We start from the raw sequence: 57,671 nt of genomic DNA, 5'->3' as shown, positions 1-57,671 counted from the left end.
GTGCGTTCCAGCACGCCTTGTGCCAGTGGCGGCGGTCGTCCACGCCCATGTGCTGCTGCCAGGCGACCACATGCGCCACCCCGGGCGGAATCTCCTGGTCGCAGCCCGGGCAGCGGTAGTGCTTGGCGGCGGCCCCGCCGCCGACCTGCCGGACCACCCACTCCTCCCCCTGCCAGGTCTCCACGCGGTCGAGGCCATAACGGCCCGTACTCTCATGGCCGACGGGCTTTTCGCCGCCTCGCTGGCGGTTTCGGCGTGGAGACACGGGCACCTCGACAGAACTGGGAGCTAACGGACTGTGACCAGCGTACGCGCTACGGTCACCCTCCGGGAAAGTCGTTGTCCACATCCGCTCTCCGATCATCATGAAAACTTCATGCCAGGCCGTGCCCTTGGCACGTGTCAGGCGTTATTGCCTTTGAGGGGGGATGCCCGCGCCGGCACCTCAGCCGCGACAAGGAGGCAGTTTCACGATGGATGTGGGGGCTTTCATCCTGGCCGCTCAATTCCCAGGCCAGGGGCAGGGGGAGGCGCTGCACCGCGCGGTGCGGTCGGCCGAACTCTGCGAGGAGACCGGGCTGGACGCGGTCTGGGTCGCCGAGCACCACTTCGTTCCGTATGGCGTCTGCCCGTCCGCGGTCACCCTCGCCGCCCTGCTGCTGGGACGTACCCGCCGGATCGGCGTCGGTACGGCGGTGAGCGTACTGCCGACCGCGCATCCCGTCGCGCTGGGTGAGCAGGCGGCACTGCTCCATCTCCTCTCCGGTGGCCGGTTCACGCTGGGTGTGGGCCGTGGCGGGCCGTGGGTGGACCTCGAGGTCTTCGGCTCGGGTCTGGGGGCGTACGAGCGGGGCTTCCCCGAATCGCTCGATCTGCTGCTGCGCTGGCTGCGCGAGCCCCGGGTGGGGGCGGACGGCGAGCGGTTCGCCTTCCGCGAGGTGGCGGTGGTGCCGCGCGCCGACGACGCCCTCGCCGGGCGGGCGGCGGACACCCCGCCGGTGGTCGTCGCCTGCACCTCGCCCAGCAGTGTGCGGCTGGCCGCCGAGCGCGGGCTGCCCATGCTGCTCGGCATGCACTGCGGGGACGAGGAGAAGGCCGAGGTGGTCGGCCTGTGGCGGAAGTCCGCGCTGGCGGCGGGCCGTTCGCCGGAGCACGTCGAGGCGGCGGCGGCGCGGCATGTCTCGGCCGGGGTGGTGCAGATCGGGGACACCCGCCCCGCGGCGGCCGAGGTCCTGACCAAGGCGATGCCAGGCTGGCTGCGGCAGGGTCTGGAGGCCCATGTGACGGTCGACGGCCGGGAGCGCCGGATGCGCGACCCGGTGGGCTACGCGGAGCTGTTGTGCGGGCTGCATCCGGTGGGCTCGCCGCGGCTGTGCGCCGACCGGCTGGCGGCGACCGCGGAGCGCACCGGGATCCACCGGTTCGCGCTGCTGGTCGAGGGGTCGGGCGATCTGGCGGCCACCGAGGAGAACGTACGACGGCTCGGTGGCGAGGTGCTGCCGCTCCTGCGCTGATACACCTCCCCCTGGTGGAGCGGCAGCGGATGTCCCGTCAGCAGTCGCGGAGTTCGGGTGACTGGTTGAGCAACTGCCCCCGGACCGAGGTGAAGCGGGCAAGGCGCTCGTCCACCGACGCGTCCATCGGGAAGACCGCCACCCGGTGACAGTTCTGGAAGGCCAGCCGCACCCCGAAGTGGCGCTGCAGCGCGCCGCGTATCGCATCACTGGCGAGTGCGCGGAGCAGTTGACCGCGGGCCTGCTCATCGGGTGGCGGCGTCTGGTTGTCGGCGAACTCCCCGCCGTCCACCTTCAGCTGGGCCACCAGCGAGCTGATCATCTCCCATGCGTACGGTAGGGAGTTCCGGACGCAGTCGACGAAGTCCGCTTCGTCGACCTCGCCTCGCTCGGCCTGTTCGAGCAGGGCCGGTGAGACGTCGAGCGACATGGGTTCTCCTCTCGCGACCCCGCGAGCGGGGTCTCAGGGATGGGAAGGGCGAACGGCGACGCAGCGTACCCGTCCGACGACCGCCCGCTTCAACGGTAATTCGGCCACTGCGCCCGCACCAGGAGAATGGGCACACAACCAGCCATTGCCGAACGGGTCCATCGGCGGACGAATCGCGTGCGGCGGTGGTGGTCGAGTAGCGTTGCCGACCATGCGTCTCGTCATCGCCCGGTGCTCGGTGGACTACGCCGGCCGCCTCACCGCCCACCTTCCCTCGGCACCCCGTCTGATCCTGGTCAAGGCCGACGGCAGTGTGTCCATCCACGCGGACGACAGGGCTTATAAACCCCTCAACTGGATGTCTCCGCCGTGCACGCTGAAGGAAGGCGACGACGATGTGTGGACGGTCGTGAACAAGGCGGGCGAGAAGCTCATCATCACCATGGAGGAGGTCCTTCATGACTCCTCGCATGAACTCGGCGTGGACCCCGGCCTGATCAAGGACGGTGTGGAGGCCCATCTGCAGGAGCTGCTCGCCGATCGTATCGAGACACTTGGCGATGGCTGGACGCTTATTCGGCGTGAATACCCCACCGCCATTGGCCCCGTGGACATTCTCTGCCGCGACGCGGACGGGGCGACGGTCGCCGTGGAGATCAAACGCCGTGGTGAGATCGACGGTGTCGAACAGCTCACCCGCTACCTCGAACTCCTCAACCGGGACCCCCACCTCGCCCCGGTGAAGGGGGTCTTCGCCGCCCAGGAGATCAAACCTCAGGCCCGCGTCCTCGCGACGGACCGGGGGATCGGGTGTGCGGTGCTGGACTATGACGCGCTCCGAGGCATCGAGGACGACAAACTCCGCCTCTTCTAACACCGCCTCTCTTCTAACACCGCCTCGCGCCCGGAGACGCGGCGGAGCCGCAAACCGGTGTCTTTCCCCTCCCCGCCCCTTCCCGTTAACCAGGGGCTCCGCCCCTGGACCTTGGGGGCGCAGCCCTGGTGCGGAGTCTGGGGCGCGGGTTCCTTCGGGGACTGGGGCGGGGCCCAGTTTCGGGAAGGGGCGGGGAGGGGAACAGGCCGCCGCAGGCGCAAGATCCGGTGGGTCGGCTGGATCACGCCATGGGTGCGGGGCGGACCCTGGCGTGATCCGGCGCCTCCGCGGGGCCCTCCCGGACCGCTCGGCTACACGACCGGGGTGGCCGTACTGGACGGCGTGGGGGTCGCGGGGGCGCTCGCGGTGGTGGAGGTGCCCCCGGTGGGGGTCGTGGTCGGGGACGACGTCGTGGGCGTCGGCTCACTGGGCTCGTCGGTCGGCGTCGGCGGCTTGCTCGTCGGCGGCTTGGTGGTCGGCCGCGGATGCGAGGGCGTGGGGTGCGAGGACGGCGGCGAGGGCGGCCTCTCGGTGTCCGAGGGCGGGTTGCTGGTGGACGACGGCCCGCTGGGCTCCGTGGAGCCGCTGGGCGAGCCGCTGTCGCTCGGCTCGGTCGGGGACGCGGACGTCTTCGACGACCCGCTGGGGCCCGGCTCAGGGGCCTGGCTGGTGCTGCTCGTGGGCTCGTCCGCGGTCAGGCCCTTGTCGTCGTCCTGCTGGCTGGCCGAGCGGTCCGGCTTGACCTTGTCGCCCGGGCCGCCCGAGTCGTCGCCCGAGGTGACGCCCAGGGTCACCACGGTGCCGAGCGCGCCCACCAGCAGTACGCCCGAGGCCGCCGCGACCACATTGCGCCGGGCCCCGTGCAGCGCCAGCCGCCGCAGACCGCCCGGCTTGCCGCCCGAGGGCCCGGCAGGGGCGGAGTCGGCCGTCGGGGCCGTGGAGGTGGCGGGGGCCGCCACCGAGGTCCGGGAGGCGGACGGGAGCGCCGCCGTGGCCGCGGTCGTGGCCGCCGTGCTGCCCATGGCGGCCATCGGCGTCGTGGTCGCCGCCTTCGGGGTGACGATCGTGGCCGCGGTGTCGTCCGGCGCTCCGCCCGCGGCCGGGCGGCCCGTGTCGCCCTTACGGTTCCCACCGCTCGGCCCACCGCCGGTCCCGAACGCCCCGGCCATCGCCGAGCCGGTCGAGCGGTCGGCGACCAGCGCCAGCGCGCGCCGCCCCGCGACCGTGCCCTGCTTGTCCGCGAGCACGCCCCGCAGCCCGATGGAGGCCTCCAGCTCGGCGCGGGCCCGGTCAAGATGGCCCGTACACAGCGCGAGGACGCCCAGCTCATGGTGGAAGTAGGCCTCGTCCGCGACCTGCCCCGCCAGCCGCGCGGCCTCCTGGCCGTGCCGCACCGCGCGCTCCCAGGCGCCCCAGTGCAGCGCCGCGGCGAGGGCGGGCGCGGCGGCGCGGGCCAGGAGCACGGCGGCGTCGGCGTGGCCCGCCTCGCGGCTGCCGATGAGCGCGGCCATCGCCGCGAGGATCGCGTCGGCCTCGGCGGCGACGCGTTCGGGGGCGACCGAGGGGTGTCCGGCCCACCAGGCGTAGTGCTGGGCGACGGTGTGCGCGCGCCCGGCGCCCTCGTCGGCGTAACCCGCCTCCTCCAGTTGGGCGGTGACGCGCGCCGCCAGCCGGTAGTGCGATCCGGCCGGGGTGACCAGGCCACAGCCAAGCAGCTCGCCGAGGGCGGTGTCCGCGTGGGCGTCCCCGGACAGCGCGGGCAGATGGGCCTGGTGGGGGCATTCGCCGCCGAGCGCGACCGCGAACCGCAGGGCGTCACGGGCCGCCTCACCGAGACGGGCGGCGAGCAGCGCGGCGGGGGACGCCGCCTCCGCGATCGAGGGCAGCGGAATCCGGTCCTCCGGCGCGGAGGGGTCGTCGTGCCGGGCATCCCGCTGCCGCAGCAGCGCGCCCGCCTGGACGAAGCGCAGCGGCAGCCCCTCGGACTCGAACCACAGGTCAGCCGCCCAGCTCGCCTCCTCCTCCGCCAGGGGCCGCCGTGCGGCCCGCTCGAGGAGTTCGAGTCCGGCCGTACGGCTGAGTCCGGAGAGGAAGACCTCCTCCAGGTGGGAGTCGGGGGACGGCGCCGGGACCTCGGGGGTGGCGGAGAGCAGGAACGCGCATTCGGGGGTCGCGTCAAGGAACTCGTCCAGCGCGGCACCGCCGAACTCGATGTCGTCCAGGACGACGACCGCGCCGATCTCCCTGACCGCCGCCAGCAGTTCCGCGCGGTCCGGCCGGTGGAGCGGGGCGCTGAGGACGGCGGCGTAGAGGTCGTGGAGGAGGTCGGTGGGGGTGCGGTGGTAGCCGGAGAGGCGTACGACACCGTCGGGCGCGAGCCGTTCGCAGTCGGAGGCGACGGCCTCCAGCAGGGTGCTGCGCCCGGCGCCGGACGGCCCGGTGACCCGCACCGAGCGGCCGCGGGCGAGCAGCCGGGCCAGCCGTTCCCGCTCCTCGTCGCGCTCCAGCATCGGCAGTTCGGGCAGGACGGTGCCGGACGGGCGGGGCGCGGCGGCGGCGCGGCGCAGTTCGGCCCGCTCATCGGGGCCGTGGCGCTCGGGCCGGGCACGGCGCTCACCGGGCGGGCAGGGTTCTATCTCGCTGCCGTCGACGGGGTTGACCGTCAGCAGATACTCACCGGCGACTATGCGCGCGGTGCGGGCCGGGGAGGTGGAAGCGAGCGCGGAGGATGCAGCAGAGGCGGCGGAAGCGGAGGAGGGCGGTGACGCGGACGCGCCGGGCACCGGAGCACCCAGCGGCGGCGTCGGTACGTCCCCCGTCGGCCCCGGCAGCCCCGACGCCCCCGTCTGCGCGGGCGGGCGCGGCGACGAGCCGTCGCCCGGGCCGCCCGCCGCGTGCGGCGCACCGGAAGCCCCGCCGGGCGCTCCCTCGTCGTGGCCGTGCTCCTGCGATCCGCGGTTCTTCGGGTCCACTGTCCTTGCCCCCCAGATGCGTGGCGTGCTCCAAGGCTCCCCGGCCTGCCTTCGCTTCTGGTCCGGTGCCGCCGTAGGGAATGTGTCCGGCGCTCGCCGGACCCCGGGCCGTATCAGACGGCCTGGATCTGCTCACAGTATCCACCGCCCCGTGGGAGGCCCACGCCGCCCCGGGAAACCCGCCGCCCCGTCAGGGGGCCCACACCGCCCCGGGAAAGCCCGCCGCCCCGGGCAGGGTCCCCGCCGCTCAGACGCGCGGCAGGGACTCCGCCTCCAGTCCGCCCTCGATCGCGAGGATGCGGTGCAGCCGGGTGGCCACCAGCAGCCGCTGCATCTGGGGCGGCACCCCGCGCAGCACCAGCCGTCTGCCCACCCGGCCGGCCCTGCGGTGCGCGCCCATGATCACCCCGAGCCCGGTGGCGTCCCAGGAGTCCAGTGCGGTCAGGTCGAGGACGAGATCCCCGCCGCCCGCGTCGACGGCAGTGTGCAGGGCCGTACGGGCGTCCGCCGCGCTCCGGACGTCCAGTCGGCCCCCGACGACCAGCTCGGCGTGGTCGCCCTTGATGTGCATATGCGCTCCCCAATACGGTGCGTCGTGTCGTCAATGCGCCATTTCTGTCTACAGAACTGACTGCCTCTCATACGAGGAAGTTGCCGTCTGTAAGCGAACCGATACCGAATTCACCCGGGCGGGTGAGTCCCGGGCCTGGCGCCGCACCAAGGCCCTCAGTAGCGGTAGAAGCCCTCGCCGCTCTTCCGGCCGATGTCCCCGGCATCGACCATCCGGCGCATGCTCTCCGGCGGTGCGAACTTCTCGTCCTGCGACTCGGTGTAGATGTTGTCGGTGGCGTGCAGCAGGATGTCCACGCCGGTGAGGTCGGCCGTCGCGAGGGGTCCCATCGCATGGCCGAAGCCGAGCTTGCAGGCGGTGTCGATGTCCTCGGCCGTGGCGACCCCCGACTCGTACAGCTTCGCCGCTTCCACGACGAGGGCGGAGATCAGCCGGGTGGTGACGAAACCCGCGACATCGCGGTTGACGACGATACAGGTCTTGCCGACGCCCTCCGCGAACTCCCGTGCGGCGGCCAGGGTTTCATCGCTCGTCTTGTGACCGCGCACCAGCTCGCACAGCCCCATCATCGGCACCGGCGAGAAGAAGTGGGTGCCGACGACCCGCTCCGGGCGCCGGGTGGCCGCGGCGATCTTGGTGATCGGGATGGCCGAGGTGTTCGAGGCCAGGACCGTGTCGTCCTTGACCAGCTCATCGAGGGTGGCGAAGATCTCCCGCTTGACCTCGATCTTCTCGAAGACCGCCTCCACCACGACATCCGCGTCGGCGGCGGCGTCGAGGTCGGTGGTGGTGATGATCCGGCCCAGCGCCCGCTCGGCCTCGTCCGCCGCCAGCTTGCCCTTGGAGACGAACTTGTCGTACGAGGCCCGGATTCCGTCCGTGCCGCGCCGCAGCGCCTCGTCGGTCACATCGCGCAGCACCACGTCCCAGCCGGCCTGGGCCGAGACCTGCGCGATACCGGACCCCATGAGTCCGGCTCCGATGACCGCGAGCTTCTTGGCCACGACACACACCTCTCTATTTCGGTAGCTTCCGTCCGCGCCGCCGACGATCCGTCTGATCTGTCGACAGTCCGATGTGCCGGACCTTAACGTCCGTTCACCCCTGCGGGCAGCCCCTCGTAACGCGCGTCACGGTGTGTTCTTCGCCGCATAGTTGAGGACCGTGTCGCTCAGCAGCGACTCCATGACGTCGACCTTACGGAGGGCATCGTCGGCGACGGCGTCCACACCGCCGCCCTCCGCGAGCCCGCGGATGATCGAGCGCAGCACCGCGTTCTGCAACCCGACGAGCTGGTGGGCGATGAACTCGGGCCTGGGGTCGTCGGGGTCGGCCCCTGCCTCCTCGCGCAGGGTGATCCCGAGCTGGTTGACCGCCTTCCCCTGGATGGCGAAGAGCCTGGCCATCAGCGTCGGCGACTCGACGATGACCTGCCGGAACCGGTCATAGCCCTCGCTCAGCCCGACATAGGGGTGCCGTTCGCGGATGTCCTGGCGCAGCTGGTCCATCAGCGCCCGCGCCGCCGACTGTCCGGCCGCACGCTCCCGTACGAGCCGGGAGGGGCGGTCGATGATCTCCTCCTCGCGGTCGACGAACAGGTCCTCCTTGGCCGGGAAGTAGTTGTAGACCGTGTTGACGGAGACCTCGGCCGCCTCGGCGATCTCCGCGATCGTGACCGCCTCGAAGCCGCGCTCCATGAACAGCCCGGTCGCGACGTCCGAGATGTGCTGTCTGGTCTGCCGCTTCTTCCGCTCCCTGAGTCCTTCCGCCATGGCCTCATCCTAGCTTCGCTGGGGCTCCTTTATTTTTGGGGTGATTGCAAAATTGGTGCGTCTCTGTTTTTCTGGATCCCATGGCAGTCATCACGACGAACGGCCTCACCCACACCTTCCGGACCAAGCGCGGCCCCGTGGCAGCCGTGCGCGGAATCGACCTGACCGTCGAGCGCGGTGAGATCCTCGGCTTCCTCGGACCCAACGGAGCGGGCAAGACCACCACGCTGCGCATGCTCACCACGCTGCTCCCGCCCACCGGCGGCAGCGCCACCGTCGCCGGGCACGACCTCGCCCGCGATCCGGCCGGGGTGCGCCGGCGGATCGGCTATGTGGCCCAGTCCGGCGGCGTCGACCCGACCGTCTCCGTACGGGAGGAGCTGGTCACCCAGGGGCGGCTCTACCGGATGGGCAAGGCCGAGGCCACCGCCCGCGCCGGGGAGCTGGCCGGGGACCTGGGCCTGGCCGAGCTGCTTGACCGCCCCTGCGCCGCGCTCTCCGGCGGCCAGCGGCGGCGGCTGGACATCGCCCTCGGCCTGGTCCACCGGCCCGAGATCCTCTTCCTGGACGAGCCGACCACCGGGCTCGACCCCGGCAGCCGCGCCGATCTGTGGCAGTTGATCCGCCGGCTGCGCGCCGAGCACGGCATGACGGTCTTCCTGACCACCCACTACCTGGACGAGGCGGAGGCGCTGGCCGACCGGCTGGTCATCGTCGACCAGGGCCTGGTGGCCGCCGAGGGGACGGCGAAGCGGCTCAGGACCGAGCACGGCGGCGCACCGGACGCCACCCTCCAGGACGCCTTCATCGCCATCACCGGGCGCGGCACCGCCCCGCAGAACCCCGCCCCGCTCGCCGTCTGACAGAACACCCACCGCAAGTCCCGGAAGAAGGCCCCATGCCCCATCTCGTCTCCGACACGGCCCTGATCTTCGGCCGCTACGCCCGTCAGACGCTGCGCTCCAAACCCGCCCTGATCTTCGGAATGGTCCAGCCGCTACTCTTCCTCGTCTTCTTCGGCCCGCTGCTCACCGATCTGCCGCTCGGCGGCCGGGCCAGCTCCTGGCAGACCATCGTCCCCGGGATCCTCGTCCAACTCGGCCTGTTCAGCGCATCGTTCACCGGGATCGGGCTGATCCTCGAGCGCCGTATGGGCGTCATCGAGCGGATGCGGGTGACCCCGGTCAGCCGGCTGGCCCTGCTGATGGGCCGGGTGCTCAAGGACGTCGTCCAGCTGCTCTGGCAGTCCCTGGTGCTGGTGTGCGTCGCGGTGGCGCTCGGGCTGCGTGCCCCGGTGCTGGGCGTGGTGATCGGCTTCGCCTTCGTCGGCGTGCTGACCGTCTCGCTCGCCTCGCTCTCCTACGCGCTGGCGATGCGGGTGGTCTCGCCGCAGGGGTTCGCGCCGGTCATCAACTCCATCACCATGCCCGCGATGCTGCTGTCCGGGATCCTGCTGCCGATGTCGCTCGGGCCCCGCTGGCTCGACGTCGCCTCGCACTTCGTGCCGTTCCGCTATCTCGTGGACGGGGTGCGGGCCGCCTTCGCCGGGGAGTACGGGGACGGGAAGATCGCGCTGGCCGCAGTGGTCGCCACGGGGCTCGCGGCGGTGGCCGTCACCCTCGGGGCACGGCTCTTCCAGCAGGCCGGGGCGTAGGAGGGCGCGCCCTCCGAGCCGCCGCGTAGGCTCGGGGCCATGGTCAACCTCACCCGCATCTACACGCGCACCGGCGACTCGGGCTCCACCGCCCTCGGCGATATGAGCCGCACCGCCAAGACCGATTCGCGGATCGGCGCGTACGCCGACGCCAACGAGGCGAACGCCGCGATCGGGGTGGCCATCTCCCTGGGCCAACTGCCCTCCGAGATCGTCAAGGTGCTGGTCCGCGTCCAGAACGACCTGTTCGACGTGGGCGCGGACCTGTGCACACCCGTGGTGGCGGACCCCGCCCATCCGCCGCTGCGCGTGGAGCAGAGCTATATCGACAAGCTGGAGGCGGACTGCGACCGCTTCCTGGAGGGGCTGCAGAAGCTGCGCAGCTTCATCCTCCCGGGCGGCTCACCGGGCGCGGCGCTGCTGCACCAGGCGTGCACGGTGGCGCGCCGCGCCGAGCGCTCCACCTGGGCCGCGCTCGGCGAGCACCGGGACTCGATGAACCCGCTCACCGCCACCTATCTCAACCGGCTCTCGGACCTGCTGTTCATCCTGGCCCGCTCGGCCAACAAGGAGGTCGGCGACGTCCTGTGGGTCCCGGGCGAGAACCGCTGAAATGCCACGGGCCCCGCCGGCCCGGCCGCGCGTGGCGCGTCGCCGGGGCCGACGGGGCGGGGCGGGGCCCGGCGTCGTCTGCCCGTTACGGGGGTTAGCTGGCAGACGACGCGGAGCGCTCCCGCTTGGGAAAGAGCGTGTAGCTGAGCGCGATGGCCACATTGATGCCGATCAGGAACAGCATCTTCAGCTGCCAGTCGCGGAGCGAGCCGATCTCACCGTCGTCGCCGACGTACCAGATCCCGCCCTGGAGCAGTGCCATGGCGATGACCGCGGCCAGCACCCAGCGCCCGGCGGTCTTCCACTCGTGCAGCGTGCGCGCCACACCGTACTTCGCGGGCTTGACCGGCGGCGGACCGCCGAAGAAGCGGTGCGCCACCCGGGCGTCGACCCATTTGACCGTCGAATGGCCGAGCGCCGCCGAGTAGCCGATGTAGACCGCGGCGAGACCGTGCTTCCAGTCCGGTTCCGCGCCGTTCCTCAGGTCGATCACGGTCGTCACGAACAGCACCACCTCCAGCACCGGTTCGCACAACAGCACCACGGTGCTCGCCTTCGGCATCTTCGCCACGTAGCGCAGCAGAATGCCGATGCCCAGCAGCACCCAGAAGCCGACCTCACAGGCGATGATCAGCGCGACAACCACGATGTTTCCTCTCTCGGTCTGCCCTTGGCCCCAACCCTCCCGCGCCGGACGGGCCGCCCGCGTCGTCGGCGGCGATGAATCCCGACTGCATCCTTCGATGTACGCCGCCGGGGGGCGGGCCCGGCCCCAAGAGGGAGGTCCGCCCCGCGCGCCCCGTGGTGTGATGGGTGCCATGCCGTCCCGTCCCCACCTCCCGCGCCCCCACCGGCATGACGTCCTCATCGCCCTGAGCGGACTGCTCGGCGGGGCCCTGATGTGGGCGGTGGGGGTGCACAACAACCAGTCGTTCTTCCACACGCCCCGCTGGCTGGGGCTGCTCGCGCTGGCCGTGATCTCCGCGTCCGAGCTGCTGCGGCGCTCCCGGCCCCTCGTCGGCCTGGGCGTGGGGACCGCCGCGATCTCCGCCGACGTGCTCAGCGGGGGTCTCGCCGTGACGTTCCTGATGTACACCGACCTGGTGTACGCGGCCGTCATGTACTCGGGCCCCGGCGCCGCCCGGCGCATCCCCCGGCTCTGCGGGCTCCTCACGGTGCTGGCGACCGTGGTGCCGCTGGCCGTCTACCACGATCCCCTGGCGCTGCTGGTCGGCACGTTCGTCGGGCTGCTCACCCTCACCCCGGCGTGGACCGGGGCGGTGGTCCGCAACCACCGCGAGGAGGCCGCCGCGGCCCGTCTGGAGGCCGAACGCGTCGCGCTGCTGGCCGAGTTGGACCGCCGGGAGGCGGTGGCCTCGGAGCGCTCCCGGATGGCGCGCGAACTCCACGACATGGTGGCGAACCACCTCTCGGCCATCGCCATCCACTCCAGCGCCGCGCTGTCGCTGAAGGACCCCGCCGCGACCGACGAGGCGCTAGGCGTCATCCGGGAGAACAGCGTGCGCGGACTGGCCGAGATGCGCCGGCTGATCGGGCTGCTGCGGGACCCCGGGGAGACCTCGGCACCGGCCGCCACCTCCACGCTCGACGCGCTCGACACCCTGCTGGAGCAGGCCCGCACCAACGCCCGCCCCGGCGGCCAGGACATCGTCCTGTGCGACGAGCGGCCGGAGGGCGCCACCCCGCTGCCCGCGCCGGTCGAACTCGCCGCGTACCGCATCGTCCAGGAATCGCTCACCAACGCCCTCAAGCACGCCGCGCCCGGCCGGGTGGACGTGACGCTGGCGCACCGCGCGGACGGCCCGCTCGAGGTCAGCGTCATCAGCCCGTACGGCGACCGCGAGGGGCCCCGGGCGCCCGGCTCCGGCACCGGGCTGATCGGGATGCGCGAGCGGGTGTCCCTGCTCGGCGGCACCCTCGACGCCGGTCCGGTCGCCGGGCCCGGGGGCACGGTGTGGCAGGTGCGGGCCGCGCTGCCGCTGGGCGACGAGAGCGCTCAGAGCATGAGCGCCCAGCGTGTGCCATGACATGACCCACGCCATGAGCCCACGCCATGCCCCTTCGAGGACCAGGAGCCGCCGTGACCCCGACCGCCCCGCCCGCCCGTTCCGCGTCCCGGCCGATCCGGGTGCTGGTCGCCGAGGACCAGGGCTCGGTCCGCTCCGGGCTGGTGCTGATCCTGCGGTCCGCCCCCGATGTGGAGGTGGTCGGCGAGGCGGTGGACGGCCTCCAGGCGGTGGAGATGGCCCGTGCGCTGCGCCCCGACGTGGTGCTCATGGACGTCCAGATGCCCCGGCTGGACGGGGTGTCGGCCACCCGCCAGGTGGTCGCCGAGCAGTTGGCGGACGTACTGGTGCTGACCACCTTCGACCTGGACGAGTATGTCTTCGGGGCGCTGCGCGCGGGCGCCGCCGGGTTTCTGCTCAAGGACAGCGAGGCGGCCGATCTGATCGAGGCGGTCCGTACGGTGGGGCGCGGCGAGGGCATGATCGCCACGGCGGTCACCCGGCGTCTGATCGCGGAGTTCGCCCGGCCCCGGGCCGCCCCCTCCCCCACCGCGCCGGGACCCGAGGTGCTTGCCACGCTCACCCCGCGGGAGCGGGAGGTGCTGGCCTGTCTGGGGCAGGGGCTGTCCAACGCGCAGATCGCGGAACGGCTCACCATGGCGGAGGCGACGGTGAAGACGCATGTCAGCCGGCTGCTGAACAAGCTGGAGCTGCGCAGCCGGGTGCAGGCCGCGGTGCTGGCCCAAGAGCTGGGCGTGCGTTAAGCGCTTCGCTGGAAGTGCCGCGACGGGTTGTCGGCCGACCGCGGCATCGTCGTGGCTGGTCGCGCCCACGCGGCGGAGCCGCACATCGACACGGCCCCGCGCCCCTCGGGGCGCTGCCCGACGACCATAGCCGACTTCCCCCGACCGGTGACTCAGGCCACGTTGACCCGCTGCCCGGGAGGAGCGGCCTCCAGCCAGGCCAGAAAGCCGGTCAGGGCGTCATCGGTCATGGCCAGTTCCAGCTGGGTGCCGCCGTGCCTGCAGGCGAGCACCACGGCGTCGGAGAGCAGCGCCAGTTCCTCCTCGCCCTTGGGGGTGCGCCGCTCCAGCACCTCGATGGAGGCGCGCTCCAGGATCCGCCGGGGCCTCGGTGCGTAGGAGAAGACCCGGAACCACTCGACGCGGTCACCGTTGTAGCGGGCGACGCCGTACACCCAGCCCCTGCCGCTGGGCTCGGATTCGCTTGGCGGTGGATCCCAGCGCAGGGAACAGTCGAAGGTTCCGCCGGACCGCTGGATCAGCCGCCGCCGGAGACCGAAGACGAAGAGTCCCACCACCACCAGCGCGACGACCACGCCGCCCACAAGCAGAGCGAGGACCATCTTCACCGACCTCCTCGCGTCATCCGGAAAAACCGCACCTGCATCGCCTCAGCCGCGGACCGCTGAAGGGGAGCTCCAGCGAGGTCCGCGGCTGAGGTTTTCCGACCGTACGTGACAGGCTCAGTGCGCTCCCGCCACCGCGCGCAGCCGGACGTCGGCGCGCCGCTCGGCGGCGGCGTCCGCCTCCGACTTGGCACGCTCCAGCGCCCGCTCCGCGCGCTTCACATCGATTTCGTCGGACAGCTCCGCGACTTCGGCCAGCAGTGAGAGCTTGTCGTCCGAGAACGAGATGAACCCACCGTGCACCGCGGTCACGACCGTCCCGCCGTCGACCGAACGGATGGTCACCGGGCCGGACTCCAGCACACCGAGCAGCGGCTGGTGGCCGGGCATGACGCCGATGTCACCCGATGTGGTGCGCGCGATGACCAAGGTGGCCGCACCGGACCAGACACTACGGTCCGCCGCGACCAGCTCGACATGCAGCTCAGCAGCCAACGTGGCTCCTCGGGTCTCTCCCTGCCGGGTCGGGCAGGGCTTTCGTCAAAGAATAACGGGCGTACGGAGAGGGGCGGGACCGGGCCCACCCCTCTCGTGGAGCTACCGGGCTCAGGAGACGCCCAGCTCCTTGGCCTTGGCCTTGAGGTCGTCCAGGCCACCGCACATGAAGAACGCCTGCTCGGGGAAGTGGTCGAACTCACCGTCGGCGATCGCGTTGAACGCGGCGATGGACTCGTCCAGCGGCACGTCGGAGCCGTCCAGACCGGTGAACTGCTTCGCCGCGTGGGTGTTCTGCGACAGGAAGCGCTCGATGCGGCGGGCGCGGAAGACGGTGAGCTTGTCCTCCTCGCCGAGCTCGTCGATGCCCAGGATGTTGATGATGTCCTGGAGGTCCTTGTACTTCTGCAGGATCGACTTCACGCGCGAGGCGCAGTCGTAGTGGTCCTGCGAGATGTAGCGCGGGTCCAGGATCCGGGACGTCGAGTCCAGCGGGTCCACCGCCGGGTAGATGCCCTTCTCCGAGATCGGCCGGGAGAGCACCGTGGTCGCGTCGAGGTGCGCGAAGGTGGTCGCCGGGGCCGGGTCGGTCAGGTCGTCCGCGGGGACGTAGATCGCCTGCATCGAGGTGATCGAGTGACCGCGGGTCGAGGTGATGCGCTCCTGGAGGATGCCCATCTCGTCGGCCAGGTTCGGCTGGTAGCCCACCGCGGAGGGCATCCGGCCGAGCAGGGTCGAGACCTCGGAACCGGCCTGGGTGAAGCGGAAGATGTTGTCGATGAAGAACAGCACGTCCTGCTTCTGCACATCGCGGAAGTACTCCGCCATGGTCAGACCGGCCAGGGCGACCCGGAGCCGGGTGCCCGGGGGCTCGTCCATCTGGCCGAAGACCAGCGCGGTCTGCGGGAGCACGCCGGACTCGGCCATCTCCTCGATCAGGTCGTTGCCCTCACGGGTGCGCTCGCCGACCCCGGCGAACACCGAAACGCCCTCGTGCAGCTTGGCCACACGCATGATCATTTCCTGGATGAGGACGGTCTTGCCGACGCCCGCGCCGCCGAACAGGCCGATCTTGCCGCCCTTGACGTACGGGGTCAGTAGGTCGACGACCTTCAGACCGGTCTCGAACATCTCGGTCTTGGACTCGAGCTGGTCGAACGCCGGGGCCTTGCGGTGGATGGACCAGCGCTCGGTGACCTCGGACTCGGCCTCGGGCTCGTTGAGGATCTTGCCCAGGGTGTTGAACACCCGGCCCTTGGTGACATCGCCGACCGGCACCGTGATGCCGTCGCCGGTGTCGGTCACCGCGGCCTGGCGGACCAGACCGTCGGTGGGCTCCATGGAGATGGCGCGGACCAGACCCTCGCCCAGGTGCTGGGCGACTTCGAGGGTCAGGACCTTCTTCGCGCCCTCCTGTGCCGGGTCGGCGACCTCGACGGTCAGCGCGTTGTAGATGTCCGGCATCGCGTCGACGGGGAACTCCACGTCGACGACCGGGCCGATGACCCGCGCGACGCGGCCGGCGGCCACAGCGGTTGGCTCAACAGTGGTGGTCATAGTGTCAGTCACTCCCCGCGGAGGCGTCGGCCAGAGCGCTCGCGCCACCGACGATCTCGCTGATTTCCTGGGTGATGTCGGCCTGGCGGGCCGCGTTGGCAAGCCGCGTGAGCGACTTGATGAGCTCTTCGGCGTTGTCGGTCGCCGACTTCATCGCCCGCCGGGTGGCCGCGTGCTTGGAGGCGGCGGCCTGGAGCAGGGCGTTGTAGATACGGGCCTCGACATACCGGGGCAGCAGGGCGTCCAGGACGTCCTCGGACGACGGCTCGAAGTCGAAGAGCGGAAGGATCTCGCCCTTCCTCTCCTGCTTCTCGGCCGTCTCCTCGAGGCTGAGCGGCAGCAGCCGGTCCTTGACCGGGGTCTGCGTCAGCATCGAGACGAACTCGGTGAAGACGATGTGCAGCTCGTCCACGCCGCCCTCGGCCGTGTCCTTGAGGACGGCCTCGATCAGCGGGCCCGCGATCTTCTTGGCGTCCGCGTAGGTGGGGTTGTCGGTGAAGCCGCCCCACGACTCCGTGACCTTGCGCTCACGGAAGGCGTAGTACGCCACGCCCTTGCGGCCGACGATGTACGCGTCGACCTCCTTGCCCTCACGGGTGAGCCGCCCGGTCAGCTCCTCGGCCGCCTTGATCACGTTGGAGGAGTAGCCGCCCGCGAGACCCCGGTCGCTCGTGATGAGCAGCACCGCGGCCCGGGTCGGGTTGTCGCTCTCCGTGGTCAGCGCGTGCTGGGTGGTGGAGCCCTTGGCGACCGCGCCCACCGCCCGGGTGAGCTCGGTGGCGTACGGAGTCGACGCGGCCACCTGGCGCTGCGCCTTGACGACGCGCGAGGCGGCGATCATCTCCATCGCCCTGGTGATCTTCTTGGTCGCGGAGACGGACTTGATCCGCCTCTTGTAGACCCTCAGCTGGGCACCCATGCGCTCAGTCCTCGCCCAGCAGCTTGCCGCCCGAGGTCTCGAACTGCCGCTTGAAGGAGTCCACGGCCTCGCCCAGCGCCTTGATCGTGTCGTCGGACATCTTGCCGCCCTCGACGATGCTGGTCAGCAGCGACTTGTGCTCACGGTGGAGGTAGTCGAGCAGCTCCCGCTCGAAGCGGCGGATGTCCTCCACGGGCACATCGTCCATCTTGCCGGTGGTGCCGGACCAGATGGAGACGATCTCGTCCTCGGTGGAGAACGGGGCGTACTGCCCCTGCTTCAGCAGCTCGACCATGCGCGCACCGCGCTCCAGCGACGCCTTGGAGGCCGCGTCCAGGTCCGAGCCGAAGGCGGCGAACGCCTCGAGCTCGCGGTACTGGGCGAGGTCCACCCGGAGGCGACCGGAGACCTGGCGCATCGCCTTGTGCTGGGCGGAGCCACCGACGCGGGAGACCGAGATACCGACGTTGAGCGCCGGGCGCTGTCCGGCGTTGAACAGGTCGGACTCCAGGAAGCACTGGCCGTCGGTGATGGAGATGACGTTGGTCGGAATGAACGCCGACACGTCGTTCGCCTTGGTCTCGACGATCGGCAGACCGGTCATCGAACCGGCACCCATGTCCTCGGAGAGCTTGGCGCAGCGCTCCAGCAGCCGGGAGTGGAGGTAGAAGACGTCGCCCGGGTAGGCCTCACGACCCGGCGGGCGGCGCAGCAGCAGCGACACCGCGCGGTAGGCGTCGGCCTGCTTGGACAGGTCGTCGAAGACGATCAGGACGTGCTTGCCCTCGTACATCCAGTGCTGACCGATGGCCGAGCCGGTGTAGGGGGCCAGGTACTTGAAGCCCGCCGGGTCGGACGCCGGGGCGGCGACGATCGTCGTGTACTCCAGGGCGCCGGCCTCCTCCAGCGCACCGCGCACGGACGCGATGGTGGAGCCCTTCTGGCCGACGGCGACGTAGATGCAGCGGACCTGCTTCTTCGGGTCGCCGGAGCGCCAGTTGTCGCGCTGGTTGATGATCGTGTCGACGCACAGCGCGGTCTTGCCGGTCTGCCGGTCGCCGATGACCAGCTGACGCTGGCCACGGCCGATCGGGGTCATCGCGTCGACGGCCTTGTAGCCGGTCTCCATCGGCTCGTGCACCGACTTGCGCTGCATGACCGTGGGGGCCTGCAGCTCGAGGGCGCGGCGGCCTTCGGTCTCGATCTCGCCGAGGCCGTCGATCGGGGCACCCAGCGGGTCGACCACGCGGCCGAGGTAGCCCTCGCCGACGGCGACCGAAAGGACCTCGCCGGTGCGGTGCACCTGCTGGCCCTCCTCGATGCCGCTGAACTCACCGAGGACGACCGCACCGATCTCGCGCTCCTCGAGGTTGAGGGCGAGGCCGAGGGTGCCGTCCTCGAACTTCAGCAGTTCGTTCGCCATGGTCGAGGGAAGACCCTCGACCTTCGCGATGCCGTCGCCGGCAACGCTGACCGTCCCGACCTCCTCGCGCGAGGCCGCGTCCGGCTTGTACGCCTGGACAAAGTTCTCCAGTGCGTCCCGGATCTCCTCCGGCCGGATCGTGAGCTCCGCCATCTGGGTTCCCTGCTCTCCTTGTTGGGCCCGAAGTGTTTGACTACGGCCCAACTCGGGCCGCTTACATGCTTGTTGAGTTGGTGGCTGGATCAGCCGGCCATCCGCCGGGCCGCCCCTTCGAGGCGGTCCGCGATGGTCCCGTTGATGACCTCGTCGCCGATGCGCACCGAGATCCCGCCGAGGACCTCGGGGTCCACATCGAGGTTCAGGTGCATCTTCCGTCCGTACAGCTTCCCGAGTGCGTCACCGAGCCGCTGCTTCTGCCGGTCGCTGAGCGGCACCGCGGAGGTGACGACCGCGACCACACGGTCCCGGCGCGCCGCCGCCAGCTTGGACAGCCCGTCGAGGCCCGCCTCCAGGCTACGACCCCGCGGATGGGTCACCATGCGGATCACCAGCCGCTCGGTCCGCTGGTCGGCACGGCCGCCGAGCAGCTCGCGGACCAGCCCGGACTTGGCGGAGACGGTCGCGCGCCGATCGGTGAGCGCACCGCGCAGCTCGGACGAGGAGGAGACGATCCGGCCGAACCGGAACAGCTCGTCCTCCACATCGTCGAGGGTGCCGGCCCGCTCGGCAGCCACCAGGTCGGCGGCGCTGGCCAGCTCCTCGAGCGAGTCCACCAGGTCGCGCGAGCGCGACCAGCGGGACCGGACCAGGCCGGAGACCAGGTCGATGGTCTCGCCGCCGACCTGCCCGTCCAGCACCCGCGCGGCAAGCGTGGCCTTGGCCTCGCCGGGCTGCGCCGGGTCGGTGAGGACCCGGCGCAGCGAGACCTCGCGGTCGAGCAGCGCGGTGACGGCGGCCAGCTCATCGGCGAGCTTCGTCGCGTCGACGGCGGTGTTGTCCGTCAGGGCGTCGAAGCGCTCACGCGCGGCTGCCAGTGCCTCCCGGCTCGCTCCGTTCATCGGCCGGCCTCGGCCTTCGAGCCATCGGTGGCCTTCGCCTCGAGCTCGTCCAGGAACCGGTCGATGGTGCGGCTCTGCCGGGCCACGTCCTCGAGCGACTCACCGACGATCCGGCCGGCCAGGTCGGTGGCGAGCCTGCCCACGTCCTGGCGCAGGGTCTGGGCGGCCTGCTTGCGATCTGCCTCGATCTGCGAGTGACCGGCGGCGATGATCTCCTCACGCTGCCGCTGGCCCTCCGCGCGCATCTCGGCGATGAGCGCGGCGCCCTGCTCCTGCGCCTCCTGGCGCAGTCGCGCGGCCTCGTGACGGGCGTCGGCGAGCTGGGCCCGGTAGTCCTCGAGGACCTGCTGGGCCTCGGCCTGAGTGGCCTCGGCCTTCTCCATGCCGCCCTCGATCGCCTCGCGGCGCTCCTCCAGAACCCGGTTGATGTTCGGGAGGAGCTTCTTGGCGAGGAAGATGAAGACGATGGCAAAGGCGATCAGGCCGATGACCAGCTCCGGGATCGGCGGGATGAGAGGGTTCTCACTCTCCTCGGCCGCCATCTGTACCAGGGCGTTCACATCAGTGCCTTTCGTCGGATCCGGCTGTTACGCCACGTTCAGCTGGTCGGGTAGACGAACGGCATGACCAGACCGATCAGGGCGAGCGCCTCACAGAAGGCGAAGCCGAGGATCTGGTTGGCGCGGATCAGACCGGCCGCCTCGGGCTGGCGGGCCAGCGCCTGGGTGCCGTTGCCGAAGATGATGCCAACGCCGACGCCGGGGCCGATGGCCGCGAGGCCGTAGCCGATCGAGCCGAGGTTGCCCTTGATCTCGACGCCAGCGGCGAGGGTCTGGAGAGCAGCAGACATGCCGGTTCTTCCTTCTCTTTCACGGACCGGTGGGGGTTGGCCACCGGACGTCTGTATGGACTGGGAGCGGGTGCTCAGTGGTGCTCGGCCAGAGCGCCCTGAACGTAGGAGCAGGCCAGGAGCACGAAGACATATGCCTGGACGGCCTGGATGAAGAGCTCGAAGGCGGTCATGATGATGACCATCACGAAGGAGACACCCGCGTAGGCGATGCCGACCCCGTTCAGCAAGTACCAACTGGCGATGGTGAACAGCAGCAGCAGGGTGTGGCCCGCGAACATGTTGGCGAAGAGCCGCACCGCGTGGGTGAAGGGCCGCACCAGCACGTTCGAGAAGAACTCGATCGTCATGGACAGCGGAAGCACCGCACCCAGCGACTTGTCATAGCCGGTGAGGTTCTTGAAACCTCCGACGAAGCCGTGCTTCCGGAACGTCAGGCTCATCCACAGGACGTAGACGATCGCGGCGAGCGCGGCCGGATAGGCGATGATCGACGTCACCGGGAACTGGGCGACCGGGATGACCGACCAGAGGTTCATGATCCAGACGAAGAAGAAGATCGAGACCATGAGCGGGACGTACTTCTCACCGTCCCTCTTCCCCAGCGCCTCGTAGACGATCCCACGGCGGATGAAGTCATAACCCGCCTCGCCGACCATCTGGAGCTTGCCCGGGACCACCTTGGCCCGGCCGAAGGCCGCCCAGAAGAACCAGACGATGGTCACCGTGCCCAGCAGGGCCAGCAGCATCGGCTTGTTGAAATCGATACCGCCGACGGTGAAGAGCGGCTCGAACTTGAACGAATGAAGTCCGGGTGCCGGGAAGCCGCACCCGTCGAAGATGTGGCAGTTCGTCTCGAAGGCGAGCGTCTGGTCAGCACTCACCGCGAGCTCCTTCAGCGTGGCGCATGGGTACGGCAACCTCGTTGTGTCGGCGCGGCACACGGCCACGGAACGGCACTGGACTGGTCTTACGAATGTGGGGGCGGCTGATCGGCGCGTGGCCGAGTGGTATGTCGGGCATCAGCTGCATGGGCCGCCGATTCCGTCCCGTGGAATCCGGGGGTTCAGCTACCTGCGCCCGCTGTGCCTCAGATGGCACCGGACGATAGCAGGTGAGCGCACATGCTCTTATCCCGGCCCTACTTCTCACGATGGAGACCCGGCGGGAGCGGACTTCTTCGCCCCCTCGGGCTTGCGTTCGTCCTCGGCTTCCGGCTCCACGTAAAGGATCTTCGCCTTCATATGCGCACGGGTCTGCGCGCCGATCCACACCAGGGTCGCGGCGAGCAACGCGAAGGCGAACGCCTTGGTGCTGAACAGCGTGGTGTCCTTGAACACCGCGAGCACGACCGCCACCAGCAGGAACTGGGTCACGTAGAGCACCAGGCCCATCGCCTGGAAGAGATGCGGGAGGTACTTCGCGGTGCGCTGCAGCACGATCAGGCCCATCGCCATGACCCCGGCGGCGACCACCGCTCCGAAACCCGCACCGATCGCGCCCTTGCCTCCGGCGAGCACAGAACCGACGGCGACGGCGACCACCCCGGTGACGGCGGTGGGCACGGCGCAACTCAGGAGCGTTCTGGCGTCGTTGGACTGCATGAAGGGTTTCTCCGGCAAGTGTCGGAAGCAACGGTTCGTCGTGGACGAGCGTATCCCCGGGGACGGAGGGGACCTCACGAGGAAGAGCCGTCGCCCTACGGCCCCTCGGGTCTAAGCACCGGGTTTAGTGAACGGTATCACAAACTATTTGATGAGGTCTTTACCTGCCGAGTGTGCTGCACGTCACACGCGAGAGTTATGAGGTGTGTACCGTGCTGACGCCGTCCTGTGATCTTCGCCGACCCCGCCGACCCCGATTCCCGCGGGAATACCAGGGAGATTACTGGGGTGTTCCGATCCTCCGGCGGTGGTTGAAGCGTGACCGGTCGCCGATCGCGGTGGCGCCGTTCACACCGTTCGCCCCGTTGTCCGCCCCATCGTTCGCGCCGCCGTTCATCCCGGAGCCCACCGGCTCGGGCCTGACCGGCTCGGGCTCGGGCTCCGGCCGCGACGAGGCGGCTGATCCGGCACCGGCCGTGGCCGCCACGGGCTCGGCGGGCACCTCGGCGCCCCGCTCCGCCCTGGCGAGCCGGTTGGCGCGCCGGTAGCGCGGTGGAACGAACGCCTCGGCCCAACTCGGAACGCGCGGGGTGAACCGCGGCAGCAGCAACAGCACCAGACCCACCCCGCTCAGCGCCACGATCGCGAGCACGAACCACACACCGGCCGAGTTCACCGAGTACGCCACGGCGCCGAAGGCGATCAGCGCCGACCAGAAGTACATGATCAGGACGGCCCGGCTGTGCGAGTGGCCGATCTCCAGCAGCCGGTGGTGCAGATGGCCGCGGTCGGCGGCGAACGGCGACTGGCCCCGCCAGGTGCGCCGGACGATCGCCAGCACCAGGTCGGCGAAGGGCACCGCGATGACGGTCAGCGGCAGCAGCAGCGGGATGTAGACCGGGACGGTGGCGTGCACCGCGGCCTGCTCGGACCCCTCGAAAAGCTTCATCGCGTCCGGGTCCACCTGGCCGGTGATGGAGATGGCACCCGCCGCCAGCACCAGTCCGATCAGCATGGAGCCCGAGTCGCCCATGAAGATCCGCGCGGGGTGGGCGTTGTGCGGCAGGAAGCCCAGGCACATGCCCATGAGGACGGCGGCGAACAGGGTGGCGGGCGCGGCCGCCTCCAGGCCGTACCCGTACCAGATGCGGTACGCGTACATGAAGAACGCCGCGGCGGCGATGCACACCATCCCGGACGCCAAACCATCAAGCCCGTCAACGAAGTTGACCGCGTTGATGGTGATGACCACCAGCGCGACGGTGAGCAGCGTGCCCTGCCAGGGCGTGAGCGAGACCGGTCCCACACCGGGCACCGGAAGCCACAGGATGGTCAGGCCCTGGAGCACCATCACACCGGCGGCGATCATCTGGCCGCCCAGTTTGATCAGCGCGTCCACGCCCCACTTGTCGTCCAGCACCCCGAGCAGCCAGATCAGCCCGGCCCCTGACAGCAGCGCCCGTGGCTCGTTGGAGACCTCGAAGACGTCCTTGAGGTTGGTCAGGTGGGCGGCGACCAGCAGCCCCGCGCACAGCCCGCCGAACATGGCGATGCCACCCAGCCGTGGCGTGGGCTCACGGTGCACATCACGGGCGCGGATCTCGGGCATCGCACCGGCCGCGATGGCGAATTTCCGCACCGGCCCGGTCAGCAGATAGGTGACCGCGGCCGTGATGCACAGAGTCAGCAGGTATTCACGCACAGGCTGCCCCAGAGGTATCGCTGGCCATCACAGCCCCACACCCTATGCGTGTCGGACGCCTATCGGTGAACGTACTTACAGACGTCCTACACCTTCGGATGGTTGCATGATCCGGCCCTCGTCCGGATAGGGCGGAAATCTCCCGGCCAGATCCGCCACCTTTTCCCGTACCACGCCCTCGTCCCGCAACACGGTTCCCATGAGATGGGCTATGCGCTCCATCTCCGGAGCTCCCATTCCCTGGGTGGTCACCGCGGCGGTGCCAAGACGCAGCCCCTTGACGCACCCCCGCGGCTCGGTGGCGGACGCCAGCGCGCAGGTGTCCAGCACGATCCCGGCCGCCGCGCAGCGGCCCTTCGCGGTGCGTCCGTCCAGGCCCAGCGGGGCCGGATCGGCGGTGATCATATGGGTGTCCGTGCCGCCCGTGGCGACCGCCAGCCCCTCTCCGGCCAGGGCGTCCGCCAGTACCCGGGCATTGGCCACCACCCGCCGCGCATAGGCGGTGAAGGCGGGCGCAGCGGCCTCGCCGAACGCCACCGCCTTGGCCGCGACGGTGTGCATCTGGGCCCCGCCCTGGGTGAAGGGGAACACCGCCCGGTCCACCCGCTCGGCGAGCTCCGCACCGCACAGCAGCATTCCGCCGCGCGGCCCGCGCAGCACCTTGTGTGTCGTTGCGCACACCACGTCCGCGTACGGCACCGGGGACGGCGCCGCCTTCCCCGCGACCAGGCCGATCGAATGGGCGGCGTCGGCGATGAGATACGCGCCCACCTCGTCCGCGACGGTCCGGAAGGCGGCGTAGTCCAGGTGGCGGGGATAGGAGATCGACCCGCAGACGATCGCCTTCGGCCGGTGGGCGCGGGCGAGCCCGCGCAGCTGCTCGTAGTCGATCAGCCCGGTCGCCGGGTCGACGCCGTAGCCGATGAAGTCGAACCAGCTGCCGGAGAAATTGGCGGGCGAGCCATGGGTGAGATGGCCGCCGTGCGGCAGCGCCATCGCCAGCACGGTGTCCCCGGGCCGCAGCAGCGCGGCGTAGGCGGCCAGCACCGCGGAGGACCCCGAATGCGGCTGCACATTGGCGTGCTCCGCGCCGAACAGCGCCTTCGCCCGGTCCTGGGCCACCCGCTCGGCGATGTCCACGATCTCGCAGCCGCCGTGGTGGCGGGCGCCCGGATAGCCCTCGGCGTACTTGTTGGCCAGCGGCGAGGCGAGCGCCGCCAGCACCGCCGGCGAGGCGTAGTTCTCGGCCGCGATCAGCTGGAGTCCGCCGGAGACACGGTCGATCTCGCTCAGGATGATTCCCGCCAGCTCCGGGTCCTGGCGGGTGAGGCTCACGAAATCGGGGCCCCAGGGGGTGACGGCCATGGCGCGCTCACAGCCTCGGGAGGGGGACGGCGGATCGTTGTCGGTGGTCACCCCCAATGTAGGCCCCGCGACGCCGCACGGCGCGCCGTGCGGCCCGTGCGGGCCCCCTCGCGGCGCGGCCCCGGGCCCGGGGGGCCTACGCGGGGGCGGGGACGCCCGTCAGCGCCGTGACGACCGGGTCCAGGGCCTGGTTGATCTCGTCCCCGATGGAACGGAAGAAGGTGATCGGCGCCCCGTACGGATCGTGCACCTCATCCGCGTCCTTGTTGGGCGCCAGCAGCCAGCCGCGCAGCGCTGCCGCCGCCTGCACCAGGGCGCGGGCGCGCTCCACCACACCGCCCGCCTCCGCCGGGTCGGGCAGCGTCGCGGGGTCTATGGCCCGCACCAGCCGGGTGAACTCCTTCAGCGTGAAGGTGCGCAGCCCCGCCGAGTGCCCCATCGAGATCACCTGCGCCCGGTGGTCGCGGGTGGCGGTGAGCACCAGATCGGCGCGGATGACGTGCTCGTCCAGCAGCTCACGGCCGAGGAAACCGGCCGGGTCGGCGCCGAAGTCGGTCAGGACCGTCGCGGCGTGCGCCTCCATCGGCGCGCCCTCATGGCCCCAGGTGCCGGCGGACTCCACGATCAGACCCCGGGTCCTGGCACTTCCGAGACGGTGGGCGAGGGCGTGCCGGGTCAGCCGCTCGGTGATCGGCGAGCGGCACACATTGCCGGTGCTGACGTGGAGGATGCGGAAGGTGGCCTCGGCGTTCTTCTCACGGTGTTCCGCTATGCCACGCCCCTCAGGGGCTGTCAATTGGCCACCTCGAGGTCGGGTACGACCTCCCGGAGCTGCTCGGCGGTGAGCGCGCCCGCCCGGAGCAGCACCGGCACCTTGCCGGTGACGTCGACGATCGAGGAGGGCACGGCGGCCGGGGTCGGCCCGCCGTCGAGGTACACCGAGACGGAGTCCCCCAGCATGTCCTGGGCGGCGTCGCAGTCCTGCGGGGAGGGGTGTCCGGTCAGATTGGCGCTGGAGACCGCCATCGGGCCGAAGTCGGTCAGCAGCTCGATCGCCACCGGGTGCAGCGGCATCCGGACCGCGACGGTGCCCCGGGTCTCCCCCAGGTCCCAGGTGAGCGACGGCTGGTGGCGGGCGACGAGGGTGAGCGCACCGGGCCAGAAGGCGTCCACCAGCTCCCAGGCCATCTCGGAGAAGTCGGTGACCAGTCCGTGCAGGGTGTTCGGCGAGCCGACCAGCACCGGGGTGGGCATGGTGCGACCACGCCCCTTGGCCTCGAGCAGATCGCCGACCGCCTCGGCGTTGAAGGCGTCCGCACCGATCCCGTAGACGGTGTCGGTGGGCAGCACGACCAGTTCGCCGCGGCGGACGGCGGAGGCGGCCTCGCGCAGGCCGGTCTTGCGGTCGGTCGCGTCCCCGCAGTCGTATCGCCGTGCCATTTAACGGACCTCCTCGTACGTGGCCAATGTGTGGTGCGGTGCCGCCGTCACGGCATGGCCTTCCGCGCGGTGGCGAACCGGGGCCGTTTGTTCAGGTCGGGGTGGTCGGCGGCGTCCGCCCAGCCACGCTCCTCGGTGAAGATCCACGGCACCTGGCCGCCCTGGGTGTCTGCGTGCTCGATGACCACCACGCCCCCGGGGCGCAGCAGCCGGTGGGCGGTGCGCTCCAGGCCACGGATGACGTCGAGGCCGTCCTCACCGGAGAAGAGCGCGAGCTGGGGGTCGTGATCGCGGGCCTCCGGCGCCACGTACTCCCACTCGGTCAGCGGGATGTACGGCGGGTTGCTGATGACGAGGTCCACCTGCCCGTCGAGCTCGGGCAGGGCCGCCAACGCGTCCGCGTGGTGGAGAACGACGCGGGACCCCTCGACGTTCTTGCGCGCCCAGCGCAGGGCGCCCTCGTCCAGCTCCACGGCGTGCACCCGGGAGCGCGGCACCTCCTGGGCGAGCGCCAGCGCGACGGCGCCGGAACCGGAGCACAGATCGACGATGAGCGGTTCGACGACATCCATGGCGCGCACCGCGTCTATCGCCCAGCCGACCACCGACTCGGTCTCCGGTCTGGGCACGAAGACGCCGGGGCCGACCTGGAGCTCGAGATAGCGGAAGAAGGCGCGGCCGGTGATGTGCTGAAGGGGCTCGCGGGCCTCGCGGCGGGCGACCGCCTCCCAGTAGCGGGCGTCGAAGTCGGCGTCGGGCACGCCGTGCAGCTCTCCCCGCTTGACGCCGTGCACAAAGGCGGCGAGCTCCTCCGCGTCGAAGCGCGGTGAGGGCACGCCCGCGTCGGCCAGCCGCTGAGTGGCCTGCGCCACCTCGGCGAGCAGCACGTTCACTGAATTCCTCCAGCCGGTCCGGACAAGGGCACGAAGCGTCTCTCAGGGGGTGGCTCAGCCCGCGGCCGCCAGCTTGGCGGCCGCGTCGGCGTCGACGCACGCCTGGATGACCGGATCGAGTTCGCCGTCGAGCACCTGGTCCAAGTTGTACGCCTTGAAACCCACACGATGGTCCGAGATCCGGTTTTCCGGGAAGTTGTACGTACGGATGCGCTCGGACCGGTCAACGGTGCGGACTTGGCTGCGCCGGGCGTCCGACGCCTCCCGCTCGGCCTCCTCCTGGGCCGCGGCCAGCAGCCGCGAGCGCAGGATGCGCAGCGCCTGCTCCTTGTTCTGGAGCTGGCTCTTCTCGTTCTGGCAGGAGACGACGATGCCGGTGGGCAGGTGGGTGATGCGCACCGCGGAGTCGGTGGTGTTGACCGACTGGCCGCCGGGTCCCGAGGAGCGGTAGACGTCGATCCGCAGGTCGTTGGGGCCGATCTCGACCTCGACCTCCTCGGCCTCGGGAGTGACCAGCACACCGGCCGCGGAGGTGTGGATGCGGCCCTGGGACTCGGTGGCGGGCACCCGCTGCACCCGGTGCACCCCGCCCTCGTACTTCAGCCGGGCCCAGACGCCCTGGCCGGGCTCGATGGTGCCCCTGGCCTTGATCGCCACCTGGACGTCCTTATAGCCGCCGAGGTCGGACTCGTTGGCGTCGATGATCTCGGCCTTCCAGCCGATCCGCTCGGCGTACCGCAGATACATCCGCAGCAGGTCGCCGGCGAACAGCGCCGACTCCTCGCCGCCCTCCCCGGCCTTGACCTCCAGGATGACGTCCTTGTCGTCGCTCGGGTCGCGGGGGACGAGCAGCAGCCGCAGCCGGTCGGTGAGCTGTTCGCGGCCCTGCTCCAGCTCCTTGACCTCGTCCGCGAAGTCGGGGTCGTCCTGGGCCAGCTCGCGGGCCGTCTCGATGTCGTCCCCGGTCTGCTTCCAGGCGCGATAGGCGGTGACCACTGGGGTCAGCTCGGCGTAGCGCTTGTTGAGCCGCCGTGCCTCCCGCTGGTCGGCGTGGACCGCGGGGTCGGCGAGCCGCTTCTCGAGGTCGGCGTGTTCGCCGATGAGTTCCTCGACCGCCTCGAACATCGGAGGGCTCCCTGAATGGTGGTCTGCGGGGTGGCGTTGGGTGAGGTGCCGGAGGGCCGGTGACGACAAAACGCCGGTCCGGTCGCCCCAGGGAAGGGGCGACCGAAGACCGGCGCCGTGCGGGTCGCTACTTCTTGGCGGACCCGGCGTTCTTGCCGAAGCGGGCCTCGAACCGCGCCACACGGCCACCGGTGTCGAGGATCTTCTGCTTGCCCGTGTAGAACGGGTGGCACTCGGAGCAGATGTCGGCGCGGATGGCGCCGCCGCTCACGGTGCTACGGGTGGTGAAGGAGGCGCCACAGGTGCAGCTGACCTGCGTCTCGACGTACTCCGGGTGGATCTCGCGCTTCAAGGGATTCTCCTAGGTTCGGGAGGGCACCGGGTCGACGGGCGGGTTGCCTGTCGTGAACCGGGACCGACGATCCAGTTTGCCAGTACTGGCCGCATCTCCCAAAACCGGGGGGCGGGCCAGGATATTCCCGGCCCGCCCAAGAGGCTGTCGTATGCCCTACTTGACGACCTTGCCCGCGCTGGTGGCGTCGCCCGCGGAGCCCTTGGTGGCGGAGGCGGGGACCGGCCGGTCGTTGCGGAGCGCGGTCCATATCAGCTGGGCCTTGTGCTCCATGGGCAGCACCCGGTCCGGGTTCTGGGGGTCGTACTCGACGGGCAGCGTGGTCATCTTCATGTTGTTCGAGCCGATGCCCTTCAGGGATTCGGCGAACCCCTTCAGCTTGCTCACCGAGGCCAGCTCGGAGTCGGTGGTGAGGGCCTTGGTGGAGGTGTCCGCGAGGTCGTAGAGCTTCTTCGGGTTGCCGAACACGTCCACGTGCTTGACCTGGTCGAGCAGCGCCTTGACGAACGCCTGCTGGAGCTTGATCCGGCCGAGGTCGCTGCCGTCGCCCACACCGTGCCGGGTGCGCACCAGGCCGAGCGACTGCTCCCCGCCCAGGGTGTGCGGGCCGGGCTCCAGGTCGAGATGGCTCTTGGCGTCGTGTATCGGGGCGGTGGTGGTGATGTTGACGCCGCCGAGGTCGTCTATCAGCTGCTTGAACCCGGAGAAGTCGACCTCGAGGAAGTGGTCCATGCGGATGTCGGTCATGGACTCGATGGTCTTGATGGTGCAGGCGGGGCCGCCGGCCTCGTAGGCGCTGTTGAACATGGCGCCCTGCTCGGCGGGGGCCTCCTGGCCCTCCTTGGTGGTGCAGGAGGGCCGGTCCACGAGGGTGTCGCGCGGGATGCTGACGACGCTGGCCTTCTGGTGGCCCTTGTAGATGTGGACGATCATCGCCGTGTCGGAGCGGGATGTGCCCCCGTCCTTCCCGTACTTGGCGTTCTTGCCGGCACGGGAGTCCGAGCCGAGGACGAGGACGTCCATCGAGCCGTCGTCGGCGTCCTTGGGGCGGTTGGCGCCGAGGGCGGCGTTGACGTCGACGCCGGTGAGGTTGCCGTTCAGCTTGTAGTAGAGGTAGCCGAGTCCGGCGCCGCCCAGCACCAGTACGGCGGCCAGCGTCCACACCGTGTAGAGCACCGCTCTACGGCGCGCGCTGGGCCGCTTACGACGGCGGCCCGCGGTCGCCCCGCGTGCGCGGTGGCGGCCCGGGCTCCCCGGTGCGTTGCTGCTGTCCTCGGCCATGTGCTCCTCAGTCCTCTATTGCTGCCCGAGTACCCCCTGCCGTCACGGTCAGGCGTGGCGTCGCGTTCCGCGGTGGAGTCAGCCTGGGTTCCGGCCCCGTATTCCGACCTGACAGATGGAAGGCCGTGCGCCAGGGTTGCATATCTGCGTTGGCCGGTTTTCGCGCGGGGCGCCGGGCGCACCGTTCGCCCCCTTCGTCTGCCTTACCGCTCTGACCTGCCCTTTCGCGGGCAATAGCATGATCAGAACCGGTCCACAGGCTGGCCGGAAGGTGTGGCTCACCTCTCATGTCTCAGGGAACGCACACGAGGCCCCCCGCGATTCGCGGGGGGCCTCGGCTACGGAACGTATCCGCAGGTGTCCGTCAGTCGCCGTTGTTGCCCGGAGTGGGCGTGGTCTTGGCGATCTGCATCAGGAACTCGGCGTTGGACTTCGTCTGCTTCATCTTGTCCAGCAGCAGCTCGATGGCCTGCTGGGAGTCGAGCGCGTGCAGCACCCGGCGCAGCTTCCAGACGATGTTCAGCTCCTCCGACGCGAGCAGGATCTCTTCCTTGCGGGTGCTGGACGGATCGACGTCCACCGCGGGGAAGATGCGCTTGTCGGCGAGCTTCCGGTCGAGCTTGAGCTCCATGTTGCCGGTGCCCTTGAACTCCTCGAAGATCACCTCGTCCATCCGCGAGCCGGTCTCGACCAGCGCGGTGGCCAGGATGGTCAGCGAGCCGCCGTCCTCGATGTTGCGCGCGGCACCGAAGAACTTCTTCGGCGGGTAGAGCGCGGTCGAGTCGACACCACCGGACAGGATGCGGCCGGAGGCGGGCGCCGCCAGGTTGTACGCACGGCCCAGGCGGGTGATCGAGTCCAGCAGGACGACCACGTCATGGCCCAGCTCGACCAGGCGCTTGGCCCGCTCGATCGCCAGCTCCGCGACGGTGGTGTGGTCCTCGGCCGGGCGGTCGAAGGTCGAGGAGATGACCTCGCCCTTGACCGACCGCTGCATGTCGGTGACCTCTTCCGGCCGCTCGTCGACGAGGACGACCATCAGATGGCACTCGGGGCTGTTGCGGGTGATCGCGTTGGCGATCGCCTGCATGATCATGGTCTTACCGGTCTTCGGCGGGGCCACGATCAGACCGCGCTGGCCCTTGCCGATCGGCGCGACCAGGTCGATGATCCGGGTCGTCAGCCCGCTGGCCTCGGTCTCCAGGCGCAGCCGGTCCTGCGGGTAAAGCGGCGTCAGCTTGCCGAACTCCGGCCGCCCGCGCCCGGTTTCGGGCGCCATGCCGTTCACCGAGTCCAGCCGCACCAGCGCGTTGAACTTCTCGCGGCGCTCGCCCTCGCGCGGCTGCCGGACCGCGCCGGTGACGTGGTCGCCCTTGCGCAGACCGTTCTTGCGCACCTGGGCGAGCGAGACGTACACGTCGTTCGGGCCCGGGAGGTAGCCGGAGGTCCGGATGAACGCGTAGTTGTCGAGGATGTCGAGGATGCCCGCGACGGGGATCAGCACATCGTCCTCGGACACCTGCGGCTCATTGCCGAAGTCGTCACGGCCGCGGCGGCCACGCCGGTCGCGGTAGCGGCCCCGGCGCCCGCGGCGCCCGCCCTCGAAGTCGTCGTCCCCCTCGTCGGCGCGCTGCTGGCCCTGGCCCCGCCCGTCGCGCTGCTGACGGCCGCCGCCCTGCTGGCCGTCCTCGCCCTTGCCGCGGCGGTCGCCACGGTCACCGCGGTCGCCGCGGTCGCGCTGGCGGTCCCGGCGGTCGCCCTTCTGGCCGCGCTCCTGGCGGTCGCCGCTCCTGGCGCCCTTGCCCTCGGCGGTGTCGGCGGCGGCCTCGGCCTTTCCGTCGCCCTTGGGCTCGGTCCTGGCCTCGGTCTTCGCGGAGACGTCGCCGCGCGCCTCGGTCTTGGTCTCGACAGCAGTGGCCGTGCCCCCGGAGTCGGGGGTGGTGGCGGGTGCGGTGGCCCGGCGGCGGCGGCGCTCACCGGCCGGCTGCTCATCGCCCGCGGGCTCACCGGGCTGGCCGGGGATCTCGATCTGCTGCTGGGCCGTGGCCTGCTCCTCGGCGCCGGCCTGGTCGGCCTTCTCCGCCTTGTCCGCCTTCCCGGCGGACTTCGAGGACTTGGCGCCGGTCTTCTCCTCGGCGTCGTCGCCCGTACGGGCCCGGGAGGTGGTGCGCCGCTTCGGCTTGGTCCCCCCCTCCGCGTCGGACGGAGTGCTCTCGGAGCCCTGGGCGGAGCCGGAGCCCGCGGCCTGCTTCTCCTTGATGACCTCGATCAGCTGGCCTTTGCGCATCCGCGCGGTGCCCTTGATGCCAAGGCTCGAGGCGAGCTGCTGGAGCTCGGCCAGGACCATGGCGTCAAGGCCGGTGCCCGAGCGGCGTCGCCGCGGGGCAGCGCCAGTGGCAGCACCGTTGGCGGGCGCGGAAGCGTCCGTGGCGGGCGCGTTGTTGCCGACACCGCTGTCGGAGGTGCCGGAGGCGTTCACGCCCATCAGATCGGTGGTGTCGCTCACGAAGGGTCCTTCCCTGGAGCGGGCGTCGGCCTGTCTGGCTCGGCGACCGGTTGTGCTGTCCGGCTGTGGTCCTTCCGTTACGGACCGGGCCGGGGCGGTGGTCCGCCGGGTTACGGCGGAGAGATCAGTTCATGGTTCCGACGCGGCGGAGGATTCACGAGAATCCGCCACGCCGATTCCGGAGCGTGCTCGACACTGCTCAGGCAGGCTGCTCAGGCAGTGTGGGAGGCTCCCGGAAGAAGGGTGGTCCCTGATGGGGACACTGAGCACCTCGCCTCCGAGTACATCCAAGAGGCATCCAGTGCAGACTTGAGGTTAACACTACCGGATCCAACAAACATTCCCCCTCTCCAAGACCGGCTATCGAGTTTTCCCCGCTCCGGGACACCCCGGATCGCGGTGTCAGGTGAGCGGCAGGACACTCGCCCCCCCGGCGTCGAGAGCCAGCCGGTTGGCCGCCCACCCCTCGCCCGCCAGCCGTGCGACCTTGTCGGCCGCACCGTCCTCGACCAGCGCGAGCACCGTGGGGCCCGCACCGGAGATGACCGCGGGGACGCCGTCCGCCCGCAGTCGGTTCACCAGGCTCACGCTCTCGGGCATCGCCGGAGCACGGTATTCCTGGTGCAGTCGGTCCTCCGTCGCGGCGAGCAGCAGCTCGGGGCGCCTGGTCAGGGCCTCGACAAGCAGCGCGGCCCGGCCCGCGTTGACCGCGGCGTCCACATGCGGGACGGTGCGCGGCAGCAGGCCGCGGGCGGTCTCGGTGAGCACCGGACGGCCGGGGACGAAGACCACCGGAACGATGGAATCCGCAGGGTCCATCCTGATCGCCCGGGCGGACCCCGCATCCGTCCAGGCCAGGGTGAAGCCGCCGAGCAGACAGGCGGCGACATTGTCGGGGTGGCCCTCGATCTCGGTGGCCAGCTCCAGCATCGCCGCGTCGTCGAGCCGCTCGGCGCCGCCTATGGTCACCGCGCGCGCGGCGACGATCCCGGCGCAGATGGCGGCGGAGGAGGAGCCCAGGCCCCGGCCGTGCGGAATGCGGTTGGCGCAGACCAGTTCCAGGCCGCGGGGCTGTCCGCCCAGCAGGTCGAAGGCGGTGCGCAGGGAGCGTACGAGCAGATGGTTCTCATCGCGCGGAAGCGCCTCCGCGCCCTCACCGGCGATGTCGACGTGAAGGCCGGAGTCGGCCACCCGGACCACCACGTCGTCGTAGAGGCCCAGGGCCAGGCCGAGGGCGTCGAAGCCAGGGCCGAGATTGGCGCTCGAGGCGGGGACGCGCACTCGGACGGCGGCGGCGCGGAACGCTGGACCGGCCATCGCTCGATGACTCTCCTTGTGGTTACGTGCGATTGCTCGAAGAGGTACGGAACACCGCGGGGGCCGTGACACGTACGGCAACGCCGCGCAGAGGCGAGCGCTCTGCGTCGGGGCGGATTCAGTACAGCCTATCGAAGGAAGGTTCTGTGGCGACATAGGGCGCACGGGAGGCGCACGATGCGTGTCGCGCTCCCTGCCATCGTCCGCGCCCACTCTACTGGAGCGCTCCGCGCGCCCTCGCGCTGCTCTGCCACCCCTTGAGTGGATCTATAGAAAACCCCCTGGAGCCCCGGCGAGGCCGGGCCTCCAGGGCCTCCGGGGGGACGCGAAAGGCCCGCCGGGCCGGAGGCAGCGTGGAATCGCGTGGCGGGCGCTGCCGGGTCGATGGCGCCGCCCACGGCGCACCGCGGCCGCACCGTCGCGCGCCGCGCTCCGTTTCAGGCCAGTCCGAGCCGTACGGCCGCGGCGTCCGCGTCCACCGGGACCACGACCGGCTGCGGCGCGCCCGCGACCGCCCAGTCCGGGTCCTTGAGCCCGTTCCCGGTGACCGTGCAGACGATGCGCTGGCCCGGGTCGACCAGCCCCTGCTCGGCCGCCTTCAGCAGGCCCGCCACGCTCGCCGCGGACGCGGGCTCGACGAAAACGCCCTCCTGCGCGGCGAGCAGCCGGTAGGCGGCCAGGATCTGACGGTCGGTCACCTCGTCGATGAGGCCGCCGGACTCGTCGCGCGCCCGCTCGGCGAAGGTCCACGAGGCCGGGTTGCCGATGCGGATCGCGGTGGCGATGGTGCTCGGCTCCTTGACCGGCTCACCACGCACGATCGGCGCCGCACCGGACGCCTGGAAGCCCCACATCCGGGGCGTACGGGAGGCGCGCGGCTCGCCGTCGGCGAACGGCGCCGCGTACTCCGTGTAGCCCTTCCAGTAAGCCGTGATGTTGCCCGCGTTGCCGACCGGCAGCACATGGATGTCGGGCGCGTCCCCGAGCATGTCCACGATCTCGAAGGCCGCGGTCTTCTGGCCCTCGATCCGGGCCGGGTTGACCGAATTGACCAGCGCCACCGGGTACTTCTCCGACAGCCCGCGCGCCAGCGTCAGACAGTCGTCGAAGTTGCCGTCGACCTGGAGGATCTTCGCGCCGTGGACGAGGGCCTGGCCCATCTTGCCCAGCGCGATCTTCCCCTGCGGGACCAGCACCGCGCAGACCATCCCGGCCCGTACGGCGTACGCCGCCGCCGAGGCCGAGGTGTTGCCGGTGGAGGCACAGATGACGGCCTTGGCACCGGCCTCCTTGGCCACGCTGATGGCCATCGTCATCCCGCGGTCCTTGAACGACCCGGTGGGGTTGGCGCCCTCGACCTTGAGGTGGACCTCGCAGCCGGTGCGCTCGGAGAGCACCTGCGCGGGAACCAGCGGCGTACCGCCCTCGCGCAGGGTGACGACGGGGGTGTGCCCGCCGACCGGGAGGCGGTCGCGGTACTCCTCGATGATGCCCCGCCAGCCGTGCCACTGGCGGGTGCCGGACATTCGAGACCCGGCGTCGGCGATTGCGTTCATGATTTTCCTTACTCTCCGCTCACCCTCTGTTCGGCCTGAGCGCGGCCGCTGCTCGGTCTCTGCCCGCCCACTGCTCACCCACGACTCGTTCCCTGTCCACCCTCTGCACGCCCTCTACTCGCCGTCTACTCGCCCTCGACCCGCATGATGCTCGCGACATCGCGGACGGTGTCGAGCCGACGGAGCGCCTCCACGGTCGAGGACAGCGCGGCGTCGCTCGCGCGGTGGGTCACGACGACGAGGGACGCCTCGCCGTCCTTCCCCTGCTGGCGGACCGTGTCGATGGACACACCGTGCTCGGCGAAGACCGTGGCGACCTGCGCCAGAACTCCTGGTTTGTCGGCGACGTCCAGGCTGATGTGATAGCGAGTGACCACCTCGCCCATCGGGCTTACCGGGAGCCTGCTGTAGGCGGACTCCCCGGGTCCGGTGGCACCCGCCAGCTTGTTGCGGCAGGCGGCGACGAGATCGCCGAGGACGGCCGAGGCGGTCGGCGAACCGCCCGCGCCCGGGCCGTAGAACATCAGCTGCCCCGCCGCGTCGGCCTCCACGAAGACCGCGTTGTACGCCTCGCGGACAGAGGCGAGGGGGTGGCTCAGCGGAATCATCGCCGGATGCACCCGCGCGGTGACCGAGCGGCCGTCGGCGGCCCGCTCACAGATCGCGAGCAGCTTGACCGTACAGCCCATGCGCTTGGCGGAGGCGATGTCGGCGGCGGTCACCTCGGTCAGGCCCTCGCGGTGCACGTCGTCGAGGGTGACCCGGGTGTGGAAGGCGATCCCGGCGAGGATCGCGGCCTTCGCTGCGGCGTCGAAGCCCTCGACGTCGGCGGTCGGATCGGCCTCCGCGTACCCCAGGGCCGTGGCCTCGTCCAGCGCCTCGCTGTAACCGGCACCGCTGGAGTCCATCCGGTCGAGGATGAAGTTGGTGGTGCCGTTGACGATGCCGAGGACCCGGTTGACCTTGTCGCCCGCCAGCGACTCGCGCAGCGGCCGCACCAGCGGGATCGCCCCCGCGACCGCGGCCTCGTAGTAGAGGTCCGCACCGCGCTGCTCGGCCGCCGCGTGCAGCGCCGCGCCGCCCTGGGCGACCAGCGCCTTGTTCGCGGACACCACGCTCGCGCCGTGGTCGAAGGCGGTGGTGATGAGGGTGCGGGCGGGCTCGATCCCGCCGATGACCTCGACCACCACATCGATGTCCCCGCGCTTGACCAGGGCCGTGGCGTCGGTGGTCACCAGCTCGGACGGCACCCCCTCCCGGACCCGACCGGGGCGGCGCACGGCGATCCCGGCCAGCTCGACCGGGGCCCCGATGCGCGCCGCGAGGTCGTCCGCCTGAGTCGTCATGATGCGCGCCACCTCTGAGCCGACCACTCCACAGCCCAGCAGCGCCACCTTCAGCGGACGCGTACGCATCATCCGACCTCGCTTCTCATCTCTCATCCATCGCGTTAATGCACCAGCGCGTTAGTGCACCAGTCTCATGCACCGGACGGGATTTTCTGTCCCGGGTCCAGTATCCGAGATCTCTTTCTCGCTAGCCGATTCGCACCGGCGGGTTCTCGTTAGCCGACATCGAGCCGCAGTAGATCTTCCTCCGTCTCCCGCCGGACGATCTCGCACGCCCGCCCGTCCCGTACGGCCACGACGGGCGGCCGGAGCGCGTGGTTGTAGTTGCTCGCCATCGAGCGGCAGTACGCGCCGGTGGCGGGCACGGCGATCAGATCGCCGGGCGCCAGATCGCCGGGCAGGAAGGCGTCCCGTACGACGATGTCGCCGGACTCGCAGTGCTTGCCGACGACGCGGGAGAGCATCGGCTCGGCGGTGGAGGCGCGGGAGACCAGCGCCACCGAATACTCGGCGTCATAGAGCGCGGTACGGATGTTGTCGGACATCCCGCCATCGACGCTGACGTACGTCCGCAGCCCCGGCAGCTCCTTGACCGTGCCCACCTCATAGAGCGTGAACGCGGTCGGCCCGACGATCGCCCGCCCCGGCTCGACCGACAGCCGTGGCACCGCGAGCCCGGCCGAGTCGCACTCCCGGTGCACGATGTCGCGCAGCGCCTTGGCGATCTCCTGCGGCTCGCGCGGGTCGTCCTCCGAGGTGTACGCGATGCCGAGGCCGCCGCCGAGGTCGATCTCGGGCAGCTCGACGCCGTGCTCGTCCCGGATCTCCTTGAGCAGCCCCACGACCCGGTGCGCCGCGACCTCGAACCCGGACGTATCGAAGATCTGCGACCCGATGTGCGAGTGAATGCCGATGAGCTCGAGCCCGTCCAGCTTGAGCGCCCGCCGTACGGCCTCGGCGGCCTGCCCGCCCGCGAGCGGAATGCCGAACTTCTGGTCCTCGTGGGCGGTCGCGATGAACTCGTGGGTATGCGCCTCCACACCGACGGTGATCCGGATCTGCACCCGCTGGCGCCTGCCCAGCCGCTGGGCGATGTGCGCGACCCGCACGATCTCCTGGAACGAGTCGAGCACGATCCGCCCGACGCCCTCCTCGACCGCCCGCTCGATCTCGGCGGTGGACTTGTTGTTCCCGTGCAGCGCGATCCGCTCGGCGGGCATCCCGGCGGCGAGCGCGGTGGCCAGCTCCCCGGCGGAACACACATCGAGGTTGAGCCCCTCCTCGTTCAGCCAGCGCACGACGGCGCGGGAGAGGAACGCCTTCCCGGCGTAGAACACATCGGCGTCCGCCCCCTGCTCCCGGAACGCCTCGTGCCAGGCCCGGCAGCGGGCCCGGAAGTCGGCCTCGTCGAGGAAGTACCCGGGCGTCCCGAACTCCTCCGCGAGCGTCTTGACGTCGATCCCGCCGACGGTCACGACGCCGTCGGCGTTCCGGCTGACCGTACGGGACCACACGCGCGGATCGAGCTGATTGAGATCGCCGGGCGGCGCGGCGTAGTGCCCCTCGGGAAGGACATCGGCGTGGCGGGGCCCGGCGGGATGGGCGGAACGGCTCATGGCGTCTCTGCTGTCTCTCTCAAGGTCTTACACAAGGTCACACACAAGGGCTTGCTCAAGGGCTTACTCAAGGTCTTACAGATGTTCGGGTGCACTGATGCCGAGCAGTCGCAGGCCGCCGGCGAGCACCGCTCCGGTGGCATCGGCGAGGGCCAGCCGGGAACGGTGGACGGCCGAGGGTTTGTGCTGGTGGGAGGGCAGGACCGGACAGCCGTCATGAAACAGGTCATGGAACCGGAGAAAGGCATCGGCGACGCCGACGAGATGCCGCGCGAGCTGGTCGGGCGCACGGTGCCGGGCGGCGGCCTCGATGACGCGGGGATGATCACCGAGGAGACCGAGAAGGCCGATCTCGGCGGGGTGGTCATACGCCCCGGACTCGGGCTGCGGCTCGGGCGTGATGTGGAGCTGAGTGGCGTTCCGCATCAGGGCGCGGATGCGGGCGTGGGCGTACTGAACCCGGAAGAGGGGGTTGTCCTCACGCTGCGAGAGAAGCCGGGAGGGATCGAGGTCGGGCAGATCATGCCCGGCGGGCCGAAGCAGGGCCCAGCGGGCGGCATCGGGGCCGAGGGAGCGGAGCAGTTCCACCCCGGAGACCGGGGAGGCCCGTACAACAGGCCCACGACCTGCGATGACGACTCCCCCGGAGGCATCGACAAGCCCCCGCACCACATGACCGACCAGCGCGGCCCGCACCTCGTCACTGTCCCCGAGCGGAACCGAAACCCCGGCAAGCGCCTCCCCATGCCCATAGCGAGGCCCCGCGGAGCGCACGGCCCGCACGAGCTGGGCATGCGAGTGGGCATCAAGGGTGATGTTGAGAAACCCAGGAGCCGCGACCTCAACGCGGGCGATCCCGGGCGTACGAACCAGCCGCCGCCGCAAAACCTCGGCGATGACGAGCGCGTCCCGCTCACCCCCACCCCTGGCCAGCAGCAGGGCGACATTGGTGGCGTAATCCCCACACCCGGCCCGAGGCGGAGTCCGCACCTTCACCCGCTCCGGCACGACAACGCACAGCTCGTCGTCCTCAACGGCACGACGCACGGTGTGCAGCACAGTGCGGGAGAGCTGGGCGGGGGTCACGGGACCAGCGTATGGGAGGAGGGGGGTACGGAAGCGAACCGGTTTCGCCCTTCGGACGACCACAGACCGGGGACGACGGAGGAGCCCCGGACCCAAAGCAAGAGAGGAGAACGGACGAGCCCGGGCCCCAAAACAAGACAAGAGAACGAACGAGCCCAGGCCCCAGAGCGAGACAAGAGAACGAACGAGCCCAGGCCCCAGAGCGAGACAAGAGAACGAACGAGCCCCGGGCCAAAAGTGACCCGGGACCCGAACGCCCCCACGAAGAGAAACCCGAGCCCCAGAAACCCAAGCCCCGACCAGAACCGAAGTCCAAGCCCAAACCCAAGCCCCTGGGACAAACCGAAGCCCAGAGCCCAAGGCCCCAAACAGCCCCCGGGCCGAACCGGAGGAAGGGGCCAGACCCGGACCTGGGGCCCACCACTTACCCGGTGGGCCCCACAGCCGGCTCGGCATCACCAGGCGCGGCCGCACCGGCCGCCCCCTGCCGCATCAGCCGCCACACGAGCTCGACAAGATCGACGGGCTCGAAGGGTTTCGCGAGAAAGGCATCGACACCCAGCGCCTTCCCGCTGTCCATCTCATACTGCGTACACGCACTGATGATCGCGACGGGCACATGACACGTACGAGCATCAGCACGCAGCCTCGACGCCGTATGCAGCCCATCGAGTCTGGGCATCACAACATCGAGGGTGATCACATCGGGCCGCACCTGGTGAACGATCTCCAGGCACTCGGCACCATCGGCCGCGGTCACGACCTCGAAGCCCTCCAGCTCGAGGTTGACCCTGATCAGCTGCCGGATGACCTTGTTGTCGTCGACGACAAGGACCCGGCCGGACAAGCCAGGCACATCCTGAAGAGTAGGCGCGCAGCCGCGGCTGCGTCCGGGTTTTCCCCACTTCCGCCCCGTGCGAGGGACCTTTCCCCAAGACCCCTGCACCCCACCCTCCACATGCGGTATACGCCCCTCCGCTCCCACCGCCACTCCCCACCCACCGGCTCCCGATAACCGTTCATGACCACCCTGATCGAGCTGGTAGGGTTCTACCCGTCGCCACAAACACCAGCGACAAGCCCCCGTAGCTCAGGGGATAGAGCAACGGCCTCCGGAGCCGTGTGCGCAGGTTCGAATCCTGCCGGGGGCACTCAGGGGATGGGAATGAACGCGACGGTTATGCCGCGTTTGTCCACCCCGGGTGTCATGATCGGGTGCCAGCACTTCGCTGCGGGCGCCCGATTTTTTGTTCCACGGGTCCAGCTCACGGGTGACGGCCACCAGTCCGTCAAGCAGATGCCCCGGGATCGTCACCCGTAGGGTCACCTCTTCACGGGGTCGGCTGTAACGGACCTCCAGCCCGAAAGCGTCGTAGAGCCGCCGCTGGATCTCCTCCGGGACCAGGGCAAGGTCGATGTCGAGGTGCGGAAGCGCGTCTAGCAGAGCCTCGCTGTCGACGGAACGCACCTCCGGCTTCGGGGCTTCCAGCCGGGCCAGCTGCTCGGCGAGCTCTGTGCGCTGCTTGCCCAGGGCGGCGTGCTCCCGGCGGATCGCGTCGCGAAACTCCTTCTCCTGTTCCGGGTCGGGCCCGCCATCGGCAAGGGTGCGGATGAGCCGGGCCTGACGCTCACCGATGGCCTTGATGGCCTGCTCCAGCGCGGCGCGTTCCTTCGCGATGCGGTCGCCGGGCTCGTCCGCAAGCCGGGCGGCTTCGAGCGCGGCTCCGAGATGGGTGCGCCGGTCGGGGCCGAAGACGCGGGTGGCGAAGAAGTGGGAGACAGATGTGATCAAGGCCTCTTCCCGAACCCACAAACTCTTGGGATGCCCGCCGAACCAGGGCTTGTCCCGGTGTTCGTTCGGGTCGACCTGACAGGCGTAGTACGAGATCCGGTGGCGGTTCTTGCCGAACATACGGCGGTCGCAGATCTCGCAGACGACGTACGACCGCAGGACATAGGAACGCCGGGTCGCCGGGTGAGAGTTGCGACCGGGCGTCGTCCGTGACCCCCGTCGCTTGCGCGCCACGGTGGAAGCCACATCGAACAGCTCTTTGGAGACGAGAGGCTCGTGAGTGGGCTGCGGCGACCACACCCAGTCCTTGGGGTCGTTGTAGCAACCGCCTTTCGTCGTCGCCCGGCGGTTCCAGACCTGATAGCCGGTGTACTTGGGATTGCGCAGGATCTCTCGCACGGCCGACCCGCTCCAGCGGTGGAGGGCCATGTCAGGGCGAGTGGGCTCTGGGGGCGGGTACGCCAAAGGATCAAGGTTCAGGCGGTCGGCGATGGCGTCGTATCCGAGCTTGTCCAGTCCGCGGAGCTGGAAGATGTAGGTGACAGCCGGAGCCCGGGACGCGTCCGGAACGAGCCGGTGCTTGGTGCGGCCCTCGGCCCGGCGGGCCGGGACGGGATGGGGAACCTTTTCCGCGCGATAGCCGTAAGGCGGCTTGCCCACATTCCAGCCCTGAGAGACATGCTCAATGAAGCCGTCCCACGACAGCTCCAGCATCTGCAACACGTACCACTCGGAGACCGCCTGCTTAACGCGCTGCGTGAGTGTGGGTGTGGCACGTTTGGCTCGCGGACCGGTCACGATCGGCTCATCGGCAGCACACAGGGCCACCCCGGCCTGCTCCAGCTCGTACTCGATCTTCGTGCCGAAGTAGGTCCGGCGCGCGACGCGTTCAATGGACTCGCAGATAACTGCGGCGAAGCGGCGGTCAGGCCGCTGCGCCTCGTCAAGCAGATCAGCGACGCTGCCATCTCGCGGAATGGGAATCTGGAACTGCTGGTGCGCAAGGGAATTGCCCCGCTCTCGCAACTCCTTACGGCCGGATTCCACATCGTAGAAATGGGCGACAATCACCCAGCCGGGCGGGAGCGCAGCTCTCGCGTTACGCAACTGCCGGGGCAGCGACAGGGTGGGGTCCTGAGCGTCCTCCGTAGAGGTCCGGCCGAGCCAAGCCACTGGGACAGTGACCGGAAGCGCCGAGGCGTCCGGAATACCGACCGTGGACCAGGGTCGGCCGGATACGGGCTGCGCCCAGGGCCGAGTGCTGGGCGGGTTGCCGTGCATACGGTGTCTCTCTCCCAGGGTGCAGGGCGGGAGGCTCAGACGTGGCCACTCTTCGGGGCACTGTGACCGGCGTACAGCCACTCCAGCACCTCACGAATCGCGTCCCCTTGGCGCTGGGCCAGCGCCTGAGCCTCGCCACCATCGACGACGACGTACTCCACGACCGTCAGCAACCCCTCTGAAGTGCGCGTTTCAGCGTTGCCGCGACCGGTCGTCGTCCATGGACGCTCCATCTCGGCGACGTCGTCAAGCCCGCGATCTTGCGTGTCGGAAGATGCCCGTGAGCGATGATTCACGACCGCTCTCCAGCCGCCCGTTGCCGTACGTGGACGGCCACCCACACACCCAGAACCCCAACTCCGCCGGAACAACCTGCCCCGAGCCACTGCCGAGCCTGTGCTCCCCAACCCCTCGCTGGCACAGGTGCGGCACCGGGCTGTGGCGACGGTTGCCGACCCGGTGCCAGCAAGGGATGCCTCGGCGGCGGGTATCGCGGACGTTCTTCATCTGGAACCCCCAGGCGTGGTGTCGAGTTCGACGGAAGCGGCCAACTGGCGCTGACGTGATCAATAGAGATTCCAGCAGTGGGTCTTTGCCACCGCCGGGGAGCGGGTCCGCTCCCCACTGCACCTCAGGCACACGCACCTGGGGTGCGAGCGCACCCGCACCCGAGCCATCACCGAGCCAGTACCGGTCCACCTCGGCGGTACGGACGCACACAGGAGCAGCCGCTCCAAGATCCTCGGGCGCGCTCCCCCACACCGGGTGCACAACCGCGACCGCCGGGAGGCACGGGGTACACCCCGAGAGCACCGCTCCCCCTCCGTTCCCCGGCCGCTCCCGCCGCCCAAACCCAGCGGCATCGGCCGACAGGCCACCCGAACCCGGCCCCGCGACCACACGCACCGGCGCGGGCACAGCGCCCCGCTCGCACCCCAGGAGCCGCCCCGGAGGAGAGCACCCCGCTCCCCAGGTGCAAGGTGCTCCTGACCCGCGCCTCACAGCCCGCCACGGGACCCGTACAGAACCCACGCTGCACATGAATCTCGCAGGGAGGAGGCATCCACAGCTCAGCAGCCGGGCAACCAGCGACACGCGATCAGCGCACGCCCGGCCGCGCTGACCAGGTAGATCGGGATGCTTCGCTGTACCGATATATACAGTCGCCCTCGCCAGCATCCGGCTCGTCTACGGCCTGGCCTGCGGTGATGCCCTGCACGGGGACGTCGCATCCAAGGACGGCCCCGGACACGCCGACGGAAACGACGATGGAAACGACGGGGGAATCGCCAGCGGGCCACAGTCGGCCAACCCACTCGCCGACGCCCCAGCCGAGCAAGTCAGTCCCCGAACCAGTCCTCCCCACTGGCGGGCAGGGGCAAGGCGATCCAAGCTGCCTTCGCGCCCAGCAACCGGCGGAACCCCCAGGCTCCTCCGGTCAATTCATGCACGATGTGCAAGCCCCAACCGCGCTCTGACAACAGCGCGCACAACGTCTCCAGACCGCCGCCCCGATCTCCCTCCACCGGAGCAAACAGAGCACCCACCGCAAAAGGCGGGATCTCGGGAATCCTCGGGTCGTGATCCACCACCTCGCAGATGACATCCAATGCCGTGCGGTGCAGCCACAGCTCATACGACCCCACCGCGTGCTCAATGGCGTTCGCGACCAACTCCGATACGGCCAGCACGGCATCACTCACCGACTCGCCGCCATACCCCAGATCGCTCAGGGCGTACCCCAAGACGGCACGGGCACGAGCCGGAGCCCCTGGCTCGCCATCACGCCAACGCCACAACACGACCGGTGCGCCGTCCAACATGCCCGACGGATTCATCGCTGCCCGCCCCGAGCCGAGTGACGCCCACGCCGGACACGGCGATGTCGCCCCGCACCGGGCCCTACGACCGCCCAAACCCCGGGCAGCACAAGCGGCCCACCAACCATGAGACAGGAACCGAGCAAAGCAGACGTGACCAGAACAGGCGCCGCCACAACGGCCTCCGGGGGTAGTCGCGACCAGAACGCGACCACCACACCGTCGACCTCGCCAAGAGCGGAACCCTCTTCTCACCGCGACTTTCCTTCGTGACAGGAAGCCCTCATCTCTACCGGCCATATCGAACCGCATCCAGGCGCAACGGTGGCAGCGGATGCCACTCGGGCATCCAGCAGAGTCCAAGCTCGCGAGGTTCGCCGATTAGTCTACGAGGGACGCATCGGAGTCGATCGCCGCTGCGACGTTCTAGGCCGCCCACATACTCCACTGGTTCCCGGACGAGGACTCATGGCCAGCTGCATCGCCAGCCATCCGTCCCGTTGTCCGTGAATTCCGCGAGCGCTTCCGAGCACTGCCCCTCGCAACCTCACATTCACTGCTTCGAATTCCGAAGGTGAACCTGAGATGCAAGCCGCAGAACTCCCAGCATCCAATGTGGTGTTGGCACCGCACGCGCACTGGCGCACATGCATGCCGCGCTCATCGGCGTGGTGGGCGGTGTGCGCCTGCTACTCCGGAAATCCTGGAGTCGGCAGCCATGGAGCAGTACAGAGACCAACCCCATGATCGGCCCGAACTCCTTCGGCCACACTGGTCGAGGCGGCTCGCTCGGCTTCGCCGACGCGAAGCACGGCATCGCCTTCGGCTATGCGATGAACAACATCACCGGGGGTCCCAACGACGTGCGCGCAATGTCACTGGTCAACGCATTGCGAAAGTCACTGGCATAACAGCTGGCATCGCTGAGGCCCCATTCTGCTACCACAGCCATCTCGAGATCCGGCATGGCTCGCAGGAGACGCCGGCGTACGACGTCTCGGTGCGCGGCAGTTACGCCGCCAACCGCCGGACGCCAGTCGAGGTGACAGGCGACGGAGTGGCAGCGATACCTACGACCTCGACCTGAACACCCCACGCTTCGAGCATCCTGGCCGTCTGTACCAGGGTCACCTGCGAGAACGGAAACAGGGTGTCGGCGGTGAGGTCGGTGCCGTCCTTCAGCAGGATCGCGAAGACGACTTTGGAGGGCTGGAAGTCCTTCGGTAGACCGCGCCCCTTCCGGGCCGCGGCCACCTTCTCGGCGAACCGTTTCCGTCCCTCCGGGGAGTTCCGCAGCGTCTGTACGGCTACGAGCGCCTGGCTGAAGAGGTGGCTCAGCACGTCGGAGCCCTTGGCACGCTTCACCATGACCAGCGCGTTGTCTGGGCTCAGCAAATCGCAGATCTCCACGCCGTTCCCGCGATGCAGCGCGGTCTGAACGTTGTCGCGGTCGAAGCAGACGTACCCGGGCCGCTGGTCAGGCACGGACTCGTTGTAGCTGCGCTCCTTCCCCCCCAGGACCCACGGGGGCAGCTCGACGGACGGGTTGTCGGCGATCAACCGCTCGGCGTGCGAGCGAATCGTCTTCAGGTACTCCTGATCGATCTCGTACCAGTGCCCGTCCATCAGGAAGAACCGGCGAGAGTCGAGGAACACCTCCGCCTCGATCCAGCGGAGCGCGCTGGACGTCCAGATCTCGTCGGCCCGGTCGGCGCGGCTGTGCCGGTAAAGGGTGACGGTTCCTTCCCGGAGCGCGGCCACGCGGCTGCCCGCACGCTGAATGCGCGCCCGGCAGAGGACGTACTCAAGGTCGAAGTCGTCGGTCGACCGGCCGGCCGCGTCGCTGTTGATCCTGGCCCGGAACGCCCGGGCTGCCATGTAGTCGTCCCAATAATCGATGGGGACGGCGACTCTGATCTTTCCGTCAGGCTCCTGCCCCAGAAGGTCGTCAAGGTTGGCCTCCAGGCGGGTGACAAGGCTGGAATCGTCAGCAGGCACGACGTGCTCGACGAACTCCAGCCCCGGGCTCGGCTTCTCCTCGCGCAGCACACGGGCGATCGCGCGGATATCGGCAATCAGGTCGGCGCCCTCCACGCCGAGCCGCATGCGCAGGCCGACACCACCCTCGGCGCTGGAGATCTTCGCCGGGTTGTCCCGGGAGATGGTGAGCGGGATGTCGTCCAGGTGACCGCCGAGGCGGCGCACGATCTGGGCGTGCTCGACGATGCCCAGGCTCCACACCGAGGCCCCGCTCGGGATCAGGGTAATGTCGGTGCGCCCTCCGCCCGGGGTGTGCGACACCAGGTCCCGGATCCTTCCAGGGTCCACCCGGCGGGACGCGAAGCTCAGCCCGAAGCGGTGGTCCTTCAGCCGGTCGGGCACCAGGCGGAAGCCCTGGTCGTAGCCGATGGCGTACACCTCGCCGTCCACCGCGAGCATCAGCAGTGCGGCCGAGCGGTTGACCGGTCGTGACACCTCGATACCCGTCGTACGGAAGATCTCGTCGCACCAGCTGGCGACGGGCTGTTCGAAGCTGCCGGTGACCAGGACGGCCGGTACACCGAGGTTCTCAGGGATGTCGAAATCCGCGTGGACCCTCTCCAACTGGTCTGCGTATAGGGCGTCGAACATCGAGTCGGCAGTGGGAGACACCCCCTTGAGCCGATACAGGGTTCGCTTGGACGTACGGGCCGTCATGGTGCCGCTCCTCGCTCCGCTCTTTGTGGACGGTGGCGCTAACCGCCCCCGTGGTGTCGTTCTCATGTGTGTCTCCTCCTGGCGCTGCCGACCAGCGCCCGCCTCTTCGCTCGGCGGAACAGGGGGACGTGGGCCAAATGCTGATCAGTGGGCCAACAGGGCGACGATCGCCGCTACTTCGGTACGCCACGCGCGCACCTGGTCCTCCGTGGGACCGATCTCGTACTGGTGGTAGTGGCACCCCAGGCAGAGCTGGCTCCACGCGGCCTTCGCCCGGCGGGCCGTTCCGGCTTCGGCGCAACCGCGGAGCCAGAGGAACGCGGCCCGCTGGGTGCCCTCCCGAATCGCGCGCGGCGCACGGTGGGCGGCGAGGCGGTCGGCGACCGCACTCTCCAGTGCGGCACGCAGGGCGAAGGCGGCACCTCGGCACCGGCTCGCCGTAGTCGCGGTGGACGCGGCGGGTACGGCGGCGAGCGCGGTGGGCCGGGCGGGCACGGGCGTGGCAGCGGGCGTGGCGGGCTCGCCGGTGTCCGCGAGGAGCAGGTCGGCGGTGTCGAGCAGTTGGCGGATGGTCGCGTTCATGGCCCCTCCTCGGGCTTGCGTACCGTCAGGGCGACCGCCTTGATGTCGTCCACGAACCGGTAGGGATCCGGCATCGAGGTGCCTGACGGGTGGGCACCCTCCTGGCACTGCCGAATGAGGTCCACCGCCTCGGGGCCGCAGCGCCTGCGCACTTCGCGGTAGACCTCACCTGCCTTCTTCGACGTATCTCCGATGAGTCCCAAGGCGGCGATGTCCATCAGCGTGACGGCACCCGCGACGGTCTTCTCCGCCTCGTGCTCGGCCAGCCCCGCCCGGTGCAGCCGCAGCCACGCGGCCTCGGAGAATGCGCGTTCCAGGACGGTGCGGCAGAGGCTGGGCAGTACATGGGTCATCGCGACCGGCGGGAGGTTCGGCGTGCGGGCGAGGGCGCGTGCGTCGGCCAGGGCCTGGCCGACCGGATCAGTCACCCGCCGCACGATCACCGCGGACCGGCCCTCCCGCTCCACCTCCAGTACGTTCACCGGGAACTCCTGGTTGGTGAAGGCCCGCTGGAGCCGCGTGTCGTGGGTGAAGACCACGACCTGCCGGGTCTCCCCGAGGTCGTGCAGGACCTTCGCGAGGCCGTGCACCTTGGCGGGATCCATGGACTGCACGGGGTCGTCGATGACGACGAACCCGAAGGGACTGTCCGGCGCGGCGGCGCGCGGCAGGAAGAGCGAGAGCGCGAGGGAGTGCAGTTCGCCCTGGCTCATGACACCGAGGGCCGCCGCCTGTGTGCCGTCGACGGACACGTCCATCACCAGCTTGCGCACGGTGGCCTTCTCGCTGCCGGTCAGGCGTACGGAACGCAGGTCCACGTTGCTCTGCTGGCGCAGTTCCTCCCAGATCCGCTGCGAGTAGTCCTCGAACGGCCGCAACCGCTCTTCGCGCAGCTCGGCACACGCCTCCTTGAGCCACTTACGAGCCGCCCTCACCTGGCGCAGCCGCGGCCTGCCGGGGTACGCGGTCCGGGCCCGGTCGAGCCAGCCCGCGAGGCGGGTGACACAAGCGCGCCGCTCCTCGTCGAGCTTCTCCAGCTCCCGCAGGGCTTCCTCCCGCAGCGCGGCGCAGGCGTCGGCGAGGACGAGCGCGGCGGTCTCGGCGCGGACGGCGAGCCGCTCGGCGTCATCGATCGCCCGGCACGCCTGCCACTCTTCCCACGGGTCCACGAGCGGGGCGGGCAGCCACCCAGGCACCGGCGTGACGAGGTGGCGGACGGCGTCCACCGCGTCCCGCAGCCCGGTCCGGGCCTCCCGCGCGGTCGCGGCCTCCTGCCGCAGGGTCGCCACCTGTTCGGCTGTCCGGTCGGCCCACGCCTCGTCGAGCGGTCGGTTGGACCCGCACACCGGACAGGTGTCCTCGTCCTCGTGCCGGAGACTGTGCTCCAGGGCCTTGGCCAGCAGTTCCGCACGCTGGTGGGCGTCCTCGGCGCCCGAGGCACGTACGTCGTCGAGTACGGCGATGGCCTCGCGCAGCCGGTCCACGGCCGCGCCGACCGCGCCGAGGTCTGGTCCGGTCAGCCCAGCGGTCGCGCGCAGTTCCCGGAGACGACCCTCGTCCGCCTCGGGCACGGCGGTCACGAGGGCGCCGAGCTCGACGAAGTCGGGGTCGCCCGCCCCGCCGACCACCGCGAGCGCGTGTTCTGCCCGGGGGTCGTCCAGCGCGGACAACACCTCGACGAGTGCGGGCCGTTCCGCCTCGACCTGCTTCAGCGCGGAGGCGAGCGCCCTCTCGATGCCCTGGAGCCGCTCGTCCGCGTCGGCCAGCTCGCCGAGTCCGAGGATGGCGGCGATCGAGTCGTACTGCTCGCTGGGCCTGCCGTTGAGAACCTTGTCGAGATCCGTGTACGACAGGAAGGGGCTGTAATCGTTCAGGGCCCGCTCCCAGCCAATGTCGGCGAAGGGCCGCCGGCCGTGGCCCGGCCGCCTGAACTCGACTGCGGGGGCGGTGACATCGTCGCCGGGCCAGGTACACGTCAGGGTGGACAGCCGGGGGTCGCCCGCGATGGCGAGGCGGACCTCGACCTTCGGGTCGGCCCCGTCGTGCAGGTTGCGCCAGTGCCGGTGCCACGCCTCGCCCCGCTGCTTGTCCAGGCGGGCGGTCCGGCCCGTGAGCGCCGTCTCGGCGCCCTCAGCGAAGCTGGACTTCCCCGAGCCGTTACGTCCCACGACGAGGGTGACGCCGGGCTTCGCGGTCAGCGGCAGACGCGCCTTGCGGCCGATGCCGCGAAAGCCGCTGACGTTGATGGAGTCGAGGAACACCCGCTGGTCCGGGTGCGGAACAGCGGGGGCGCCGGACCCCGACGGCGCGGCGCCCAGTACCTCGCGCAGGAGTTCCCGGGGCGCCTCGGCGAGCGCCGAGCTTTCGAGGCGGGCGGCCAGCCGGGAGAGCGTCGAGGAGCTGCCTCGACCCTGCTCGTTCGTTGCGTTCGGGTCGCTCTGTGCGAGGTGTTCCGTCATGGTGCTCTCCGCCCTCCGTGGCCCGTTCCGATGGCCGATGTCCAATGGGGCACCGGCCGGGCCCGTGCGGTGAGCGAGAGAGGCGAGCCTCCCGGCTTTGCGCGAGCCCGGTGTGACGGAACAGACGTTAGAGGCGGAGAAGTTGCTCGATCCATATCATCGGTGATAACCCGGGTTATCACGATCGATACTGCCTATCGACGGCAGTTGGCGGGGTGACGGGCATCTTGGCCCACACACCGTTTTGCCTAGTGGATGACGCGACGCCGAACCCCAGCGCACGGCCAAGGCGGCCACCAGGAGCAGCCCACAGCCTGACTCGCCCTCAGGACTCGACGAAGGCTGGGCCGTTCGCTCGGTACGTCCGTGAGAACACCCGCCTCCACCGTGGAACCACTGTCAGCGTGATCACGGGTGGCACCGGGCCCCGTCTTCACCCACGTCCCGATCGGTCCGGACTGCGGAGTGACCACGTACAATAAGTCGTACGTGAACCGCACCGGCTTGCCCATCGTCGACGAACCGAGGCTTCGGCGGCGTCTCAGCCTGACGGCCCCGAGCGAGATGCGGCGTGTGCAAGAGTGCGTCCGCGTGATCCTGGGGCTGGCGTAGTCGCCACCCGCCCCAGGGAAGCCCGCCTCCGTGGCAGTACCTCTGTGCTACCCCTCCTTCGTCCCGGGCGCCCACAGGGCAGCCACGATCTCCATCTGCTTGAGGACCAGGTCGACCGCCTCGCGCTCCTCCTCCGGCGGGTAGTCGAACATTGCCAGCACGCGGCGGATGCGGGTGCGCAGCTTGGCCCGGACGGGCTCGCGGGAGAGCCAATCGACGGAGAGGTTCTTCCGGATGTCCTTCACCAGGGCTCGGGCGATCTTGGCGAGGGTGTCCTGGCCGCCTTCCATCAGCTCGGCCATGTCGCGGTGGGCGACCGCATCGTAGAAGGCCAGCTCGGCATGGCTGAGCGGCGGGTCGAACTGCTCGCCGCGGCGGGCCTCCGCCGAGACCTCCCGCGCCAGGGCGGCGAGTTCGGCGATGACCTGGGCGCTGGTGAGCTGCTGGAGCATGTACCGCTTCATCAGGTCGTCGAGGCGCTCGGAGAAGCTCTCATTGCGGACGACGTTGTGCTTGGTCACCTCGCGCATCTTCTGCTGGATCATGCGGCGCAGGGCCTCGGTGACCAGGTGCGGGGTCTCGGAGTTCTCCAGCTTGCGCAGCTGCGCCTCGTTGAGACGGGTGATGTCCAGTCGACCGATTCCGGCCTCCGCGTACAGGTCGGTGATCTCGTCGGCGTCGACGACCGAGGCTGCGAGGGCTTGCAGGTAACGCTGGACCTCGGCGCTGAGCGGCTCCCCGCTCGCCTCGCGCTGGGCGGCGTCAAGCTTGATCATCCAGGCCCGGACCTCGCTGAAGAAGGAGATGTCACGACGCCAGTCGTCCAAGTCCTCGCAGCGCTCGGCGATCTCATTGCTCATCGCGCAGACACGGTAGAAACGGTCCAGCCGGGCGGCGCTGTCCTTGAAGCGGGTGGAGAGCGGCTTGGCGAGGGGCTCGACCTTGTTGCCCGGGTTCTTCGGGTCGCGCAGGAAGTCGGCAGTCAGGCGCAGCGCGCGCTTGCGGGAGTCGGGGCGGTCGGTGTCGGCCAGCCACTCCTTCCAGCGGCTCCCGGCCAGCAGCCCCTTGATGGTGGCCAGCTCGTTCTTGACCTCGGTGATGGCCCGCTCGATGTCCGCGCCGAGGGTCTGGTCCTTGCGGTCCTGGTCCGAGTACTCGCGCATGGCCTTGGCCAGGTTGTCGGTGAGAGGCGCGTAGCCAACGAGGAGACCGTCCTGCTTGCCGCGGAAACGGCGGTTGACCCGGGCCAGGGCCTGCATCAGGTTGGCGCCCTGCATGGGGCGGTCCATGTACAGAGTGTGGATGGGTGGGGCGTCGTAGCCGGTGAGCAGCATCGAGTGCACGATGAGCAGTTCCAGCTCGTCTTCGGGGTCCTTGGCACGCTTCTGGACGACCTTCTGCTGGGACTTGCGCAGGGAGTGCTTGCGCAGGTGCTCGGGGCCGGAGCGGTCACCATGGAAAACGATCTTCATGACGCCCTTGTCAGCCTCGTCGCCGACCCAGCCGGGCCGCCGCTTGGCCAACGCATCGAACACCCGTACGCAGATCTCGCGGGTCGCGCACACGACCATCGCCTTGCCGGGGCCGCCGATGTCGGGCTTGACCAGCTCGCGGCGCTGCTCCCAGTGGGCGATCAGGTCGTCGGCCAGCTTCGCTATGCGGTCGGGGGCGCCGTAGACGGTGTTCATCGTCGTCGCGTACTGGATGGCACGGCGGCGCTCGGCGTCGTCCATGCCCTCGGTCAGCGTGTTGGCCTGCTCGTCGAGCTTGTCTGGGTCGATGCCCTCGAACAGGTCGAGCTCTATGACACGCGGTTCGTGGAACACGCGGACCGTGGCCCCGTCGTCGACGGCGCGCTTCAGGTCGTAGATGTCGATGTACTCGCCGAAGACGGCACGGGTGTCGGCCTCGGCCTTCGAGATCGGCGTACCGGTGAAGGCGAGCAGGGTGGCGTACGGCAGGGCGTCGCGCAGGTGACGGGCGTAGCCGTCGAGGCTGTCGTAGTGCGAGCGGTGCGCCTCGTCGACGATCACCAGGATGTTGCGGCGCTCAGAGAGGAGCGGGTGCGACTTCCCGGCGTCCTTCTCCTCCTTGCTCAGGCCGAACTTCTGGAGGGTGGTGAAGACGATCCCGCCGACGTTGCGCCGCTTCAGCTCGGTGCGCAGCTCCTCGCGCGTGTCGATCTGGTGGGCCTTCTGCCCGAGCAGGGTCTCGCTGTCGAGGAAGGTGTCGTAGAGCTGGTCGTCGAGGTCGTTGCGGTCGGTGATGACGACGATGGTGGGGTTGTTGAGGGCCGGGTGGCGGGCGACGAGGGCCGCCGTCTCCACCATCTCCTCGGACTTGCCCGCGCCTTGCGTGTGCCAGACGACACCGGCCTGGCCATTCGTCCGCGACGCCTCGACGACGGCGTCCACCGCCTTATTTACCGCGAAGTACTGGTGCGGCTTCGCGATGCGCTTGCCGGAGAGGCGCTCGTCCGGCTCGGGCGGGGGGAAGTTGACGAAGTTGCGGGTGAGAGAGAGGAACCGGTCCTGCGTGAACAGGCCGTGGAGGGCCAGGTCCAGCGCGTCGAGGCCGTCGTAGCCGGGCTCGTTGGTGTCGACGCGTTCGCCCTCGTGGTCGACGTTCCAAGGCGCGAAGTGCTCGTACGGCGTGAATGCCGTGCCGTACTTGGCGGTTATGCCGTCCGAGACCAGGCAAAGGACGTTGTAGCGGAACACGATCGGGAACTCCGATACATACGCCTGGAGTTGGGCGTGCGCCGACTTGAGGGTCGCGTTCTCGTCGGAGGCGCTCTTCAACTCGACGACGGCCAGGGGGAGGCCGTTGACGTACAGGACGATGTCGAAGCGCCGGTGGCTGCCGTCGGTGTCCCTGACCGTGACCTGGTTGACGGCGAGGTAGCTATTCGCCTCGGGGTCCGTGAAGTCGATGAGGCGGACGGTCGGAGTCTGCTCAGCACCGAACTCGTCGGTGTAGGTGAGGCGAATGCCGACGGTCAGGTACTCATGGGCCTGCTTGTTCTCCGGGTACGCCTCATGGGAGGCGGGGTCGGTGGCGATACGTAGAGCTTCGTGGACGGCGGTGGAAGTCAGCTCCGGGTTCAGCTTCTCGATGGCTGCCTGGAGTTCGTCGTGGAGGATCAGATCGTCCCAGTCCCGGCGGTGGCCTGTGCCGGGGGCCAGGTCTTTGCCGGGCTTGGGGTCCCAGGCGAGTTGAGCGAGTTCGTCCAGGGCCAGGTGTTCCCAGGTGGACTCAGTCATTTTGGCGTCGAGGTGAGCGGGGAGGTGGTCGTGGTTTCCTCCGGTGGTCATACAGCGCCCTCCACGATCTTCTCGGCGTCTCGGACTCGGAGCTTGCCGGACATTAGTTGGGGGAGGAGGCTGTCGCGGAGCGCGGCTAGAGTGCGGGACTCACGGTCCAGTGATCTCACATGCGCAAAGAAATTCGATGCCACTTCCCCGAATGCGGCGAGCAACTTTTCATCGGGCCGGCTAATATAGAAGTTCGCCGCGTCTACAGCAGCGACACGCTGACGCCCTGACGAGCCAACCATGTTTCGAATGGCATGCTCACGGAACCTCTTACTGCGCGCCAGGAAGTAGCTGAACTCGGGCGGGACTCCCTGAACTGAACGCATCACAATAAATTCCGTGGAACCCACCCCGATTTCACCATTTTCCATGAAATCGACGTAGCCCGTCTTACCGTTCTCCAGGCACGGCGTGATGCGAGCCAAGAGCGTGTCCCCATTGACAAATCGAGTCCCCCCCTTGGGTTCCCTCCTCGTCCAGGCGCTGATGCCCGCACGATTCACAGAGAGGGCAGCCATGTCCACGTAAACGGCTTCCGAGGACGGCTTCGCAACCTTGGGGTTGAACTGGACAAACTCAGTCACAGATGCAGCGGTTACGGGGTCAGGGTCGGCCTCCAGCCCCATACAATCGACCTGCAACTTGAGCAACTGCTCGTAGGTAGCGGCAATCCGCTCATTAATTGCGATTTTGTCGTCCAGCGCCCCAACGACCTCCACGACGGCTTGCTGTTGCAGACGGTCCGGAACAGTGATAGACAGCGAACGAATGTCCGACAGATTCAGATAGTCAGCCATGTCCGTTTGACTCTTGCGCGAGCCGGCTTGACTCCAGAACTCCGAGCCCTTGAACCAGTAGTACAGATATTTGGATTCCAGTCGGGCTCCCTCAGCCACACGGAAGAAGCAGACTTGGGGACTGTAGACGAATTCAGGGGATCCGACGGGAATGATCGCCACGCGCCCAACAGTCCCCTTCGTCGTTAGCACAATATCCCCCCACCGAGATACCTTTACCCCCATGGCACCTCGATAGGCGTTACTTACATAATCCGTGAAATCGGGCCTGATAACGCCATCATGCACTTCGGCAACGCGCAAAATCGGGAGGCCCGGCATACCATGCTCAGACTTCTTTGTGCGATAGCCATCCCCGAAGATCATGTCACCGGCCTTCGCCAAATCAGCGAAGGTAAGTTGCCGCTCAACCACCGATCCTCCCCAACTGCTCCCGCACCACCGCATCCAGCCTCGCCGACTCGTCCAACCGCTCGAACAGCTCCTTGGTCAGCCGAGCGATCCTCTCCCCCACCGGCTCCGCGTCCAGGTCCTCTTCAACCTCCGCCGCCCCCACATACCGCCCAGGCGTCAGCACATAGTCGTGCTTCTCGATCTCCTCCAGCGTCGCGCTGTAGCAGTAGCCCGGGACGTCCTCGTAGGAAAGGCCTTTGTCCCTCGCCGACTTGGTGCCCCGCCACGCGTGATACGTGTCGGAGATCTTCTCCAGGTCCTCCTCCGTGAGGATCCGCTCCGTGCGGTCGACCATCGTGCCCATCGCGCGCGCGTCGATGAACAGCACCCGGCTCCGCCGGTCCTCCAGTGCCTTAGTGCCCTGCGGGGACTTGTCCTTCGTGAGGAACCACAGACACGCCGGGATCGCCGTCGTACGGAACAGGTTGCCCGGCAGGGCGATCATGCAGGAGACCAGGTCCGCCTCGACCATCGCCGCGCGGATCTCGCCCTCGCCCGACTGCTTGGACGACATCGAGCCGTTGGACAGGACCACACCCGCGCTGCCCCGGTCGCCCAGCTTCGAGACGATGTGCTGGAGCCACGCATAGTTGGCGTTCGACAGGGGCGGGACCCCGTACCTCCAGCGCCGATCGTCCATCTTCCTTGCCCAGTCGGACATGTTGAACGGCGGGTTAGCCATCACGAAGTCGAACCTGAGGTCGGGGTACTTGTCTTCGGTGAAAGTGTCTGCCCAGCGTTTGCCAATGCCCTTGGGGTCCATGCCGTGGATGGCAAGGTTCATCTTCGCCAGGCGCCAGGTACGTTCATTCGCCTCCTGGCCGTAAATGGCAATGTCGTGCGTGTGATCCTGGCCCTTCCACTTCTTCACGAACTTGCCGCTCTGTACGAACATGCCGCCCGAGCCGCACGCCGGGTCGTACACCCGCCCCTCGTACGGCTCCAAGACCTCGACGATCAGGCGGACCACGCTCGCCGGCGTGTAGAATTCGCCAGCCCGCTTGCCCTCCGCCCGCGCGAAGCGCTCCAGGAAGTACTCGTACGTCTCGCCCAGCACGTCCTGTGCCGGGCGGTCCCCATGGCCCGTGAAGCGCGCGTCGCTGATGAGGTCGACGAGTTCCTTCAGGCGCTTCTGGTCGACGTTGTCGCGGTTGAAGATCTTCGGGAGGACGCCGTTGAGAGTCTTCTTGTTGGCCTGCATCACCTCGTCCATGGCCGTGTCCAGAAGCACGCCGACGCCGCCCTCCGCGCTGGCCGCGTTCTCGGAGATGTGTTCCCAGCGGGCGGTCGGGGGCACCCAGAAGACGTTCTTCTCCGTGTACTCGTCCTTCTCCTCAAGGAAAGCCGCCCGGCGGTGCTCGGGGATCTGGGCCAGCTCGGGGTCGGCGGCCAGTTCCTCGCGGCGTTCGGCGAACGCGTCGGAGACATACTTCAGGAAGACCAGACCGAGCACGAACTCCTTGTACTGGGCGGCGTCCATGGAGCCGCGGAGCTTGTCCGCGGCCTTCCACAGGATGTCCTGGATCTCCTTGGTGCTGGAGACACTGAGCAGTTCGCCCTGTCCGGCGGCTGCCGCGGCTCGTTTGCGGGGAGGCATCGTTCCTTCTTCCGACTCGTCGGTGGCTGGGTGTAGCTGGGTCACGTACGGTTGATGGTTCGGGCTTCGCCGAGGGTGAGGGTGCCGTCGGCCAGGCCCGCGATCGTCAGGCGGCGGGCCTCGGCGAGGGCATCGGACTGGGCACGCAGCAGGCGTTCCCGGCGTTCGGTCTCGGCCAGGAGGGCGTCGAAGCGCAGCACCTCGTCCGGGTCAAGGTCGGGGATCTGGTAGTCCTCAATACGGCGGGCGGGGCGTACCGCGCTGGGACTGCGAGCGGTGCCACGAGCCGCGCCGAGCAGGGCCGCCAGGACCCGGGGGGTGAGCGGGCAGGTGGCGTCGGCGTTGACGCGGAGGACACGGGCCGGGAACGCGACGACCGAGAAACCGTCGTGGTCAACGTACACGCCGATTCGGGGCGCGAGGGTGTAGACGACGTCACCGGGCTCGGTGAGTGCCACCCGTTCATACGCCGTCGCCAGCAGCAAACGGTCGACGCGGCGCTCGCCCACGGCTCCTTCGCCGGTGATCTCCTCGGGGCCTAGGACCGTGTGGTGACCGTCCCGGGTGAGGTGCTTCTCGTCGATACGGTGCCCGGGGAGCCGGGTCACCCTGCGTGCCGTGATCAGCTTGCCGAGGGTGGTACGCCTGGGCAGGCGACCGACCCTTCGCAGTATGGCCCCTCGGTAGGGGCCCCGCCCCTCCTCGTACGCGCGGATATCGGCCGTCGCGCGTTCCAAGCGGGCCTCGGCCTCGGCGATCAGGGCGGGGCGTTCGGTGACCTTGTCGGACCAGATCGCGGAGGCGGGCGGCGCGGGCGGGGTCAGCGGACCGCCGAAGGCCCGGTCCAGGTCGGCGACAGAGACCACGCGGCCGTAGCGCGGGTCGTGGCCGTCGAGCGTTCGGAGCCCTTCCGCGCGCCAGAGGAGGACGTCGTCGGCGAGCCGCATGCGCACGCCTGGCGTGAGCTGTTCCGAGCTG

48 protein-coding genes, 1 tRNA gene and 3 pseudogenes (2 of these 52 cut by a window edge) are annotated in these 57,671 nt (G+C 69.6%); 10 read left to right on the top strand and 42 right to left on the bottom strand.

Annotated features, from left to right (window positions below; translation table 11 throughout):
* Positions 1-265, bottom strand: the 5' portion of a protein-coding gene (locus VT50_RS12940) for a hypothetical protein (RefSeq protein ID WP_046086223.1). The gene continues 53 nt to the left of window position 1, outside the view; 265 of the gene's 318 nt are visible here — the first part of the coding sequence; it begins with the start codon at positions 263-265; its stop codon lies beyond the left edge, outside the window.
* Between the two features lie 208 nt (positions 266-473).
* Between VT50_RS12940 and VT50_RS12935 the strand changes: the two genes are divergently transcribed.
* Positions 474-1,514, top strand: coding sequence for an LLM class flavin-dependent oxidoreductase (locus tag VT50_RS12935; RefSeq protein WP_046086222.1), 1,041 nt, complete (start codon positions 474-476; stop codon positions 1,512-1,514).
* A 37-nt stretch (positions 1,515-1,551) separates the two neighbouring features.
* On the opposite strand, the gene VT50_RS12930 is transcribed toward VT50_RS12935, so the two are convergent.
* Entirely contained in the window at positions 1,552-1,944 is a 393-nt protein-coding gene (locus VT50_RS12930; RefSeq protein ID WP_046086221.1) for an SCO5389 family protein, read from the bottom strand.
* Between the two features lie 211 nt (positions 1,945-2,155).
* Between VT50_RS12930 and nucS the strand changes: the two genes are divergently transcribed.
* The gene (gene nucS / locus VT50_RS12925; RefSeq protein ID WP_037951157.1) at positions 2,156-2,818 is read left to right on the top strand and encodes an endonuclease NucS; all 663 of its coding nucleotides are present in this window, start codon (positions 2,156-2,158) and stop codon (positions 2,816-2,818) included.
* A gap of 311 nt (positions 2,819-3,129) precedes the next feature.
* On the opposite strand, the gene VT50_RS12920 is transcribed toward nucS, so the two are convergent.
* From VT50_RS12920 to VT50_RS12905, 4 genes are all read right to left on the bottom strand, one after another.
* Positions 3,130-5,790, bottom strand: a complete 2,661-nt coding sequence (locus VT50_RS12920) for an ATP-binding protein (protein WP_046086220.1) — start codon at positions 5,788-5,790, stop codon at positions 3,130-3,132.
* 247 nt (positions 5,791-6,037) lie between these two features.
* The gene (locus VT50_RS12915) at positions 6,038-6,361 is read right to left on the bottom strand and encodes an STAS domain-containing protein (protein WP_046086219.1); all 324 of its coding nucleotides are present in this window, start codon (positions 6,359-6,361) and stop codon (positions 6,038-6,040) included.
* Between the two features lie 155 nt (positions 6,362-6,516).
* Entirely contained in the window at positions 6,517-7,365 is an 849-nt protein-coding gene (locus VT50_RS12910; RefSeq protein WP_046086218.1) for a 3-hydroxyacyl-CoA dehydrogenase family protein, read from the bottom strand.
* Between the two features lie 126 nt (positions 7,366-7,491).
* Complete coding sequence (locus tag VT50_RS12905) at positions 7,492-8,133, bottom strand: TetR/AcrR family transcriptional regulator (protein WP_046086217.1); 642 nt, start codon at positions 8,131-8,133, stop codon at positions 7,492-7,494.
* Between the two features lie 80 nt (positions 8,134-8,213).
* Between VT50_RS12905 and VT50_RS12900 the strand changes: the two genes are divergently transcribed.
* The 3 genes from VT50_RS12900 to VT50_RS12890 are packed head-to-tail and all read left to right on the top strand — an operon-like array spanning position 8,214 to position 10,399.
* The gene (locus VT50_RS12900) at positions 8,214-8,996 is read left to right on the top strand and encodes an ABC transporter ATP-binding protein (protein ID WP_046086216.1); all 783 of its coding nucleotides are present in this window, start codon (positions 8,214-8,216) and stop codon (positions 8,994-8,996) included.
* Positions 8,997-9,031: 35 nt separating this feature from the next.
* Positions 9,032-9,787 carry an ABC transporter permease gene (locus VT50_RS12895; protein WP_046086215.1) on the top strand — a complete coding sequence of 252 codons (756 nt, stop codon included), beginning with the start codon at positions 9,032-9,034 and terminating at the stop codon, positions 9,785-9,787.
* 39 nt (positions 9,788-9,826) lie between these two features.
* Positions 9,827-10,399: a cob(I)yrinic acid a,c-diamide adenosyltransferase gene (locus VT50_RS12890; protein WP_046086214.1), complete on the top strand. Its 573-nt coding sequence runs from the start codon at positions 9,827-9,829 to the stop codon at positions 10,397-10,399.
* A 94-nt stretch (positions 10,400-10,493) separates the two neighbouring features.
* On the opposite strand, the gene VT50_RS12885 is transcribed toward VT50_RS12890, so the two are convergent.
* Positions 10,494-11,045: a hypothetical protein gene (locus tag VT50_RS12885; RefSeq protein ID WP_046086213.1), complete on the bottom strand. Its 552-nt coding sequence runs from the start codon at positions 11,043-11,045 to the stop codon at positions 10,494-10,496.
* 172 nt (positions 11,046-11,217) lie between these two features.
* Here VT50_RS12885 and VT50_RS12880 point away from each other — a divergent pair, with 172 nt between their 5' ends.
* Positions 11,218-12,447 (top strand): histidine kinase, encoded by a 1,230-nt coding sequence (locus VT50_RS12880; protein ID WP_046086239.1) that lies wholly within the window; start codon positions 11,218-11,220, stop codon positions 12,445-12,447.
* Positions 12,448-12,500: 53 nt separating this feature from the next.
* Positions 12,501-13,190, top strand: a complete 690-nt coding sequence (locus VT50_RS12875; protein ID WP_046086212.1) for a response regulator — start codon at positions 12,501-12,503, stop codon at positions 13,188-13,190.
* Between the two features lie 152 nt (positions 13,191-13,342).
* On the opposite strand, the gene VT50_RS12870 is transcribed toward VT50_RS12875, so the two are convergent.
* From VT50_RS12870 to VT50_RS12750, 25 genes and pseudogenes are all read right to left on the bottom strand, one after another.
* Entirely contained in the window at positions 13,343-13,792 is a 450-nt protein-coding gene (locus tag VT50_RS12870) for a DUF2550 domain-containing protein (RefSeq protein ID WP_046086238.1), read from the bottom strand.
* A 120-nt stretch (positions 13,793-13,912) separates the two neighbouring features.
* Positions 13,913-14,290 carry a F0F1 ATP synthase subunit epsilon gene (locus tag VT50_RS12865; RefSeq protein ID WP_046086211.1) on the bottom strand — a complete coding sequence of 126 codons (378 nt, stop codon included), beginning with the start codon at positions 14,288-14,290 and terminating at the stop codon, positions 13,913-13,915.
* 111 nt (positions 14,291-14,401) lie between these two features.
* Complete coding sequence (atpD, locus tag VT50_RS12860) at positions 14,402-15,847, bottom strand: F0F1 ATP synthase subunit beta (protein WP_046086210.1); 1,446 nt, start codon at positions 15,845-15,847, stop codon at positions 14,402-14,404.
* A gap of 4 nt (positions 15,848-15,851) precedes the next feature.
* Positions 15,852-16,766, bottom strand: coding sequence for a F0F1 ATP synthase subunit gamma (locus VT50_RS12855; protein ID WP_046086209.1), 915 nt, complete (start codon positions 16,764-16,766; stop codon positions 15,852-15,854).
* A gap of 4 nt (positions 16,767-16,770) precedes the next feature.
* Positions 16,771-18,342 carry a F0F1 ATP synthase subunit alpha gene (gene atpA, locus VT50_RS12850; RefSeq protein ID WP_046086208.1) on the bottom strand — a complete coding sequence of 524 codons (1,572 nt, stop codon included), beginning with the start codon at positions 18,340-18,342 and terminating at the stop codon, positions 16,771-16,773.
* Between the two features lie 89 nt (positions 18,343-18,431).
* The gene (locus VT50_RS12845; RefSeq protein WP_046086207.1) at positions 18,432-19,247 is read right to left on the bottom strand and encodes a F0F1 ATP synthase subunit delta; all 816 of its coding nucleotides are present in this window, start codon (positions 19,245-19,247) and stop codon (positions 18,432-18,434) included.
* The gene (locus tag VT50_RS12840; protein ID WP_046086206.1) at positions 19,244-19,807 is read right to left on the bottom strand and encodes a F0F1 ATP synthase subunit B; all 564 of its coding nucleotides are present in this window, start codon (positions 19,805-19,807) and stop codon (positions 19,244-19,246) included. The genes VT50_RS12845 and VT50_RS12840 overlap by 4 nt, the downstream gene beginning before the upstream one ends.
* Positions 19,808-19,845: 38 nt before the next feature.
* Positions 19,846-20,097, bottom strand: a complete 252-nt coding sequence (locus tag VT50_RS12835; protein WP_044569929.1) for an ATP synthase subunit c family protein — start codon at positions 20,095-20,097, stop codon at positions 19,846-19,848.
* A gap of 74 nt (positions 20,098-20,171) precedes the next feature.
* A complete protein-coding gene (gene atpB / locus VT50_RS12830; protein WP_046086237.1) occupies positions 20,172-20,996 on the bottom strand; it encodes a F0F1 ATP synthase subunit A in 825 nt (274 codons plus the stop codon).
* 249 nt (positions 20,997-21,245) lie between these two features.
* Positions 21,246-21,701 carry a Cg1360 family ATP-synthase-associated protein gene (locus tag VT50_RS12825; RefSeq protein WP_046086205.1) on the bottom strand — a complete coding sequence of 152 codons (456 nt, stop codon included), beginning with the start codon at positions 21,699-21,701 and terminating at the stop codon, positions 21,246-21,248.
* A 280-nt stretch (positions 21,702-21,981) separates the two neighbouring features.
* Complete coding sequence (locus VT50_RS12820) at positions 21,982-23,415, bottom strand: MraY family glycosyltransferase (protein WP_075200346.1); 1,434 nt, start codon at positions 23,413-23,415, stop codon at positions 21,982-21,984.
* A gap of 63 nt (positions 23,416-23,478) precedes the next feature.
* On the bottom strand, positions 23,479-24,768 hold the full coding sequence (locus VT50_RS12815) for a serine hydroxymethyltransferase (RefSeq protein WP_046086203.1): 1,290 nt from the start codon (positions 24,766-24,768) through the stop codon (positions 23,479-23,481).
* Positions 24,769-24,904: 136 nt separating this feature from the next.
* Positions 24,905-25,564 (bottom strand): arsenate reductase/protein-tyrosine-phosphatase family protein, encoded by a 660-nt coding sequence (locus tag VT50_RS12810; RefSeq protein WP_046086202.1) that lies wholly within the window; start codon positions 25,562-25,564, stop codon positions 24,905-24,907.
* Positions 25,561-26,208, bottom strand: a complete 648-nt coding sequence (locus tag VT50_RS12805; RefSeq protein WP_046086201.1) for an L-threonylcarbamoyladenylate synthase — start codon at positions 26,206-26,208, stop codon at positions 25,561-25,563. The genes VT50_RS12810 and VT50_RS12805 overlap by 4 nt, the downstream gene beginning before the upstream one ends.
* A 47-nt stretch (positions 26,209-26,255) precedes the next feature.
* Positions 26,256-27,101 carry a peptide chain release factor N(5)-glutamine methyltransferase gene (prmC, locus tag VT50_RS12800; RefSeq protein WP_046086200.1) on the bottom strand — a complete coding sequence of 282 codons (846 nt, stop codon included), beginning with the start codon at positions 27,099-27,101 and terminating at the stop codon, positions 26,256-26,258.
* Positions 27,102-27,155: 54 nt separating this feature from the next.
* A complete protein-coding gene (prfA, locus tag VT50_RS12795; protein WP_046086199.1) occupies positions 27,156-28,226 on the bottom strand; it encodes a peptide chain release factor 1 in 1,071 nt (356 codons plus the stop codon).
* 127 nt (positions 28,227-28,353) lie between these two features.
* Complete coding sequence (gene rpmE / locus VT50_RS12790; protein WP_020868416.1) at positions 28,354-28,578, bottom strand: 50S ribosomal protein L31; 225 nt, start codon at positions 28,576-28,578, stop codon at positions 28,354-28,356.
* A 156-nt stretch (positions 28,579-28,734) separates the two neighbouring features.
* Positions 28,735-29,859 carry an LCP family protein gene (locus tag VT50_RS12785; RefSeq protein WP_046086198.1) on the bottom strand — a complete coding sequence of 375 codons (1,125 nt, stop codon included), beginning with the start codon at positions 29,857-29,859 and terminating at the stop codon, positions 28,735-28,737.
* 364 nt (positions 29,860-30,223) lie between these two features.
* Positions 30,224-32,365 (bottom strand): transcription termination factor Rho, encoded by a 2,142-nt coding sequence (gene rho / locus VT50_RS12780; RefSeq protein WP_046086197.1) that lies wholly within the window; start codon positions 32,363-32,365, stop codon positions 30,224-30,226.
* A gap of 402 nt (positions 32,366-32,767) precedes the next feature.
* Positions 32,768-33,682: a homoserine kinase gene (gene thrB, locus VT50_RS12775; RefSeq protein ID WP_046086196.1), complete on the bottom strand. Its 915-nt coding sequence runs from the start codon at positions 33,680-33,682 to the stop codon at positions 32,768-32,770.
* A 437-nt stretch (positions 33,683-34,119) separates the two neighbouring features.
* The gene (thrC, locus tag VT50_RS12770; protein ID WP_046086195.1) at positions 34,120-35,208 is read right to left on the bottom strand and encodes a threonine synthase; all 1,089 of its coding nucleotides are present in this window, start codon (positions 35,206-35,208) and stop codon (positions 34,120-34,122) included.
* A 155-nt stretch (positions 35,209-35,363) separates the two neighbouring features.
* Positions 35,364-36,656: a homoserine dehydrogenase gene (locus tag VT50_RS12765; protein ID WP_046086194.1), complete on the bottom strand. Its 1,293-nt coding sequence runs from the start codon at positions 36,654-36,656 to the stop codon at positions 35,364-35,366.
* A gap of 146 nt (positions 36,657-36,802) precedes the next feature.
* Complete coding sequence (gene lysA / locus VT50_RS12760; protein WP_046086193.1) at positions 36,803-38,203, bottom strand: diaminopimelate decarboxylase; 1,401 nt, start codon at positions 38,201-38,203, stop codon at positions 36,803-36,805.
* A gap of 75 nt (positions 38,204-38,278) precedes the next feature.
* A complete protein-coding gene (gene nrtL / locus VT50_RS12755) occupies positions 38,279-39,289 on the bottom strand; it encodes an ArgS-related anticodon-binding protein NrtL (RefSeq protein ID WP_046086192.1) in 1,011 nt (336 codons plus the stop codon).
* A gap of 424 nt (positions 39,290-39,713) precedes the next feature.
* Positions 39,714-40,194, bottom strand: a pseudogene (locus VT50_RS12750) (response regulator).
* Between the two features lie 174 nt (positions 40,195-40,368).
* Between VT50_RS12750 and VT50_RS12745 the strand changes: the two are divergent.
* Positions 40,369-40,440 (top strand) — tRNA-Arg (locus VT50_RS12745).
* 386 nt (positions 40,441-40,826) lie between these two features.
* Positions 40,827-41,294, top strand: coding sequence for a hypothetical protein (locus VT50_RS40395; RefSeq protein ID WP_240529148.1), 468 nt, complete (start codon positions 40,827-40,829; stop codon positions 41,292-41,294).
* A 69-nt stretch (positions 41,295-41,363) separates the two neighbouring features.
* Here the strand turns inward: VT50_RS40395 and VT50_RS40390 are convergent.
* The 3 genes and pseudogenes from VT50_RS40390 to VT50_RS12735 form a co-directional block, all read right to left on the bottom strand.
* A pseudogene (locus VT50_RS40390) lies at positions 41,364-41,795 on the bottom strand (recombinase family protein); the annotation flags it as partial.
* Positions 41,796-42,397: 602 nt separating this feature from the next.
* Positions 42,398-42,658, bottom strand: coding sequence for a hypothetical protein (locus VT50_RS38995; RefSeq protein ID WP_143645215.1), 261 nt, complete (start codon positions 42,656-42,658; stop codon positions 42,398-42,400).
* A gap of 1,044 nt (positions 42,659-43,702) precedes the next feature.
* On the bottom strand, positions 43,703-44,185 hold the full coding sequence (locus tag VT50_RS12735; RefSeq protein ID WP_046086190.1) for an ATP-binding protein: 483 nt from the start codon (positions 44,183-44,185) through the stop codon (positions 43,703-43,705).
* A 576-nt stretch (positions 44,186-44,761) separates the two neighbouring features.
* On the opposite strand from VT50_RS12735, the pseudogene VT50_RS12730 reads away from it, so the two are divergent.
* A pseudogene (locus tag VT50_RS12730) lies at positions 44,762-45,093 on the top strand (esterase); the annotation flags it as partial.
* Between the two features lie 100 nt (positions 45,094-45,193).
* Here VT50_RS12730 and VT50_RS12725 read toward each other — a convergent pair.
* The 7 genes from VT50_RS12725 to VT50_RS12690 form a co-directional block, all read right to left on the bottom strand.
* Positions 45,194-46,879, bottom strand: coding sequence for a TIGR04141 family sporadically distributed protein (locus VT50_RS12725; protein ID WP_046086188.1), 1,686 nt, complete (start codon positions 46,877-46,879; stop codon positions 45,194-45,196).
* 144 nt (positions 46,880-47,023) lie between these two features.
* Complete coding sequence (locus VT50_RS12720; RefSeq protein ID WP_240529146.1) at positions 47,024-47,461, bottom strand: hypothetical protein; 438 nt, start codon at positions 47,459-47,461, stop codon at positions 47,024-47,026.
* Positions 47,458-49,920 carry an AAA family ATPase gene (locus VT50_RS12715; RefSeq protein ID WP_046086187.1) on the bottom strand — a complete coding sequence of 821 codons (2,463 nt, stop codon included), beginning with the start codon at positions 49,918-49,920 and terminating at the stop codon, positions 47,458-47,460. The genes VT50_RS12720 and VT50_RS12715 overlap by 4 nt, the downstream gene beginning before the upstream one ends.
* A gap of 659 nt (positions 49,921-50,579) precedes the next feature.
* Entirely contained in the window at positions 50,580-53,846 is a 3,267-nt protein-coding gene (locus tag VT50_RS12705; RefSeq protein ID WP_046086186.1) for a type I restriction endonuclease subunit R, read from the bottom strand.
* Positions 53,843-55,057 (bottom strand): restriction endonuclease subunit S, encoded by a 1,215-nt coding sequence (locus VT50_RS12700; protein ID WP_075200344.1) that lies wholly within the window; start codon positions 55,055-55,057, stop codon positions 53,843-53,845. The genes VT50_RS12705 and VT50_RS12700 overlap by 4 nt, the downstream gene beginning before the upstream one ends.
* A complete protein-coding gene (locus VT50_RS12695) occupies positions 55,050-56,693 on the bottom strand; it encodes a class I SAM-dependent DNA methyltransferase (protein ID WP_046086185.1) in 1,644 nt (547 codons plus the stop codon). Before VT50_RS12695 ends, VT50_RS12700 begins: the two co-directional genes overlap by 8 nt.
* A gap of 41 nt (positions 56,694-56,734) precedes the next feature.
* On the bottom strand, positions 56,735-57,671 hold the final stretch of the coding sequence (locus tag VT50_RS12690) for a hypothetical protein (RefSeq protein ID WP_206269401.1). The gene runs 1,085 nt beyond the window's last position; only the last 937 of its 2,022 coding nucleotides appear in the window; the start codon falls outside the window, past its right edge; its stop codon occupies positions 56,735-56,737.

Origin of the sequence: Streptomyces antioxidans (assembly GCF_000968685.2) — a bacterium.
Taxonomy (GTDB): Bacteria; Actinomycetota; Actinomycetes; order Streptomycetales; family Streptomycetaceae; genus Streptomyces; species Streptomyces antioxidans.
The sequence above is the reverse complement of the archived record's forward strand: the minus strand, read 5'-3'. Positions and strand labels throughout refer to the sequence as shown.

Excerpts from the sequence above, each read along its gene's own strand:
- VT50_RS12735 (WP_046086190.1), bottom strand. The coding sequence starts at position 44,185 with ATGTTGGACGGCGCACCGGTCGTGTTGTGGCGTTGGCGTGATGGCGAG.
- VT50_RS12765 (WP_046086194.1), bottom strand. The coding sequence starts at position 36,656 with ATGATGCGTACGCGTCCGCTGAAGGTGGCGCTGCTGGGCTGTGGAGTG.
- VT50_RS12935 (WP_046086222.1), top strand. The coding sequence starts at position 474 with ATGGATGTGGGGGCTTTCATCCTGGCCGCTCAATTCCCAGGCCAGGGG.
- atpA (WP_046086208.1), bottom strand. The coding sequence starts at position 18,342 with ATGGCGGAGCTCACGATCCGGCCGGAGGAGATCCGGGACGCACTGGAG.
- VT50_RS12720 (WP_240529146.1), bottom strand. The coding sequence starts at position 47,461 with ATGAACGCGACCATCCGCCAACTGCTCGACACCGCCGACCTGCTCCTC.
- VT50_RS12870 (WP_046086238.1), bottom strand. The coding sequence starts at position 13,792 with ATGGTCCTCGCTCTGCTTGTGGGCGGCGTGGTCGTCGCGCTGGTGGTG.
- prfA (WP_046086199.1), bottom strand. The coding sequence starts at position 28,226 with ATGTTCGAGGCGGTCGAGGAACTCATCGGCGAACACGCCGACCTCGAG.
- VT50_RS12785 (WP_046086198.1), bottom strand. The coding sequence starts at position 29,859 with ATGGCCGAGGACAGCAGCAACGCACCGGGGAGCCCGGGCCGCCACCGC.
- VT50_RS12930 (WP_046086221.1), bottom strand. The coding sequence starts at position 1,944 with ATGTCGCTCGACGTCTCACCGGCCCTGCTCGAACAGGCCGAGCGAGGC.
- VT50_RS12900 (WP_046086216.1), top strand. The coding sequence starts at position 8,214 with ATGGCAGTCATCACGACGAACGGCCTCACCCACACCTTCCGGACCAAG.
- VT50_RS12895 (WP_046086215.1), top strand. The coding sequence starts at position 9,032 with ATGCCCCATCTCGTCTCCGACACGGCCCTGATCTTCGGCCGCTACGCC.
- lysA (WP_046086193.1), bottom strand. The coding sequence starts at position 38,203 with ATGAGCCGTTCCGCCCATCCCGCCGGGCCCCGCCACGCCGATGTCCTT.
- VT50_RS12815 (WP_046086203.1), bottom strand. The coding sequence starts at position 24,768 with ATGGCCGTCACCCCCTGGGGCCCCGATTTCGTGAGCCTCACCCGCCAG.
- VT50_RS12880 (WP_046086239.1), top strand. The coding sequence starts at position 11,218 with ATGCCGTCCCGTCCCCACCTCCCGCGCCCCCACCGGCATGACGTCCTC.
- VT50_RS12705 (WP_046086186.1), bottom strand. The coding sequence starts at position 53,846 with ATGACCACCGGAGGAAACCACGACCACCTCCCCGCTCACCTCGACGCC.
- VT50_RS12835 (WP_044569929.1), bottom strand. The coding sequence starts at position 20,097 with ATGTCTGCTGCTCTCCAGACCCTCGCCGCTGGCGTCGAGATCAAGGGC.
- atpD (WP_046086210.1), bottom strand. The coding sequence starts at position 15,847 with ATGACCACCACTGTTGAGCCAACCGCTGTGGCCGCCGGCCGCGTCGCG.
- VT50_RS12855 (WP_046086209.1), bottom strand. The coding sequence starts at position 16,766 with ATGGGTGCCCAGCTGAGGGTCTACAAGAGGCGGATCAAGTCCGTCTCC.
- VT50_RS12725 (WP_046086188.1), bottom strand. The coding sequence starts at position 46,879 with ATGACGGCCCGTACGTCCAAGCGAACCCTGTATCGGCTCAAGGGGGTG.
- nucS (WP_037951157.1), top strand. The coding sequence starts at position 2,156 with ATGCGTCTCGTCATCGCCCGGTGCTCGGTGGACTACGCCGGCCGCCTC.
- VT50_RS12805 (WP_046086201.1), bottom strand. The coding sequence starts at position 26,208 with ATGGCACGGCGATACGACTGCGGGGACGCGACCGACCGCAAGACCGGC.
- thrB (WP_046086196.1), bottom strand. The coding sequence starts at position 33,682 with ATGGCCGGTCCAGCGTTCCGCGCCGCCGCCGTCCGAGTGCGCGTCCCC.
- VT50_RS12825 (WP_046086205.1), bottom strand. The coding sequence starts at position 21,701 with ATGCAGTCCAACGACGCCAGAACGCTCCTGAGTTGCGCCGTGCCCACC.
- VT50_RS12715 (WP_046086187.1), bottom strand. The coding sequence starts at position 49,920 with ATGACGGAACACCTCGCACAGAGCGACCCGAACGCAACGAACGAGCAG.
- VT50_RS12890 (WP_046086214.1), top strand. The coding sequence starts at position 9,827 with ATGGTCAACCTCACCCGCATCTACACGCGCACCGGCGACTCGGGCTCC.
- thrC (WP_046086195.1), bottom strand. The coding sequence starts at position 35,208 with ATGTCCGGCACCCGCCAGTGGCACGGCTGGCGGGGCATCATCGAGGAG.
- VT50_RS12915 (WP_046086219.1), bottom strand. The coding sequence starts at position 6,361 with ATGCACATCAAGGGCGACCACGCCGAGCTGGTCGTCGGGGGCCGACTG.
- VT50_RS12905 (WP_046086217.1), bottom strand. The coding sequence starts at position 8,133 with ATGGCGGAAGGACTCAGGGAGCGGAAGAAGCGGCAGACCAGACAGCAC.
- VT50_RS12695 (WP_046086185.1), bottom strand. The coding sequence starts at position 56,693 with ATGCCTCCCCGCAAACGAGCCGCGGCAGCCGCCGGACAGGGCGAACTG.
- VT50_RS12845 (WP_046086207.1), bottom strand. The coding sequence starts at position 19,247 with ATGAACGGAGCGAGCCGGGAGGCACTGGCAGCCGCGCGTGAGCGCTTC.